At 39.0% G+C, this 57,671-nt stretch carries 49 protein-coding genes, 12 tRNA genes, 3 rRNA genes and 1 pseudogene (1 of these 65 running past the window's edge); 13 read left to right on the top strand and 52 right to left on the bottom strand.

Annotated features, from left to right (window positions below):
* Positions 1 to 47: 47 nt before the first annotated feature.
* Complete coding sequence (locus MKX49_RS27470) at positions 48 to 1,466, bottom strand: competence protein CoiA (RefSeq protein ID WP_230162286.1); 1,419 nt, start codon at positions 1,464 to 1,466, stop codon at positions 48 to 50.
* Positions 1,467 to 1,673: 207 nt separating this feature from the next.
* The gene (locus MKX49_RS27465; RefSeq protein ID WP_230159626.1) at positions 1,674 to 1,871 is read right to left on the bottom strand and encodes an IDEAL domain-containing protein; all 198 of its coding nucleotides are present in this window, start codon (positions 1,869 to 1,871) and stop codon (positions 1,674 to 1,676) included.
* A gap of 83 nt (positions 1,872 to 1,954) precedes the next feature.
* On the opposite strand from MKX49_RS27465, the gene MKX49_RS28510 reads away from it, so the two are divergent.
* Positions 1,955 to 2,053 carry a helix-turn-helix domain-containing protein gene (locus MKX49_RS28510; RefSeq protein WP_356715408.1) on the top strand — a complete coding sequence of 33 codons (99 nt, stop codon included), beginning with the start codon at positions 1,955 to 1,957 and terminating at the stop codon, positions 2,051 to 2,053.
* A gap of 342 nt (positions 2,054 to 2,395) precedes the next feature.
* Positions 2,396 to 3,067: a hypothetical protein gene (locus MKX49_RS27460; RefSeq protein ID WP_230162284.1), complete on the top strand. Its 672-nt coding sequence runs from the start codon at positions 2,396 to 2,398 to the stop codon at positions 3,065 to 3,067.
* A 150-nt stretch (positions 3,068 to 3,217) separates the two neighbouring features.
* Here the strand turns inward: MKX49_RS27460 and MKX49_RS27455 are convergent, their stop codons facing one another.
* Positions 3,218 to 4,753 carry a zinc-ribbon domain-containing protein gene (locus MKX49_RS27455; RefSeq protein WP_340878353.1) on the bottom strand — a complete coding sequence of 512 codons (1,536 nt, stop codon included), beginning with the start codon at positions 4,751 to 4,753 and terminating at the stop codon, positions 3,218 to 3,220.
* A gap of 306 nt (positions 4,754 to 5,059) precedes the next feature.
* Between MKX49_RS27455 and MKX49_RS28505 the strand changes: the two are divergent.
* Positions 5,060 to 5,628 (top strand): annotated as a pseudogene (locus MKX49_RS28505) (peroxidase family protein).
* Between the two features lie 40 nt (positions 5,629 to 5,668).
* Positions 5,669 to 6,154, top strand: a complete 486-nt coding sequence (locus tag MKX49_RS27450; protein ID WP_340878352.1) for a peroxidase family protein — start codon at positions 5,669 to 5,671, stop codon at positions 6,152 to 6,154.
* Positions 6,155 to 6,938: 784 nt separating this feature from the next.
* Here MKX49_RS27450 and MKX49_RS27445 read toward each other — a convergent pair.
* The 4 genes from MKX49_RS27445 to MKX49_RS27430 all read right to left on the bottom strand — a co-directional run bounded on the left by MKX49_RS27445 (position 6,939) and on the right by MKX49_RS27430 (position 15,759).
* Positions 6,939 to 10,526 (bottom strand): SIR2 family protein, encoded by a 3,588-nt coding sequence (locus MKX49_RS27445; protein ID WP_340878351.1) that lies wholly within the window; start codon positions 10,524 to 10,526, stop codon positions 6,939 to 6,941.
* Positions 10,527 to 11,053: 527 nt separating this feature from the next.
* Positions 11,054 to 11,770: a hypothetical protein gene (locus MKX49_RS27440; protein ID WP_340878350.1), complete on the bottom strand. Its 717-nt coding sequence runs from the start codon at positions 11,768 to 11,770 to the stop codon at positions 11,054 to 11,056.
* 1,100 nt (positions 11,771 to 12,870) lie between these two features.
* On the bottom strand, positions 12,871 to 15,309 hold the full coding sequence (locus tag MKX49_RS27435; RefSeq protein ID WP_340878349.1) for a DUF927 domain-containing protein: 2,439 nt from the start codon (positions 15,307 to 15,309) through the stop codon (positions 12,871 to 12,873).
* Positions 15,310 to 15,456: 147 nt separating this feature from the next.
* Positions 15,457 to 15,759 carry a helix-turn-helix domain-containing protein gene (locus MKX49_RS27430; RefSeq protein ID WP_340878347.1) on the bottom strand — a complete coding sequence of 101 codons (303 nt, stop codon included), beginning with the start codon at positions 15,757 to 15,759 and terminating at the stop codon, positions 15,457 to 15,459.
* A gap of 162 nt (positions 15,760 to 15,921) precedes the next feature.
* Here MKX49_RS27430 and MKX49_RS27425 point away from each other — a divergent pair, with 162 nt between their 5' ends.
* Positions 15,922 to 16,860, top strand: a complete 939-nt coding sequence (locus MKX49_RS27425; RefSeq protein ID WP_340878346.1) for a helix-turn-helix domain-containing protein — start codon at positions 15,922 to 15,924, stop codon at positions 16,858 to 16,860.
* 16 nt (positions 16,861 to 16,876) lie between these two features.
* Entirely contained in the window at positions 16,877 to 18,043 is a 1,167-nt protein-coding gene (locus MKX49_RS27420) for a site-specific integrase (RefSeq protein ID WP_230162267.1), read from the top strand.
* A gap of 90 nt (positions 18,044 to 18,133) precedes the next feature.
* On the opposite strand, the gene groL is transcribed toward MKX49_RS27420, so the two are convergent.
* The gene (gene groL / locus MKX49_RS27415; RefSeq protein ID WP_034306335.1) at positions 18,134 to 19,771 is read right to left on the bottom strand and encodes a chaperonin GroEL; all 1,638 of its coding nucleotides are present in this window, start codon (positions 19,769 to 19,771) and stop codon (positions 18,134 to 18,136) included.
* Positions 19,772 to 19,829: 58 nt separating this feature from the next.
* Positions 19,830 to 20,114, bottom strand: coding sequence for a co-chaperone GroES (gene groES, locus MKX49_RS27410; protein WP_034306337.1), 285 nt, complete (start codon positions 20,112 to 20,114; stop codon positions 19,830 to 19,832).
* A gap of 333 nt (positions 20,115 to 20,447) precedes the next feature.
* On the opposite strand from groES, the gene MKX49_RS27405 reads away from it, so the two are divergent.
* Positions 20,448 to 21,173 (top strand): CPBP family intramembrane glutamic endopeptidase, encoded by a 726-nt coding sequence (locus MKX49_RS27405; protein ID WP_034306339.1) that lies wholly within the window; start codon positions 20,448 to 20,450, stop codon positions 21,171 to 21,173.
* Positions 21,170 to 21,382, top strand: a complete 213-nt coding sequence (locus MKX49_RS27400; RefSeq protein WP_034306342.1) for a YdiK family protein — start codon at positions 21,170 to 21,172, stop codon at positions 21,380 to 21,382. The genes MKX49_RS27405 and MKX49_RS27400 overlap by 4 nt, the downstream gene beginning before the upstream one ends.
* 28 nt (positions 21,383 to 21,410) lie before the next feature.
* Here MKX49_RS27400 and MKX49_RS27395 read toward each other — a convergent pair whose 3' ends face one another.
* Positions 21,411 to 22,070, bottom strand: a complete 660-nt coding sequence (locus tag MKX49_RS27395; protein WP_034306345.1) for a redox-sensing transcriptional repressor Rex — start codon at positions 22,068 to 22,070, stop codon at positions 21,411 to 21,413.
* Between the two features lie 33 nt (positions 22,071 to 22,103).
* Entirely contained in the window at positions 22,104 to 22,610 is a 507-nt protein-coding gene (gene moaC, locus MKX49_RS27390) for a cyclic pyranopterin monophosphate synthase MoaC (protein WP_034306347.1), read from the bottom strand.
* A gap of 133 nt (positions 22,611 to 22,743) precedes the next feature.
* On the opposite strand from moaC, the gene MKX49_RS27385 reads away from it, so the two are divergent.
* On the top strand, positions 22,744 to 24,663 hold the full coding sequence (locus MKX49_RS27385; RefSeq protein ID WP_340878345.1) for an ABC transporter ATP-binding protein: 1,920 nt from the start codon (positions 22,744 to 22,746) through the stop codon (positions 24,661 to 24,663).
* A 279-nt stretch (positions 24,664 to 24,942) separates the two neighbouring features.
* Here the strand turns inward: MKX49_RS27385 and tsaD are convergent, their stop codons facing one another.
* The 20 genes from tsaD to MKX49_RS27285 form a co-directional block, all read right to left on the bottom strand.
* Positions 24,943 to 25,956 (bottom strand): tRNA (adenosine(37)-N6)-threonylcarbamoyltransferase complex transferase subunit TsaD, encoded by a 1,014-nt coding sequence (gene tsaD, locus MKX49_RS27380; RefSeq protein WP_063596068.1) that lies wholly within the window; start codon positions 25,954 to 25,956, stop codon positions 24,943 to 24,945.
* Positions 25,953 to 26,405 carry a ribosomal protein S18-alanine N-acetyltransferase gene (gene rimI, locus MKX49_RS27375; RefSeq protein ID WP_340878343.1) on the bottom strand — a complete coding sequence of 151 codons (453 nt, stop codon included), beginning with the start codon at positions 26,403 to 26,405 and terminating at the stop codon, positions 25,953 to 25,955. The genes tsaD and rimI overlap by 4 nt, the downstream gene beginning before the upstream one ends.
* Before the next feature lie 22 nt (positions 26,406 to 26,427).
* Positions 26,428 to 27,120, bottom strand: a complete 693-nt coding sequence (gene tsaB, locus MKX49_RS27370; RefSeq protein ID WP_340878342.1) for a tRNA (adenosine(37)-N6)-threonylcarbamoyltransferase complex dimerization subunit type 1 TsaB — start codon at positions 27,118 to 27,120, stop codon at positions 26,428 to 26,430.
* Complete coding sequence (gene tsaE, locus MKX49_RS27365) at positions 27,120 to 27,572, bottom strand: tRNA (adenosine(37)-N6)-threonylcarbamoyltransferase complex ATPase subunit type 1 TsaE (protein ID WP_034306358.1); 453 nt, start codon at positions 27,570 to 27,572, stop codon at positions 27,120 to 27,122. Before tsaE ends, tsaB begins: the two co-directional genes overlap by 1 nt.
* A gap of 184 nt (positions 27,573 to 27,756) precedes the next feature.
* Positions 27,757 to 27,830, bottom strand: a tRNA-Met gene (locus MKX49_RS27360).
* A 57-nt stretch (positions 27,831 to 27,887) separates the two neighbouring features.
* Positions 27,888 to 28,003 (bottom strand): 5S ribosomal RNA (rrf, locus tag MKX49_RS27355).
* 118 nt (positions 28,004 to 28,121) lie between these two features.
* A 23S ribosomal RNA gene (locus MKX49_RS27350) occupies positions 28,122 to 31,054 on the bottom strand.
* A 176-nt stretch (positions 31,055 to 31,230) separates the two neighbouring features.
* Positions 31,231 to 32,781: ribosomal RNA gene (locus MKX49_RS27345) — 16S ribosomal RNA — on the bottom strand.
* Together the 16S, 23S and 5S rRNA genes with 12 tRNA genes alongside form the textbook arrangement of a ribosomal RNA operon.
* A gap of 95 nt (positions 32,782 to 32,876) precedes the next feature.
* Positions 32,877 to 32,950: transfer RNA gene (locus MKX49_RS27340), tRNA-Gly, on the bottom strand.
* 33 nt (positions 32,951 to 32,983) lie between these two features.
* Positions 32,984 to 33,060, bottom strand: a tRNA-Pro gene (locus MKX49_RS27335).
* A gap of 7 nt (positions 33,061 to 33,067) precedes the next feature.
* Positions 33,068 to 33,144, bottom strand: a tRNA-Arg gene (locus MKX49_RS27330).
* A gap of 18 nt (positions 33,145 to 33,162) precedes the next feature.
* Positions 33,163 to 33,248 (bottom strand) — tRNA-Leu (locus MKX49_RS27325).
* A 59-nt stretch (positions 33,249 to 33,307) separates the two neighbouring features.
* Positions 33,308 to 33,389 (bottom strand) — tRNA-Leu (locus MKX49_RS27320).
* 12 nt (positions 33,390 to 33,401) lie between these two features.
* Positions 33,402 to 33,477, bottom strand: a tRNA-Lys gene (locus MKX49_RS27315).
* Between the two features lie 10 nt (positions 33,478 to 33,487).
* Positions 33,488 to 33,562 (bottom strand) — tRNA-Gln (locus MKX49_RS27310).
* An 80-nt stretch (positions 33,563 to 33,642) separates the two neighbouring features.
* Positions 33,643 to 33,718 (bottom strand) — tRNA-Asp (locus MKX49_RS27305).
* 25 nt (positions 33,719 to 33,743) lie between these two features.
* A tRNA-Glu gene (locus tag MKX49_RS27300) sits at positions 33,744 to 33,815 on the bottom strand.
* 22 nt (positions 33,816 to 33,837) lie between these two features.
* Positions 33,838 to 33,928, bottom strand: a tRNA-Ser gene (locus MKX49_RS27295).
* A gap of 9 nt (positions 33,929 to 33,937) precedes the next feature.
* Positions 33,938 to 34,012 (bottom strand) — tRNA-Asn (locus tag MKX49_RS27290).
* A 132-nt stretch (positions 34,013 to 34,144) separates the two neighbouring features.
* The gene (locus MKX49_RS27285) at positions 34,145 to 34,624 is read right to left on the bottom strand and encodes a SprT family protein (RefSeq protein ID WP_048682064.1); all 480 of its coding nucleotides are present in this window, start codon (positions 34,622 to 34,624) and stop codon (positions 34,145 to 34,147) included.
* Positions 34,625 to 34,707: 83 nt separating this feature from the next.
* Between MKX49_RS27285 and cmpA the strand changes: the two genes are divergently transcribed.
* A complete protein-coding gene (cmpA, locus tag MKX49_RS27280) occupies positions 34,708 to 34,827 on the top strand; it encodes a cortex morphogenetic protein CmpA (RefSeq protein ID WP_089364909.1) in 120 nt (39 codons plus the stop codon).
* Positions 34,828 to 34,901: 74 nt separating this feature from the next.
* On the opposite strand, the gene MKX49_RS27275 is transcribed toward cmpA, so the two are convergent.
* The 14 genes from MKX49_RS27275 to acpS all read right to left on the bottom strand — a co-directional run bounded on the left by MKX49_RS27275 (position 34,902) and on the right by acpS (position 46,237).
* Positions 34,902 to 37,085, bottom strand: coding sequence for a Tex family protein (locus MKX49_RS27275; RefSeq protein WP_340878341.1), 2,184 nt, complete (start codon positions 37,083 to 37,085; stop codon positions 34,902 to 34,904).
* Between the two features lie 92 nt (positions 37,086 to 37,177).
* Positions 37,178 to 37,789, bottom strand: a complete 612-nt coding sequence (locus tag MKX49_RS27270) for a SpoIIE family protein phosphatase (protein ID WP_251544078.1) — start codon at positions 37,787 to 37,789, stop codon at positions 37,178 to 37,180.
* Positions 37,786 to 38,574, bottom strand: coding sequence for an RNA polymerase sigma factor SigB (gene sigB, locus MKX49_RS27265; protein WP_034306363.1), 789 nt, complete (start codon positions 38,572 to 38,574; stop codon positions 37,786 to 37,788). Before sigB ends, MKX49_RS27270 begins: the two co-directional genes overlap by 4 nt.
* Positions 38,552 to 39,025, bottom strand: coding sequence for an anti-sigma B factor RsbW (rsbW, locus tag MKX49_RS27260; protein ID WP_034306366.1), 474 nt, complete (start codon positions 39,023 to 39,025; stop codon positions 38,552 to 38,554). The genes sigB and rsbW overlap by 23 nt, the downstream gene beginning before the upstream one ends.
* The gene (locus MKX49_RS27255) at positions 39,022 to 39,354 is read right to left on the bottom strand and encodes an anti-sigma factor antagonist (RefSeq protein WP_034306369.1); all 333 of its coding nucleotides are present in this window, start codon (positions 39,352 to 39,354) and stop codon (positions 39,022 to 39,024) included. The genes rsbW and MKX49_RS27255 overlap by 4 nt, the downstream gene beginning before the upstream one ends.
* A 59-nt stretch (positions 39,355 to 39,413) precedes the next feature.
* Positions 39,414 to 40,424: a PP2C family protein-serine/threonine phosphatase gene (locus MKX49_RS27250; RefSeq protein WP_048682059.1), complete on the bottom strand. Its 1,011-nt coding sequence runs from the start codon at positions 40,422 to 40,424 to the stop codon at positions 39,414 to 39,416.
* A 9-nt stretch (positions 40,425 to 40,433) separates the two neighbouring features.
* On the bottom strand, positions 40,434 to 40,835 hold the full coding sequence (locus MKX49_RS27245) for an anti-sigma regulatory factor (RefSeq protein ID WP_048682056.1): 402 nt from the start codon (positions 40,833 to 40,835) through the stop codon (positions 40,434 to 40,436).
* A 3-nt stretch (positions 40,836 to 40,838) separates the two neighbouring features.
* The gene (locus MKX49_RS27240) at positions 40,839 to 41,195 is read right to left on the bottom strand and encodes an STAS domain-containing protein (RefSeq protein ID WP_048682053.1); all 357 of its coding nucleotides are present in this window, start codon (positions 41,193 to 41,195) and stop codon (positions 40,839 to 40,841) included.
* A 2-nt stretch (positions 41,196 to 41,197) separates the two neighbouring features.
* Positions 41,198 to 42,025, bottom strand: coding sequence for an RsbT co-antagonist protein RsbRA (locus MKX49_RS27235; RefSeq protein ID WP_048682050.1), 828 nt, complete (start codon positions 42,023 to 42,025; stop codon positions 41,198 to 41,200).
* A gap of 409 nt (positions 42,026 to 42,434) precedes the next feature.
* A complete protein-coding gene (locus MKX49_RS27230) occupies positions 42,435 to 42,785 on the bottom strand; it encodes a type II toxin-antitoxin system PemK/MazF family toxin (RefSeq protein ID WP_034306610.1) in 351 nt (116 codons plus the stop codon).
* A gap of 7 nt (positions 42,786 to 42,792) precedes the next feature.
* On the bottom strand, positions 42,793 to 43,074 hold the full coding sequence (locus MKX49_RS27225) for a CopG family ribbon-helix-helix protein (RefSeq protein ID WP_034306380.1): 282 nt from the start codon (positions 43,072 to 43,074) through the stop codon (positions 42,793 to 42,795).
* 160 nt (positions 43,075 to 43,234) lie between these two features.
* Positions 43,235 to 44,422 (bottom strand): alanine racemase, encoded by a 1,188-nt coding sequence (gene alr / locus MKX49_RS27220; protein ID WP_340878340.1) that lies wholly within the window; start codon positions 44,420 to 44,422, stop codon positions 43,235 to 43,237.
* 217 nt (positions 44,423 to 44,639) lie between these two features.
* A complete protein-coding gene (locus MKX49_RS27215) occupies positions 44,640 to 45,644 on the bottom strand; it encodes a LolA family protein (RefSeq protein ID WP_048682041.1) in 1,005 nt (334 codons plus the stop codon).
* 242 nt (positions 45,645 to 45,886) lie between these two features.
* Entirely contained in the window at positions 45,887 to 46,237 is a 351-nt protein-coding gene (gene acpS, locus MKX49_RS27210) for a holo-ACP synthase (protein ID WP_053537119.1), read from the bottom strand.
* A gap of 108 nt (positions 46,238 to 46,345) precedes the next feature.
* Between acpS and MKX49_RS27205 the strand changes: the two genes are divergently transcribed.
* Positions 46,346 to 46,936, top strand: coding sequence for a rhomboid family intramembrane serine protease (locus MKX49_RS27205; RefSeq protein WP_340878339.1), 591 nt, complete (start codon positions 46,346 to 46,348; stop codon positions 46,934 to 46,936).
* Positions 46,937 to 46,962: 26 nt separating this feature from the next.
* Here the strand turns inward: MKX49_RS27205 and MKX49_RS27200 are convergent, their stop codons facing one another.
* The 3 genes from MKX49_RS27200 to MKX49_RS27190 form a co-directional block, all read right to left on the bottom strand.
* Complete coding sequence (locus MKX49_RS27200; RefSeq protein WP_340878338.1) at positions 46,963 to 48,426, bottom strand: PH domain-containing protein; 1,464 nt, start codon at positions 48,424 to 48,426, stop codon at positions 46,963 to 46,965.
* Positions 48,419 to 48,892 carry a PH domain-containing protein gene (locus tag MKX49_RS27195; RefSeq protein WP_048682031.1) on the bottom strand — a complete coding sequence of 158 codons (474 nt, stop codon included), beginning with the start codon at positions 48,890 to 48,892 and terminating at the stop codon, positions 48,419 to 48,421. Before MKX49_RS27195 ends, MKX49_RS27200 begins: the two co-directional genes overlap by 8 nt.
* A 210-nt stretch (positions 48,893 to 49,102) precedes the next feature.
* A complete protein-coding gene (locus tag MKX49_RS27190) occupies positions 49,103 to 50,602 on the bottom strand; it encodes a DEAD/DEAH box helicase (protein ID WP_048682025.1) in 1,500 nt (499 codons plus the stop codon).
* A gap of 1,232 nt (positions 50,603 to 51,834) precedes the next feature.
* Between MKX49_RS27190 and MKX49_RS27185 the strand changes: the two genes are divergently transcribed.
* Positions 51,835 to 52,986, top strand: coding sequence for a PP2C family protein-serine/threonine phosphatase (locus MKX49_RS27185; protein ID WP_340878337.1), 1,152 nt, complete (start codon positions 51,835 to 51,837; stop codon positions 52,984 to 52,986).
* Positions 52,987 to 53,035: 49 nt separating this feature from the next.
* On the opposite strand, the gene MKX49_RS27180 is transcribed toward MKX49_RS27185, so the two are convergent.
* The 3 genes from MKX49_RS27180 to MKX49_RS27170 all read right to left on the bottom strand — a co-directional run bounded on the left by MKX49_RS27180 (position 53,036) and on the right by MKX49_RS27170 (position 56,978).
* Complete coding sequence (locus MKX49_RS27180; protein ID WP_340878336.1) at positions 53,036 to 54,418, bottom strand: UDP-N-acetylmuramoyl-tripeptide--D-alanyl-D-alanine ligase; 1,383 nt, start codon at positions 54,416 to 54,418, stop codon at positions 53,036 to 53,038.
* A gap of 152 nt (positions 54,419 to 54,570) precedes the next feature.
* Entirely contained in the window at positions 54,571 to 55,653 is a 1,083-nt protein-coding gene (locus MKX49_RS27175; protein ID WP_340878335.1) for a D-alanine--D-alanine ligase, read from the bottom strand.
* Between the two features lie 542 nt (positions 55,654 to 56,195).
* The gene (locus MKX49_RS27170) at positions 56,196 to 56,978 is read right to left on the bottom strand and encodes a hypothetical protein (RefSeq protein WP_323599614.1); all 783 of its coding nucleotides are present in this window, start codon (positions 56,976 to 56,978) and stop codon (positions 56,196 to 56,198) included.
* 328 nt (positions 56,979 to 57,306) lie between these two features.
* On the opposite strand from MKX49_RS27170, the gene MKX49_RS27165 reads away from it, so the two are divergent.
* Positions 57,307 to 57,486, top strand: a complete 180-nt coding sequence (locus MKX49_RS27165; protein WP_340878334.1) for a hypothetical protein — start codon at positions 57,307 to 57,309, stop codon at positions 57,484 to 57,486.
* Positions 57,487 to 57,509: 23 nt separating this feature from the next.
* Here the strand turns inward: MKX49_RS27165 and MKX49_RS27160 are convergent, their stop codons facing one another.
* A protein-coding gene (locus MKX49_RS27160; RefSeq protein WP_048679924.1) for a cation:dicarboxylate symporter family transporter crosses the window boundary here: on the bottom strand, positions 57,510 to 57,671 show its final stretch. Its footprint extends 1,101 nt past the window's final position; only the last 162 of its 1,263 coding nucleotides appear in the window; the start codon falls outside the window, past its right edge; the stop codon is at positions 57,510 to 57,512.

Here is a 57,671-nt window from a genome sequence, read left to right as displayed (position 1 = left end):
TATAACATTAAGAAAAGAAGTAAGAGCATGTATTAAACATGCTCTTCTTAATAAAAAGGGTTATATTTTATAATCCTTTCATCAATTTGATGTAAATATTCGTCAATTTCTTTGGTTGTTTTACAGTGGCGATAAACAAGTGCATAGTCAATGGCATTAGGGTTCTTGTTATATGGTACTAAAAACCATTTTATTTTTTTTAAGGCAATGTTAGTCAATTCGGTATGACGAGAAGCAAGTTTTTCAAAAACGTCTTTATATGTGTTATATGCATACTCAACTAACGAAATTTTATCTTGGGTTTTCATTGTTAAATACTCTTCTAAAGAATTAGTTGCTTGAGCAACTAGGAAGGAGATTTTATACATATCCCATGAATGATTAAGATCAACAATTATTTTATGTTTTAATTGCTGGCTTTTTTTCAATGCGTTAAACGTATGAATATTTAGTATTAGCTTATCAATAAGACCTTTATATTTTTCAAAGAAATCTTTATCTGATAAATCCCTAATATCTTCAGCTATGTCTCTCTCATTATCTTGAATAAATCTGCGAGCAATATGCGCTTCACCATCTTGATAAATAGTGTTGGCAAAACCTTTCTTTTCAGGAATTCGTAATTGTAATTCCTCTTCTAGTAGCACTTCGTGTTCACGCTTTAGTTTCTTAATAATCCATATAAGCCTATCATTCATTTTGTCCTCAATCTCATCAAACAGCATCACACTATATTTAAATTCATCGTTCATTCTAAATCTAATCTTGTTTATAGGAGCAGCATGTTCTTTAGGACGATGATAAGTATAATTTGTTGTTACCCTTTTTCGATTAAAGACATTATTTTCTGTTACTGTTTCAAAATTAAAATCGATTGTTAGCTCTTCTTTTTCTATATCCAAGAAGTAACAAAGCCCAACCTCACCATAAAGCTTTTTCTCTAATTCGTTTCTTTTTCTTGCGTCTGTATGATCCTTGGCTCTAGAAAATTTAAGATACGTAGTTTTATCTAAAATCCAAAATGCTTGTATTCCAGCAGTGTTATAAAGGTTATGCCTACTTTCCCAATCAGTAAGACTAAGTTGACTATGCTGAAATTCAATAGCCCACCTTAATCCTTTAAAATTCCCATGAGTGTGCTTTATAAATACATCTGCAATTTGTTTGGTTTCTGGAATATATACTTCATATTCTATTTCAGCTCTTGGAAATCGACTCTTAAGTAATTTATATAGAATTTCTTTTCCTTTTACATGGGAGTCAGTTTCTGGCTCATGATAATCTGTAACACATTCTGAATTATGATGTGCGAAATGAGGTCTTTTTACCTTTCCTGGCTTATAAATAACAGTGCTTTTGCAATTCGGGCAAAGCAACGCCTTTTTAGTAGAGAGTATTTTAGTAGTATCAACGTTACAATTTGATGCTATTAAGGTATCCTCATTAGATGTAATGCATCTTAACAAATTAATCACCTTTCTTTTAGAAATATTTGTTATTTAATTTTAAACTATAAGATAAAAAATAAGTCGAGAATTTAAAATTTAAAATCAGGTGTAACTAGAATGACTATAATAATTAAATAAACGCCAATCCCTTATAGATATAAGATTGGCGTTTTGGCGTACTTCTTAAAGTTACAAATATGTTAAGTTCATTTTATAAACAACATTTTAAGAAATGTTTTTCAATTCCTCTGTTAATCGTAGGAATTCTACTTTGTTTTTATCCTGTAATGACTGGTCAATCTCTTTTCGGATTTGCTCTTTTCGGAAATTAAGAAGGGCTTTGTTTATCACCATTTCAGCAAATTCAGAATCCTTGACGTTTATTTCAGGTTGTGGTGGTGTATTAGCCAAATTCTTTTCCATAGGAAACCAACTCCTTGACCTTTTTTCTATTATAACAAAAGTTTTCAGACTATTAAAATAATTAGCCAAGTAATTCCAATGAAATAATCCGTTTGCTCAATGAAAATGAATCAGTGAAAAACATAATTAAAAAAACAGGTGTAACAAGAATGACTATCTATAATATAAGAAAGAAAATATGAATTTTGTGTAATTGTACTATTGTGTAATTGTGTTAGAGTTACAAAGTACATATAAAAGCAGCCTACATCCTTATTATTATCAAGACCTAAATTAAAAAAGATTTATAAATTAAAGGTCATAACATATTATATATGCCTAATATGTTATGACCTTTGTTATGCAACTAACGCACCCATTACTTTAGGTATCTATATTTTCAAAAAATATTTTATTAAAAAAGGATACACTCCAAATCTGATTTTATATGTAGTTACCAATTTCATTTAGTAAATTTATAACTTATGACATATTTTGTTGTATACGAAAAAAAAGTAGTATTATTTAGACATGGGGGGTTTTCAATGAAGGAAAAATTCAAAAACATATTTTTAAAATCCGGCAAAGTGATGAATGGGTTACTGAGCTCAAAAGCGGTAAATATATGGGCTATAATGTTTATTTTATTAATATGCATCTTATACTTTTTTAATAGAGTTAGTGATGTGCTAAATACCATAATTTTAGGATTATTAATGATTACAATGTTTTATCCATTTGTTGTTTATAATCTAAGGGCTTATTTGAGTGAGCGACCAAAATTTATTCTAAAATTTATTCGTCAAGAAACAGAAAACCCTGCACAACTATTTGATATATTTAGTCATAGGTCTTTTCTATATGGAATAATAATTTATTCATTTTTTTTCTCGCTTTATATTGGAATGATTATTTATGCAATTGGTATTATATTTAATTATAATTTTGATTTAAGTTGGTGGTGTTATAATTTATTCTTCTTAACGTCCGCCTTATTTTCAATAGTTTATTTCATGTATCATATTTCAGTAAAGGATATTTCGACAAAAAAAATTAAAGTAAGAATAAGATTTTATTTAGCAATTATTGCTACCATAACAGCGAGCTTATTTGGATTATCTTTAAAAGAAATATTATTTCCTCTAATTACTTATCTAGGAATTGCATTAGCATGGTTATCCTTTTTTGTAGAGAAAATAGAGAGTGAACAAGAATAATTAAGGGTCGAGTAGTAGCAATAATTGGGGCAAGTAAAGTACATCATGTTACAAACACTTTTAAAATTTGCAATTGGAATTGGTCAAAGGAATTATTAGAGGAGTAAACACTTTCGGTGTCAACTAATATAAAAAAGGATACAGGTTTGCTCAACTGTATCCTTTCCTTCTTCTACAAACCTGATCGTTAGCACAAGAAGCGATTGTTAGCTTATATTTAAGATTGTTCTCATAACAATTCGGACATCCACTACGATTACAATTTCTATTGTATATTCGTGCCTCCCATTCGTGACTGCACTTTTTACATAACCACCAAACTTTAGAATGAGAGTTTGCAAAGAAAGCTTGCGGACCTTTTTCATTTTTAGTTGGGTGCCACTCCTTAACTAGTTCTGAATTTACAGCAGCTAAATTATTATCCGAATGCAACCTTCTATTCCCACAGTCAGGACAGTTGTTGCCTCCTTGTGTTCTACTTGCAATTGTAGCAGACCATTGATGCCCATGAATACAAATCCAATTTACTTTTTCATGGCTTGCAACTTTAAAATTTTCTGGTTTTAAATCCCCATTCTTATGGTAATCCCATTCTTTTAAAAGTATGGGTCTAACATTGGCTAATGAATTTTCATATTCCCAACGATCCATTAAATCTAAAATCGACACATTATCTCTTTTAATATTTATATCAGGACTTTGTTGAACATGATCAGTAAATATCTTTTCAAGACACGTTTGAAATGATTTCATTGAATGATTTTTAAGATCATAAAAAAATGTATTTGGATTTGGTGATTTATATGTAGGGCATTCCGGTTCTCGAATTCTAATGAGCTTTGTATATGGCATTTTTTCTAACAACGCAATGTCTTTTTTTATATCACGCTTATAATCCTTATGATATAGACCTCCGTCATACTCTATAACTAAATTAATCGAAGAAATGTAAATATCCAAAACCATACGTGTGCCTAAAAGTGATGTTTCCATTTCAACATCATCAAAATGCTTTTTAAAATAATAAAAGAGTGCATATGATTGTTTGGACACTTTCTTCGTTGTATTACACCTTGGACACCCTGTTCCACCACTTGTCCGATGTTTTGGAGTTGTTTTCCACTCATGTCCCTTCTTACATCTCCATAAAACCTTGTAAGATGAGCCAGGTGAGACATCTTTTGCAGTCTTACTTTTATAATCAATACATTCAACCCATTCATATGCAATACGCGGATAGAGGTTAGCTAGACTGTTTGTTTCATTCACCCTTAAACCTCGACAGAATGGGCACCCACTACTCCCTCTTTTTCTAGTCATTTGTTTAATTGACATATCAAAGGAATGACCTTTTTCACAAATCCACCAAATTACAATTTTAGATCCAGCAAGTACCTTATCTGGAGTTAATGAACTATTTCTCTCTTTGTCCCACATGGCTACTAGATCTGGTCTTTTTCCTAATAATGAACGTTCAAAACACACTTCTGAACCTTTGCAATATGGGCATCCTGTTCCATTAGATCTAGATGCTAATTTAGCCTTATAACTATGTCCTTTTTTGCATTTCCACCATACATACTGTCTTCCTTTTGGAGGAACATCACTAGGCTTTAAATCACCGTTTAATTCATAGCCCCATTCATTGGCCAATTCTGGATATTCACTTGCTAGACTTTTCTTCATTTATACCACTCCAAAAAAATAAACCTTATTAATTTATTTATATCCCAAATTGAAAATAATTAGACAATTTTAGTGATGTTTTTACTTTTATTCTTTGTCAACAACTCTAGCCTTGAAAGGAAACTTGATCAAATTAATATTATTAACTTTGATAAATAAACAAAAAAAAGAGCCTGTTTTGAAAAAATGATTAATCAAAACAGGCTTTTAATGTATTCAATTGAATCATTCATTTATAAAAAAAAACTTGATCAATTGGTGTTCCTTTCTCAACTGATACACCCAGTTTATTGAAGACGTCTACAAATAAATAATACTTCTTCTTATCTCGATGCTTCCGCTATTTATGGTATTGATTTTACCCGAGCTGGTGCCTTACGAGAGTTCAAGAATGGGGCAATGAAAGTTAGTGAGGGGAATCTATTGCCTCACAACACATTTGGCCTACCTAATCGAGTACCCGGACCGAATTTCTTCCTTGCAGGGGATGAGCGCGCCAATACAAGTTTTGGTTTGTGCGCATTGCACACACTTTCGTCCGCGAACATAATCGCCTGGCAAATGAAATGGTAAGCACTAACCCGAACCTTAGTGATGAGGAAATCTACCAACGAGTACGTAAGATAGTAGGTGCACAGATTCAAGTTATTACCTACAATGAATTCCTTCCTCCGTTATTAGGATCAAACTCTCCAAGTGGATCAGAGGCATATGACTCTAACGTAAATGCTACGATCACTGAAATCTTCTCTGTAGTGGGTTTTAGCTTTGGCCATAGCATGTTATCACCACATTTTGTCCTTTTATACGACAACGGAGATAGAAGTTTAATTCTCCAACGAAATTCGTTCTTTAATATAGATGTTATTAAGTGACGGTCTTAATCCTATTTTCCGAGGACCTGTATCGCAGGTTATGCAAGAAATAGATGAGAAAGTAATCGACGATATCCGTAACCAAACAATTCGATTTAATGTAAAAATTGACTTATTAGCGTACGATATTCAAAGTGCACGTGACTTTGGTATACCTGAGTATAACAAAACCAGACAAGATATCGGGTTGCCATCTTTTCATAGCTTTGCTGAAATTACATCAAACGTACAATTACAAAATGACCTCCAAAATATCTATGGAGATATCAATCATATTGACCCATTAATAGGTGAGCTGGCGGAAGATCACTTACCTGATTCTAGCCTTGGCCCATTGCTAACAGCAATAATTGTTGAACAGTTTAAGCGTCTACGGAAGGGTAACAGGTTCTGGTATGAGAATGACCCAGCATTCTCAGAAGAGGACATTACTCATTTAAAGAAAACTACGCTCGCCGAAATCATTCGTCGTAATACTGGGATTCGTGATATTCAAGACGATGTATTTTTCATAGTTTCTAAGTAAGATATGATACATTAACAAGAGTAGTTATACTTTGAATAAAAATATTTAGCCACATATTTGTTAAACTCCTTGAAACTCAAGGAGTTTATTTATACTATAGACCAATACTTTGTAAAAATTTAAAGAGATACGATTATTACATATATAATCAGGTCTACATGTCATGACTTTTTATTTATTCATAATGTAGTCATTTGTAATTGGGACTAATATCATTAAGCCAAATGTAGCGATAAACTTGCTCTTTTTCTTTTTACTGTAAGTTATTACTTTTATCTCCTACAAGATATCTCTGTATTTTTTCATTCTTTCATCCCTATCTACTGCCTGTTTTCCGATAGGTTTTCCATCTTTATAAATCAATTCTAACTTTAAAATCCTGTCCATGCTTGCGATGCATAATTTTGCTGCCATAAATCTCAAGAAAATGACAAACTGGACATGGAAGAAACCATGTCCAGTGTAATAATAGGTAATAAGCAACTACATTTAGAAAAAATCGGTCCCAATCTAGGATTAATCCTAGGTTTGTCGACGGTCTGAAATTGTGCCATAGCAAATCATGATTTTAATTGAAGTAGTGTCTAGTAAGTATTCTGTTAAAAAACATTTAAGACCCTCATGTTTTCAATCACGGATAATATGAGCAGAATATATGTCAAGGTCCATCCCATTTTTATCTGATAATAATAATAAAAATCATTAGCAGCACTTATATATTACGATTAAGAGAGCGTCCCTTCTCAATAAAAGTCAGCAAAGCCGAATAAAATAGTAAAACTTATTAAACTGGAATCTCTACTGATATAGGATTTGACCTCACTATTTCATTAATGTATTTATCTAATATTTTTTTATCTATTGCAGTGGATGCTTCATAAGACTCCTCGCTTAAGTTTTCAAGACTATTAAACTTTTTTAATAAAAATCTATATCCACATTCTTTTGATTGATTTCGTCCGTTGTTAAACCATATATTATAATCCTCATGTTTATTTTCTTTGAGGAATAATGAAAAATAATACATCGCTTCTATATAATAGTAGTTTATGTGCTTTAAGTCTTCTAATGCAGATTGGTATAGGAAATAAGCTTTATCAAAATTATTCTCTAAAAACGCTAACATTAAGTTTTTTAATCCTTTAGTATAAGGATTTACTGGTACAAGCTTAATTACAGTTTTTTTATTAATTGCACCCATTTTTGCTTTAATATAATTTAATTGCGTTAACTCTGTAAAAGCTTTGGTATACTGACCATCTATATATTGCTGTAATTCATCTACTCTTAAATTGCCCTCGCTATGCTTTATTTCACAGTAAAAAAATGAACTTTTTTCCGTATTTAAGTACTCCTCATACTCATCTATTAATCCTAGTTTAAACAAGTTCATCTTGAGGGTGAATTTATTTAAAGGATAACTATTTTCAATTGCCAACTCTAAGACTTTTAATTCTTGCTTGTAAGAATAAATATCCAATGCATGGCTACATATTAAATTACTCGTTACTTTTTCGTTATAAGTGTTCCCTAGGTTATATAAATCAAAAGTGGCATTCAATGGAAGTATCTCACTCAGTTTTTTAAGAACTTTTTCAAAATCCCCGTCATAATATTTTGATTTTAAAATGATTATATCAATCAATAAAACACCATTTTCAATATCACTATATAGATCTTTAATATTTTCTAGAATAGAGGTTATTGGTGGTAATTCAAGTATTTGAATATTAGCACACACATCCTTTATATATTGAAGAGTTTCGTATTTATCGTTATCCAAATATTCCACAAATTTAATACACTCAATAAAATTGTTTATTTGTTTATCCATAACTTTAAGAAAAGTTGGAGAACTATTATTCTCATCTAAATATAAATCTTCAATAGTTTCTAATATAAAATGATTATATTCAAACGCCCTTTTATAATATAGTTTTTTTTCAGATTCGCTTCTATCATTAAATTTTCTATTTGCAAATCTTCCTACTATAGACTGTAATTTCATACTACCATTCGAAACCTGAATCAACGACTTATTTTCTAATGACCTGATTTCTTTATCTGTAATTTTATTAACATCTCTCCTATAAGCTTCACTGTCGAAAAACGTTTTAAAATTCACCATATTTATACCATCTGGAAATAGTGCTAAAAGTTCAAAAACAAGCTGCTCTCTATGTTTTAATTTACTGTAAGAGTAATTAATAGAGTGAAATAGTGATTTCGACCTTTCAATGTTAATATCGACTTTTTCGTCAAAAATTTCCTCATAATTTATTTGTGTTGTTGCATCAAAAAAATCCTTTTCTAAATCTTTTTTAAGTGTGAGTAAATTTTTACCATAGGGAATATTACTAGTAACAATCTTTATTGCTAATGGATTATTGTTTAGTAAGTTTTCTAAAATGGACTCTCTTAATATTTTCCTGTCAGATTCTTTGATATAGGATTTATAATAATTTTTAAAAAGATTCTCCGCTTCATCGGTTGTTAAAGGTCTTAAATCGTAAAATTCTTCATACTCCACATCAAGTAGTTCCCTTGTTGTTATAACAATAGTACTATAATCGCAAATAATAGAAATTAAATTCTTAATAGAAGAAGTATCCTCCTTGTTGCTTAAGTATAATAAAGACTCAAAATTATCAAGAATTAGGAGTAAATCTCTTTTTATATTATTTTGCTGTAAATATTCTACAATATTTATTGTACTATCAAGTTCAAAGCATTGTGTCATTTTATATTCAAAGGTTTTAAGGTCATGAATATGCTCACAATCTATAAATACAATACCATCCTTATAATAATTCCTCTTAGCAAATTCAGTAGCCATTTTTTTAACAATAGTTGTTTTTCCTATTCCTCCGGAAGCTTTTATTGAAAAAACACGTCCCTCGCTATCCAAGCACTTACGGGTAATAGATTCTAAGTCACTTATTCTGCCAACAAAATTTATTAAGTTCTTTGGGTCAATACCTGATGAAAGAGGTGTTTGTTTTTGCTCAGTGACACATTTACCTCTAGAAATCTGAGGTAAAATTATATTGGTTTCATTTAATATAATTGTACTTTCTTCTATTAATATAGCCTTATTTTTTCTTAATAATTTGAATATTTGCGAATTAAAGTTCTTTCCATCATAAATGTTTATAACATAGGAATTTATTAAATCTCCTGATGTTTCGGTAAAGCCCCCATTATTAGAAAACAAAAACACCCCTTTAAGGTCTTCTTGATATAGTTCTTCTTCAAACCTTGTAAGCGAAATAAATTTAGATGTCATATATTCATCTTCAATTAAGATTTTGTTATTATACACTTCAGTGAAAATGAACAGATAATCAAAATCCTCAATACTATTAAGTTTGTTTACCGATAAAATTTCAATTGATATATGAAGATCATAATTTTTGAATGCTCTTATAATCTGATTTTTATCAAATATGACATCTTTATTTATAGGTTCTGCAACTAGCAGACAAATTCTAGGGATTCGACTGACAACCTTTTCTGTAATCAAATTGGTAATTTCTTCTGCGATATTTTCACTTTCTTGAGTTGGACATACTTGTTCTTGAGGTACTTTCAACTCCAATAAGGATTCTAAAAAATTATCTATTTCACTCCAGTTATCTAGCTTGATAGATTCGATACCCGAAATATTAGTATTTTGCTCAGTTGTAATTAAAAAATGATTACCCTTAAAACCACTATACAAACTATTTATATAATCAAATTGATATTTAACATAATCATCATTTAAACTAAAACCCAGAAATACAATAGTATTATCAGATATTAATTTTTTTAATTCTTCTACTGCCGCTGAATCCGAATTATACAAATTATCATATTCATCTCTGAATAATATACTCTTTGAAGGATCCTCAATACAGCCATGTAACTTAAAAATAAAGTTTTCATAACTAGGTAAATCTGAGACTCTGAACTGATTATCATAGGTGATTTTCTGTAAATCCTTATTAGCAGTTTCAATAATTTGATCATAATTAGTTGTTATAATTTTTTTTGAAATCTCTGTCATTTTTTTATACTTAGAAGGTTCAGTTATTAACTTCTGTTTATTTTCATTACTTAATTGGAAGTATTTATCTAACTTTCTTAATACTAAAGGTTTTAACCCCTTTTTATTAAGTTTATCCAAAATTTCTAATGTATCCATCATTCCAGAATCTAAATTAGCTTTTAATAAGTTACAATAATCGTAGTCAGCACTTAATTCTTCAAGAATGGAGCTAAGTAATTTATTCCAATCTGGAAAACCAAGGTCTTTGGAAAAACCAGAACCCACAAAAAATATTAGTTTGTTCTTTCTAAGTGCCTCTTTAATTTCTGTATGAATCTTCATTTCCCTCACCTATTTTTCAATTATTATATTATATTTAACATAACATATTATACCATCCTTTCACATTTTTTCTCTAAGTAATCTAGACTTTAGGCCCAAAATTGATTTTTACTTTTTAATAAATATTTAAACAATTTGAAACACAGAGTTGTTGTTTGATAATGAAACTACACTTATATTAAGAGTAATCAATATAGATGACGAAGAACGTAGGGCTCGACATTAATTAATGTTAAGTTTGAGCTAGAAGTTGATGAAAATTTCTTTGAAGTCAAACCACCAAAACGGGTAAAATCAATTGAAACAACTGAACCTTATAATACGATTGCACCTGTTGGTTTAAGAACTTGCTTATTTATTTGAATCTCTTCCATAAGCTTGTTTTTTGTTTATAGGTTTTAAAAGTTGTAGATTTGTAATAAAGTCTTATCATTTATAAAAAAGATTGATAATTTTTATTTAACTATAGGGGCAGATGAGTGGAAAACCCCTTTTAAACCCTGGTAAAAAAAGCACAGGTTGGCCTGTTAGTTTTGGCTCAATTTATTTCCAGGAAGTATATACTGCTCATTAAGGAGTTCTCTCTCGTTAATAATTTGTTCAGATCCATTTACGATTGATAAATAAGTTTCCCTTCGCTTGACCAAATCACTTACAAATCTTATCCTTTCTTGAAGCAAGGTAGTATATTCTATTTCTAGTTCTAATAAATTTCTTGTTTCATTAGGAGAGTGAAGGGTAACAGGAATGAAAATGTTATCCCCCTTTCTCCATCCGGCGAGATACATATAATCCCATTCTTCCTCTGCATTCTCTTCTGATCGCCTCATCTTTATCTTTATATCTAATACACAATCTGTAGCCCCGTAGAATTCCAGTTTAATAAATCTGACTTTCAACTTTTCTAAATAATCATTTGGATTATGTTTTATTAAGAGATAGAAATCACGTGGAAGAAGAATCTTATTCTCATCCTCATTCTTATCGCTCAGCAATAATGGCTTGAAATCCATTGTGTAATCGATAAAAACTCTGTTTGATAGCTTTAATGAGTTAATTTCATTGTCGATTCTTTCTTTAACATGTTGAGCTTGAAGATCCATTTGTTTCAATAGATCCCTACTCGAACTATTTGCTTGGATTCTACTAACGATAACAGCAACAGCTGCTCCTATTAGGGCCCCTATATAACTACCAAAAAATCCAATCCAGTCATTGTTTGTTTCTGCATTTCCAAATGTCATCAGGAAGTTAATAATCGGGGGGAAAACAATACATAAAATCCCCCCCCGATAATTACCTTAACTTTTCTGTTCATTAAACCACCTACTAAAATTAATTTACTGTCACTTCCATTTTACCTTTATTCTATTTTTTAAATTTCTTCTCTTTATCCAAATCAATTAGGTGAAATAAAGAATTAAATTATACAATAATGCTTTATAAGAGTAGACGCTCTTATTTGATTGAGAGTTAATTTATAAAGGTCTAAATTAAAATCCTTTGGAGGAGATAAGATTGAATAAAAAACTCCCCTTCTGTATTCGGAATAAAGGTAATAATGTTACATTCTCCATTGCACAGATAGGTATTTCTTTTCCATACCAAATTATGCGGATAGGGTGAGAAGTATCCACCAGAGCCACTAACTCAAGGGTGGATTATTTTTTTAAGATTATTCCTCCCAGAACTTCATTGCCTTTTTATCATTTGTGTAAACCACAATGTCCTTCTCCTTTTCTAGGTGTTTAAACGGTTCACCTTCTCCGTTCATTTTCCGTAGTACATCATTTACTAGATATACGATATAGCAATTCATTTAATTCTTTTTGTTCTTCTGACATTTTCCTTTTTTTCATTATCAGCCAGCCTCCTTTTTATATTTTAATTTCAAGCAAAAAAATAACATCAAGAAGTAAGGTAAAGGGAGTTTACACTAATTCTATTCTTGAATTCATTTCTTTTTCAAGAATCATTATCTGAAATACTATATTCCGATTGGTCGTCGTGTTTGAAAAAACTCCTTATTATGGGATATGAAATTACTTGCAGTTACTTAAAAACAGACTGAAATTCATTATTTTGTATTCATTTAAAACATTGATACATCAACGCTATTCTTGCTATATTTTAGGTAAAATTACAAAAATACAAAAAAAAAAAGAAACAGTAATATACTATAATTTAGCAGCACTAATAATAACAAAAAATCTATATAAATATATAATAACAATTGTAATTTTTGTATTCTTGTATTTATACCTTTAAAAAGTCTACTCTATCAACATTTTAAGGGTTACAAAAGAATACAAGTTATGTATCCTCATGTAACCCTTTTTGTAATTCAAAACTTTTTTGTGCTGAAGTCAAACCCCAACTTTTTGATAATATCTTTATTGATTAATATTCCTTTATGAGCCCTACCTCTTTTATTAATAGTTGTGTAATCGACATCCAAATCCTTATTTTTAAAAGTGACAGTAACATTTCTTTTCAACCAGGCAGATCGAATTTGTTTTGCATTTACCCCTAAACTCTCTTTAATGTAAGCAGGAGTTAAATATAATTCCCCATTGTGATATAGGGCACTTATAGTTTGTGTAGGTTCATATTCTACATATAATCTGCTTCGATTTGAATCAATCTCTTCAAGTAACTGTTCCAGTTCTAATAAAGGTCTATCAACCGCCTTGTTCTCATTTGATATATTGTAGAAAAGTGCCTCAAGAGCGTTTAAATCCACATTCAATCCTTCACGATTAAAAAGGTCATTTAACACCTTTCCAGTAAACACTATAAAAGAGTAATGAAGAGAAATTCTTCTCGCAACATCATTCTTAACTGATTTTTCCAAATACATTTTTCTGTACTCTTCAAATTCCCGCGAATAAATATTTCGTTTATCCTTCCAACGATTTAAGAACTCAATTCCAATCGCACCATGATTGTCGGTAAATGAGGTGTAAAGTTTTCCTGAAAAGCTTTCGTCCTCACCTTCGAACGAGAAATCAGTAATAGGAATTACTCTTGCTGCTACACCTTGAGCTTCTGCATAGGCCAAGATTTCATTTTCACCGGATGTTAACATAATCGATCTCCATGATGCGGTGTGTTGGCTGCCTGTGATACTTCCCCTTAGCTTTCCTATGTTATTCACAAATTGATAGATCATCGTTTGAATCATTTTGGTGTCATTTACTCCATTTGAATCATCAAGTATCTGAGGATAAGAATTCAGGAATGCGGATCTTCTTTCAACCGCCACTTTGGTTACGTTAAAAGATCCAATATACTCTTTAGGGTTCCCCCACACTGATGAACAGAGTAGAAGCAAACCACTTTTGCCACTACTGGATTCTCCTGATACATCAACAACTATGGGCTTCATATCAAACTCATGTAAAATAACCGAAGCAAAAGATGCTAGTAAAGGGAAAACAGCCTTTGGATGATCCTTCACTAAGTTAAAAACATTTTTAATCCAACTTTCAACAGTTCCTTTTACTCGAAAGGACTCTAGTATTTGTTGTTCCCCCCCATCGCTCGGAACTATATGTATGTCTTTAGTTGAAATTGGATGTATGAAGTTTCCCTTTACATCCCCCAGCCGATTTACCATTTTGACTGTCGGTATTTCGTTTAGTCCTATGAACAAATCAAAGTATTCAATTAGGTGTTTAGAGTTTGAATCATTGCAACTTAACCCTTTATCTGCAAGTGCCAATAATTCACGCCTTGAGGCTAGCATACCCGCAGGAACAGTTTCCTTATAGTCCTTTCCTTTGTTACGCCAACTAATTTCATAATATATCTCGCTTTTTTCAATATGTTCCAAGTATTTAGTTATGAATGGAACATTCCTGCTCACAAAGACTTCAATGTCTTGAAATTCTCCGTAGACCTTTTTCACTTCTATTCTATAAAGTGAATCATGCTTAATTCGATATGGCTCAGGTATAACAAATCCCGATACTTTATCAAAGTCATTGTTGCTTGATTCTGATTGTACCAACTGCTTTTTTCTTGTAGTAGACTCAAGTTTTCCAATACTAGCAATAGAGGCCTTTACATCATTTATAGTGTAGCTAGCGTCTTTATCAATACAGAAATACTGGTAGATTAATAGCATGCTTTTCTCAACTTGCTCCATCGGTACTCCCGTTGATTTCAACCTTCTTCCAAAATCATAGAGTGATTGATTACGTGATCCATTTTGCATAGGAATTGAAAACTCATAACCTTTTGTCTTTTCAGCATTCCAAACTGGTCTTAAGAACCAAGGCAGTTCATTGGGGTGATCCGTTATTTGGGATATGAACCTACCTTCTGTGTTATAAGTCGGAAACACTATTAAACTATTAGTTGTGCCAACCCGAGTGTCTACTACAATCCCTATGGACGAAAAGAAATGACTAATCATTTTCACTTGAACGTTCTCATTAGAAGTTGCCTTAAAAATAAATTGAAAGCCCCTTGGTGTTTTGATTAGATGATGATGGACTTTTTCTCCTCTGAGCAACTCTACAAGATAAGAAGCATGCTCTAGAATATCTACATCGATTACAATAAAGCCTCTTGGGATTAATGCTCCAATCCATCCACCCTTTGATAGATGTTTTTGTATTTCTTCTTCAGTTAAACTTTCTTTATTTTTATATGACTCAAACGGTCTTTTAGCTGCACTATAGTTGCTATTCCCATTTAAATAACCTAGACATTTAATAATTTTCGCTCCTGGGAGAACTTTTTCTACACTTTGAGTGACTGATTTCCGATTAGCCATAGCACTTCCCCCTTTTATTTTTGCATTTGCTTATTCCTTAATTCGAATATAAAATAACAGTGTAATGTTTTTTTGGTGCCTATTAACTCACGCCTATGAGTTAGTAGGTTTTTTTGTTCTTCCATCACAAACACAACCATCCACAAATTATAGCTTCCGTTTATACTTCAAAATATCACCGCCATTGTTACGGACTTCAAGATAATATTTTTCCATAAACTCTTGTACTTCTTTTCTATTAAACAGCCATTTTGAACCTAATCGTACTTTTGGAAATTTCTCATCATATAAAAGATGCGATACGATTGTATTCCATGACATGTTCAAATAAGTTGCCAATTGCTTTGAGTCCATGAAAAACACTTCCATCTCAATCTCCTGTAAATGCTCTTCTACTTTCTGAAGGTAAAGTTCTTTCAATAGTTCCTGATCAATCTCAAAGCTAATCATTTCTTTTCCCCCTGTCCATTTTGATTACAATCGAAATTAATGTGGTTGCAATTGTTTACAACCACAGTGTAAATCATTACCATAAACTTTGCAACCACTTTAACAAAATCGTTCACAATTGTGTTATTATAATGAAAACAGACGTGAAAGTAGGTGTGAAAAATGAAAAAGGTTAGTGCCTTTGGAGAGGAAATAAAGCGTATTAGAAAATCGAGAGGCTTGTCTATAAGGGTTTTAAGTGAGAAATCTGGAGTTTCTCATTCTTATATCTCTCAAATTGAAAATGGAAACAGAGATACACCACAACCAGAATTAATCAAAAAAATAGCAACCGGATTAGGTGTAGACTACTTCGCATTAATGAGAATTGCCGGTTTCATGACACCAGATCGAAAAGAGTCAGATGACATTTCAGAGCTTTTGATTACTTTACCCATTGAATATAAAAAACAATTTATTGTTGAGAAGAAAGAAAATATTCCATGTCCTGATGATAACGAACCTTATATTAATAAGGCGACCCTTAGATCCGATATAAAGAGATTTCAATCTAAACTTGAGTACATGGTTCATGACAAATTTATATTTCTCCTTGCGTTACATGGTACAGCAGGTGACTTTTTAAAAATATTGAGATTGCATAAGAATAAAGACATCACCGAAATGGCTAAACATTTAAATACAGATAGTAAGACATATAAGTCACTTGAAGAAAACCTCAAAAGTAATTCAGCACTTCTAAAAGAATATGGAGAAAAGCTCGGAGAAATATTAGGTGTTGGAAATTTTGAAGACTGGCTAGAATTAGTAGCTTCAGCATTGATAAAAATTTTGCCTGTATCAACAATCGTCGGTGCTCACACAAAAAGTGATCTCGAAATAATAGAAATCAGTGTACCATCTGTCTATCAAAAAACAGATGAGAATGGAATCGGCTATTATATTACCTATACCGAGGAAGAATTAAAAAGAAATTTATTTAACCTTGATAATATACTCAACCAAGAAGTACACGATGTTTTATATAAAGGTAAAGTGTTATCAGAATCTGAAATAGAAAAAGTAAAGACGATGCTGAAATTGTTATTGGAAGATGACTAATTAAAGGAGGCACATAATGGCTTACTTCCGTAAACGGGGGGATAAGTGGAGTTACACCGTCAACCTAGGCATAGACACTATTACAAAAAAACGAAAACAGATTACAAAATCAGGATTTTCTTCAAAAACAGCCGCTAAAGATGCAGCTAAAGAAATGGAATTCAAAATTTCTAGAGGAGAATTTGTACAAGATTCTAATATGAACTTTCATACGTTAGCAGAAAAGTGGCTTGAAAGTTATTCAACACAAGCTAAAGTAAGTAGTGTACGTGCTAGAACGAAAGAATCTAACGTATTACTTAAACAGTGGACAAACACACCAATAAAAAGTATTAGTAAGTCTGTTTATAGAGAATATTTAAATGAGCTGAGCAAAATGTATTCACAGAACTATATGGATGGGATACATACAACAGGCAGAATGATCTTCAAATTTGCCGTTGAGTCTGAATGGTTACAACAGAACCCGACAGAAAACTATAGCCTTCCTAAACAACAAGCTACTATTGAAGAAGTTGAAAAGGAGAATCTCAGAAAGAAATTCCTAGAAAAAAACGAACTTATAGGATTCTTATCCCTTGCTCGTACTGAAGGACTTAGTAATGATTATACGCTGTTTTCGCTATTAGCCTATTCAGGCATTCGGATCGGTGAATCGTTAGCTCTCAAGTGGCCTGATATCAATTTTAGGAGTGGATCTATAAGAATTTCCAAGACTTTATATAATCCCACGAACAACAAGGTGAATTACACATTGCTTACACCAAAAACAAAAGGATCTATACGTACGATTAAAATGGACAATCAGGTCATGAAGTTGCTAAAAAAGCATCTACTACAGCAAAATAAAATGAAAATTCAAAACAGGCATCATTATATGGATGAAAACTTTGTCTTCACTTCACCAGAGGGATATCCATTGGTGCAAAAACTGCCTGCAATACGATTACAACGTCTTCTTAAGAAGTTACCGCATATCAACAAGGAAATAACGTTGCATTCATTCAGGCATACGCATACATCCTTACTGATCGAAGCAGGGGTGGGGTTGAAAGAAATTCAACAACGATTAGGACATACAGATATTCAAACAACGATGAATATCTATGCTCATATGACTGACAACATGGAAGAAAAGGCCTCCCATCAGTTCAGTAAACTGATGGAAGACCTTCAACTTTAAAAGATATTTACATGTTAGGTGAGCAAATAGGTGAGCATTTTTTTCTAAATACTCTTTAAACCCCTATATTTCAAGGGATTTAAAACCCTATTACATCATGCCGCCCATGCCGCCCATGCCGCCCATGTCAGGCATGCCCATGCCGCCAGCGCCTGCAGGTTCTGGTTTGTCAGCAACGACAGCTTCTGTAGTTAAGAACATGGCTGCTACAGAACCAGCGTTTTGTAGAGCTGAACGAGTTACTTTAGTAGGATCGACGATACCTGATTCGATCATGTTCACCCATTGTCCAGTAGCTGCGTTGAAGCCAGTGCCTACTGCTTCGCCTTTAAGGCGCTCTACGATTACAGAGCCTTCAAGTCCAGCATTGTGAGCGATTTGACGAACAGGCTCTTCGATGGCACGAAGAACGATTTTCACGCCTGTTGCTACGTCGCCTTCCGCTTGGATTTCAGCGATTTTATTGTATACGTTTAGAAGTGCTGTACCACCACCAGCTACGATACCTTCTTCAACAGCGGCACGAGTGGAGTTCAATGCATCTTCAATACGAAGTTTACGTTCTTTCAATTCTGTTTCAGTAGCTGCACCGACTTTGATTACCGCTACGCCACCAGCTAATTTAGCAAGGCGTTCTTGTAATTTTTCACGGTCGAATTCAGAAGTTGTTTCTTCTAATTGAACACGGATTTGGTTTACACGAGCTTGGATTTGAGCTGTATCTCCAGATCCTTCAACGATCGTTGTATTTTCTTTTGTAACAACCACTTTAGACGCACGGCCTAATGAATCGATTGTTGCAGATTTAAGATCAAGTCCGATTTCTTCAGTGATTACTTCGCCGCCTGTAAGAGCTGCGATGTCTTCAAGCATTGCTTTACGACGGTCACCGAATCCAGGAGCTTTAACCGCAACAGCGTTGAATGTTCCACGAAGTTTGTTCACAACAAGAGTTGCAAGTGCTTCGCCTTCTACATCTTCAGCAATCAATAATAGCGGTTTTCCTTGTTGTACAACTTGCTCAAGTACAGGAAGGATTTCTTGGATATTCGTGATTTTTTTATCAGTGATCAAGATATATGGATTCTCAAGGACAGCTTCCATTTTATCTGAATCAGTAACCATGTATGGAGATGCATATCCGCGATCGAATTGCATACCTTCTACTACGTCCAACTCAGTTGTGAAACCTTTAGACTCTTCGATTGTGATGACGCCGTCGTTACCAACGCGCTCCATTGCTTCCGCAATCAGTTGGCCCACTTCTTCATCAGCTGAAGAGATGGCAGCAACTTGTGCGATTGATTCTTTGTTTTCAACAGGTTGGGAAATGGCTTTCAATTCTGCAATTGCAGTATTGACCGCTTTCTCGATTCCTTTACGGATACCCATTGGGTTAGCACCAGCTGTTACGTTTTTAAGACCTTCACGGATCATCGCTTGCGCAAGAACCGTTGCAGTAGTTGTACCGTCACCAGCTACGTCGTTTGTTTTGCTTGCTACTTCAGCAACCAATTTCGCACCCATGTTTTCGAATGCATCTTCCAATTCGATTTCTTTAGCGATCGTCACACCGTCATTTGTGATAAGCGGCGAACCGAATTTTTTCTCAAGAACCACGTTACGACCTTTTGGTCCAAGCGTTACTTTAACTGCATCTGCAAGTGCGTCCACACCGCGAAGCATGGAGCGGCGAGCTTCTTCACTAAATTTAATTTCTTTAGCCATTTATAAGTACCTCCCTAAAATTTAAGAAAATTTTCGTTCAGTTAAGTATGATGTATAATTAGCCGATAACAGCTAGAATGTCGCTTTCACGTAAAATTAAGTATTCAGTGTCTTCGTATTTAACTTCAGTACCTGCATATTTTGAGAAGATAATTAGATCGCCTTGGGCAACCTCTAAAGCAACACGTTCGCCATTTTCAAGGACACGGCCAGTACCAACTGCTACTACCTTACCTTCTTGTGGCTTTTCTTTAGCAGTATCAGGAAGAACAATACCGCTTGCAGTTTTTTCTTCAGTTTGAACTAGTTCAATAATAACGCGATCACCTAATGGTTTTAACAAGTGAAACAACCTCCTCATATTCTCTTGATAATTTGTTTCATGATTATTAGCACTCTTCATCATCGAGTGCTAACACATTTATAATATTAAATAAACCGAGCCTTTTTTGCAAGTATCTTATTGAAAATTTTTTATTAATTTCTGATAAATTACGGGTAAACTACTTTAGCATAATGATTTCCTAAACATAGTCATTGAAATGTCATGTTAGGGGTACCTTTAAGTGGTGTTCTTCCCCAATTTTTGATACCATTTTGTAGTATGCGTTTATAGATTGTCCCCATGTCAGTAACGTTCCAAGCGGATGGGTGACTATAAAAGGAGTTTTCATTTTTGAAAAAAGAATATTGGTTCGTCATCATCACTTATATTGCCATGCAATTATCCAGTATTGTCGGGGTACCCATTTTCATGCTGATCGGGTCTTATACCGGAATGCCGGCTGATGAACTCGAAGTGAAATCTGCAGCATACTGGATAGTTTTCAGTTTTCTCGCTGCTTTATTCTTGATTCTTTTTTTAATGAGAAAAGATATGAGGGAAAAGTTGGACACGAGAAACCAAACTTCCGTATCCATGTCCATATTATGGGCAATTGCAGGAGTGTTCATGGCTCTTTTTGCGCAAAGCATTGCCGGAAGCATTGAACAAATGCTTGGGGTGGAGTCTGAATCTGAAAATACGCAGCAACTCATTTCACTCATTTACAAAGTCCCCATGGTCATTTTCGTCACTTCAGTAATTGGACCTATATTGGAAGAATTAATTTTCCGTAAAATCATTTTCGGATCACTTCATAAACGCTTTAACTTCTTTATTTCAGCTTTAATCAGCTCAGTTATTTTCGGCTTGGCGCATGGTGAATTTGAACATCTTCTTTTATATACGGCAATGGGCTTCACTTTTGCTTTCCTTTATGCGAAAACAGGCCGCATTCTCGTATCCATGAGCGCTCATATTGCGATGAACACGCTTGTTATCATCCTTCAAGTGGTATATCGGGAGGATATTGAGAAGATGCTAGATACTGCACAGGCCTTCATCGGAGGTTTATTATGAAACGGCAATCACCATTATTCATGGGCATCATTTATGCAGGCTTAGGAGCTCTTTTTACCGCTATCGCAATTCAAACCGTCAATTCTTCAGGATGGGGACTCTTTGCCTACATACTTGTCCTTATTGCGACTCTTGATTTTGGATCGGGATTGCGCATGATCATGCTGCACTTTAAGATTAAAGCCGCACAAAAAAATAAGAAAAAATAAAAAAACGCTGCATAGCTGCAGCGTTTTTTCATTCCTCCAAAGCGGCTTCTTCCACTACCGGATAATGTTTCAGGAAGTAGATGAGCGACTGAAGTTCCACGGCCAGGTCAATGTGGTGGACCCTTATGGATGGCGGCACGGTCAGCCGTGCAGGAGTGAAATTCAATATTCCTTTTATGTCAGCTTTGACTAGACGATCGGTTATCGTCTGGGCTACCTGTGCAGGCACTGTCAATATAGCCGCAGTAATATTATTTTCCTGCAATAGTGTATCGATTTGATCCATATGGTAGATGGGCACATCAGCTATTCGCTTGCCGACCTTTTCTTCAGAAACTTCGAAAGCCATTTCAATTTTTGTATTATTATTTTTCATGAAATTGTAATTTAAAAAAGCGGTTCCTAAATTCCCCACTCCAATTAAAGCGACTTTGGTCAATTCGTCTTGATCTAGTGTTTTCCTGAAGAAGGATAATAAATAATTGACATTGTAGCCGTAGCCTTTTTTCCCAAGCGCGCCAAAGTAGGAAAAATCACGGCGAATGGTAGCAGAATCCACTTTTACGGCTTCACTTAGCTCAGCCGAGGAAACTCTTTGTTTGCCTGAGGAATGTAAGTTCTTTAAAAATCGATAATACAATGGCAACCTTTTGGCTGTTGCCTGCGGTATCTTTGGGTCATGGTTCATTGTTCTTCCCCGCCTTCACACATGCTTTTCAACTTAATCTCTATCTGTTCGTTTTACTTGCCTTTTATAATCGCTACTAGACACTCCGCCTGTTTTCTCCACTAAGAATGTAGGCCCGATCACCATTCCCTTATCAATGGCCTTACACATGTCATAAACAGTCAAGGCAGTCACGGATGCAGCTGTTAACGCTTCCATTTCCACACCTGTACTCCCTTTTGTCTTAGCTTCCGTTTCAATCCTAAGCCTATATCCTTGTTCTTCTTTTTCCCAATCAAAGGCTATATTGACCCCTTGCAGAGCAATGGGATGGCACATCGGAATTATATTGGATGTATTTTTGCTGGCCATGATTCCTGCAACTTGTGCAACAGCCAGTACATCACCTTTTTTCATTTTATGGTTCGTGACCAATTCATATATTTCATCATTCAATAAAATGCTCGACTGAGCCACTGCCGTCCGGGTTGTTTCAGGCTTAGCACTCACATCGACCATTTTGGCCCTGCCCTGTTCATTAAAATGCGTTAAGTCTCCCATTTAAGTAACCCCTCCTAAATCATACACTATTATTCCACTTTATGTAACAGCTTTTCTTTCAGCTTGGAACCAAGCTGTTGCCGATAATAACTAAAATACGTTAAACTAACAGTAATCAATTGAGGTGAAATCTATGATTTTATTACAAATCAATCAACTATCGAAATATTATGGAGCTGAACTTATTTTATCAAATATGAAGCTCGAAGTTCAAAATAAAGATCGAATTGCCCTTGTCGGCCGAAATGGCGCCGGCAAATCCACTCTGCTAAAAATCATAGCCGGGCAGCTTTCCCATGATGGCGGTGAAATAATCAAACCAAAAGGCGTCACCATCGGCTATATGGCCCAGGATACTGGATTGGAATCCGAATTGACCATTTGGGATGAAATGCTTACTGTATTCACTGATCTTATAGAGCAGGAAAAGGAACTGCGTCGCCTTGAGGCTGATATGGCCAGACCTGACATCTTTGAAAACGAAACGGTTTACCAAAAAGTGCTGAATGAATACGACACTTTGATGGTGGCATTCAAAGAGAAGGGCGGTTATCAATATGAAGCGGATATCCGTTCCGTATTGCATGGTCTTCAGTTTGCCGACTTTGACTATTCTACCCCAATTTCCACTTTAAGCGGCGGGCAAAAAACAAGGCTTGCATTAGGTAAGCTGCTTTTAAGGAAACCGGATATATTGATTCTGGATGAGCCGACGAACCATTTGGATATCGAAACCCTCTCTTGGCTTGAACAATATTTACAAGGCTACCAGGGAGCTGTCCTCATTGTTTCCCATGACCGCTATTTTTTAGATAAAGTAGTAAACCTGGTTTATGAGATTTCCCGGAATAACATGAAAAAATACCATGGTAATTATAGTTCTTACCTAGAGGGAAAAGCGGAAGATTATGAGCGGGACATGAAACTGTTCGAGAAACAGCAAGGGGAAATCGAAAAGCTTCGCGATTTTGTCCAACGTAATATCACAAGGGCTTCCACAACGAAAAGAGCACAAAGCAGACGTAAACAGCTCGAAAAGATGGATGTACTGGACAAGCCGCAAGGTGATGAAAAATCGGCGAATTTTTCTTTCCAGATTGAAAGGCAAAGCGGAAATGAAGTACTCCACCTCCAGGACCTGGCTCTCGGATACGAAGGGGAAACGGTATCAAAGAATATTAATTCCCGGATGACAAAAGGAGAGAGCATAGCTCTTGTCGGACCAAATGGAGTTGGAAAATCAACTTTATTGAAAACGATCATTTCCAAGCTGCCTGCCCTTTCTGGGGATTTCCGTTTTGGAACGAACGTAGAAGTCAGCTACTACGATCAAGAGCAGGCTAACCTTGTTTCCAATAAACGCGTACTCAATGAATTATGGGACGACTATCCCCTTAAACCGGAAAAGGACATTCGCACCGTACTAGGTAATTTCCTATTTAGCGGGGACGATGTTTTGAAAACCGTTTCCACACTAAGCGGGGGCGAAAAGGCTCGGCTTGCTCTAGCCAAAATGATGATGCAAAAAGGGAATTTTTTAATTCTTGATGAACCAACGAACCATTTGGACCTCGATAGTAAATTGGTGCTTGAAAATGCATTAATTGATTATCCGGGAACTATTCTATTCGTCTCACATGACCGTTATTTCATAAACCGGATAGCAACGAAAGTGATAGAGCTCTCCAAAGACGGCAACGAAGAATTCCTCGGTGATTATGATTACTATCTAGAGAAGAAACAGGAGCAAGCGGAAATCCAAGCACTTGAACAGCAGGATCAGGCTAAAACTTTAGATGCGGCTGTAGAAAAAACAAATTACAAAATTGATAAAGAAGCAAAAAAAGCTGAACGCCAGCGAAAACGGCGCATTGAGGAAATCGAGACAGCCATGGAGCTTCTTGAAACCGAAATAAACGAATATAATGACCTCCTATGTGATCCAAATGTTTTTCAGGACCACGAAAAAGTATTGGAAGTCCAAACAAAACTTGATCATGCACAAGAAAGTTTGGATCAGCTTCTCGAAGAATGGGCTGAACTGGAAGAGTGATAAAAGACCGAGTCAATTGACTCGGTCTTTTTCTTTTCCAACCAAAGTGTCGCTTGAAAGTTATCCACAAACTTGTTAACAAACCACTTACCGCTTATTAGCCATTAATTTGAGTTATACACATTATCCACAGAAACATATCCACTTATCCACAAAAACACCCCTTTATACACATGCAGGATGATTATCAAAAAAACTTTATCCACAGAATATTCTATTATTTTATTAACACGATAAAAAGACAGGATGCCAAAGTGAGCGATCCTGTCTTCTCGTCCATTAAAATGCTTCTATATCCAATCCAGGATTTCCGTTCAAATCCAAACCGGATCTCTTTCCCTTTTCAAACATGACACTGCCAGCAGCACCAATCATGGCAGCATTGTCTGTACAAAGATAGAGGGGCGGAATGGATATATCCATAGGTAAATCCTTAAAAGCTTCCGTTAATGCTTCCCTAAGGCCTTTATTTGCCGCAACTCCTCCAGCAAGCAATACCTGTTTCACATTATATTCCTTTGCAGCCTTCACAGCTTTCATTACAAGCACTTCTATCACGCTTGCTTGGAAACTTGCCGCTAAATCTTTAGGTTCAATTTTTTCCCCGCGCTGTTCTGCATTATGCAAAGTGTTGATTACCGCTGATTTCAACCCGCTGAAAGAAAAGTCATAGCTGCCATCCAACCATGCCCTAGGCAGTTTCAAGGTTGGTGAGCCTTCTTGCGCAAGCCTATCGATATGAGGCCCGCCAGGATAAGGGAGCCCCAAGGTTCGAGCCACTTTATCATACGCCTCTCCTGCTGCATCATCCCGCGTCTCCCCGATCACCTTGAAAGAACCCGGTTCTTCTAAAAGCACCAATTCCGTATGACCTCCCGAAACGACTAAAGAAAGCGCAGGATACTCAATCTCCTGAATAAGCCGATTTGCATAGATATGACCAGCGATATGATGCGTACCGACAATCGGGATTCCATGTGCGAAAGCTACAGCCTTCGCCGCATTCACACCTATTAATAGAGCCCCTACAAGGCCGGGACCTTCAGTAACGGCAATGGCATCCAAGTCTTCATATGTCACACCCGCTTGCAGCAGCGCTTCTTCAAGAACAATCGTAATTTGTTCTACATGATGACGGGAAGCTATTTCCGGGACGACACCGCCAAAACGTTTATGGCTTTCTATTTGTGAAGCCACGACATTACTCAGTATCTCCGTTCCATTTTTTATGACGGCTGCCGCAGTTTCATCACAGCTTGTTTCAATTCCTAATATAATTTGATTTTTTTTCATGAAAAATTCACCCACATAACATAAGCATCCTCTTGATTGTCTGTATAATAATTCTTTCGGATTCCGCCCTTTTGGAAACCAAGTTTTTCATAAAGCGAAATGGCTACGGCATTACTGACACGGACCTCAAGTGTCATCCTCACCACACCCATTGAAATGGAGATTTCAATCATCTTCCTGAGCAAAGCTTTTCCAAGCTTTTGCCCTCGGTATTCTGGTAATATCGCAATATTGGTTATGTGCGATTCATCAATGACGATCCAGGCACCGCAATAACCGGCAATTTTCCCTTCATCCTCTATCACCATGTATACAGCATATTGATTATGATTCAATTCATTAAAAAAAGCTTCCCGGCTCCAAGGCAAAGTAAAAGACTGCTTTTCCACATTAAGCACTTGGTCGATATCTGCCGTATTCATCTTTCGGAACGTCAATGTTTTACTCATAATAATCGGTCGCTTTCCTTGTTTATTTCCCCTGCTGTTCAAGCCACTTAGCTTCTGCTTCAGCCATGCGGATATAATTCGGTACAAACTGGTGAACATCCACTTCAGTCTTATCAAGACCAATGAAGGCCAGTTCGCTTGGCCTTGAATTATATGACTGTACTGGAGCAAATACCGCTAATTCGCCTAATGCATCGGTAATTGCATCCCGATGGATGTCCACATCTTGACCAACAAATAAAACAGGACGATTTAATTCCTTCAATTGATTCGCCCACTCAGAGGATAGAATATTACAATCTTCAATGACTGTCTTTAAAGAATCCTTTTCCATTTCATATAATCCAGTATAAATCTGCCCTCTTCTTGCATCGAACAAGGGAGATATCAACCCGTTAAAATAACGTCCATTAGCTGCTAAAACCTCTAAGCTGGAAACACCTGATAACGGAATCTGAAGCGTCCAGGCCAAGCTTTTCGCTATCGTCACTCCAATCCTGACCCCTGTATAGGAGCCTGGACCTTGAGCGACCACTATCTTAGTCAATTCCTTCGGTTTAGTATCGCAGTCCCTCAACAGTGTTTCAATTGCTGGCATTACCCGCACCGAATGATTTTTCTTTAGGTTCGTCGTATACTCACCAATTACTTGATTCCCGTTTACAAGTGCAATCCCTAATGTGAAATTCGATGTATCTATAGCTAAAACCTTCATCAAATAATCTCCTTACATAACTTTACATATCGTTCGCCTTTGGCTTCCAAAACAATACGCCGGCTTGTATCGCCCAAACGATAGATATAAATGGTCAAGATTTCCTCTGGGAGGTGATCCTTTATTAAATGGGCCCATTCAACGACAGTCACACCATCACCATCAAAATATTCATCAAAGCCTAAATCTTCTTCCGATTCACTTACCCGATAGACATCCATATGATACAAAGGCAAGCGACCCATGTACTCCTTTATTATCGTAAAGGTAGGGCTATTCACCATTCTGGTAACACCCAATCCTTTAGCCAGCCCTTTTGTGAATGCAGTCTTCCCTGCACCCAAGTCACCTTCTAGAGCCAGCACATCTCCACTGGAAAGCTTTTGTGCCAATTTGTGCGCAAATTGCGCTGTTTCTTCCTCATTCTGAGAAATCCATTCAACATGTTGCATATATCAATCACCTTTATCATTATTAGGAAAACGTCCGTCCTATAGTTCATGTCGAGAACCGAACAAAAACCATTCTATATGTAGTTTACCTTGTTTCAAAAGAAGAAACAAATAAGTTAAGGACATATTATTCGAATTTCAGATAAAACAAAAAAACGAAACCTAAGTTTCGTTTTTTTCATGATTGCGGGGACAGGATTTGAACCTGCGACCTTCGGGTTATGAGCCCGACGAGCTACCGGACTGCTCCACCCCGCGACGGTATAAATGTTTCTTTTATAAATATAGTATTCCCGTTTATTCAAAAAGAATACAGCTTGGCGGCGTCCTACTCTCACAGGGGGAAACCCCCAACTACCATTGGCGCTGAAGAGCTTAACTGCCGTGTTCGGAATGGGAACGGGTGTGACCTCTTCGCTATCGCCACCAAACATTTAATCTTTTTAGCACATTTATTATCATAACATGTATGAAGTCAAAATGCAAGAAGAAATTTTCATTCCTTCAAAACTAGATAATAAGAAGAAGGTATTTCATTTTTTTAAAGCGTTGGTTAAGTCCTCGATCTATTAGTATCAGTCAGCTCCACATGTCACCATGCTTCCACCTCTGACCTATCAACCTGATCATCTTTCAGGGATCTTACTAGCTTGCGCCATGGGAAATCTCATCTTGAGGGGGGCTTCATGCTTAGATGCTTTCAGCACTTATCCCGTCCGCACGTAGCTACCCAGCTATGCCTTTGGCAAGACAACTGGTACACCAGCGGTGCGTCCATCCCGGTCCTCTCGTACTAAGGACAGCTCCTCTCAAATTTCCTGCGCCCGCGACGGATAGGGACCGAACTGTCTCACGACGTTCTGAACCCAGCTCGCGTACCGCTTTAATGGGCGAACAGCCCAACCCTTGGGACCGACTACAGCCCCAGGATGCGATGAGCCGACATCGAGGTGCCAAACCTCCCCGTCGATGTGGACTCTTGGGGGAGATAAGCCTGTTATCCCCGGGGTAGCTTTTATCCGTTGAGCGATGGCCCTTCCATGCGGAACCACCGGATCACTAAGCCCGACTTTCGTCCCTGCTCGACTTGTAGGTCTCGCAGTCAAGCTCCCTTGTGCCTTTACACTCTACGAATGATTTCCAACCATTCTGAGGGAACCTTTGGGCGCCTCCGTTACTCTTTAGGAGGCGACCGCCCCAGTCAAACTGCCCACCTGACACTGTCTCCCACCCCGATAAGGGGCGCGGGTTAGAATTTCAATACAGCCAGGGTAGTATCCCACCAACGCCTCCACCGAAGCTGGCGCTCCGGCTTCTCAGGCTCCTACCTATCCTGTACAAGCTGTACCAAAATTCAATATCAGGCTGCAGTAAAGCTCCACGGGGTCTTTCCGTCCTGTCGCGGGTAACCTGCATCTTCACAGGTACTATAATTTCACCGAGTCTCTCGTTGAGACAGTGCCCAGATCGTTACACCTTTCGTGCGGGTCGGAACTTACCCGACAAGGAATTTCGCTACCTTAGGACCGTTATAGTTACGGCCGCCGTTTACTGGGGCTTCGGTTCAAAGCTTCGCTTGCGCTAACCTCTCCCCTTAACCTTCCAGCACCGGGCAGGTGTCAGCCCCTATACTTCGCCTTGCGGCTTCGCAGAGACCTGTGTTTTTGCTAAACAGTCGCCTGGGCCTATTCACTGCGGCTTTTCTGGGCTATTCACCCTAAAAAGCACCCCTTCTCCCGAAGTTACGGGGTCATTTTGCCGAGTTCCTTAACGAGAGTTCTCTCGCACACCTTAGGATTCTCTCCTCGCCTACCTGTGTCGGTTTGCGGTACGGGCACCTTACATCTCACTAGAGGCTTTTCTTGGCAGCGTGGAATCAGGAACTTCGGTACTATATTTCCCTCGCCATCACAGCTCCGCCTTAATGGAAACGGGATTTGCCTCGTTTCCGGCCTAACTGCTTGGACGCGCATATCCAACAGCGCGCTTACCCTATCCTTCTGCGTCCCCCCATCGTTCAAACGATGTATAGGTGGTACAGGAATATCAACCTGTTGTCCATCGCCTACGCCTTTCGGCCTCGGCTTAGGTCCCGACTAACCCTGAGCGGACGAGCCTTCCTCAGGAAACCTTAGGCATTCGGTGGAAGGGATTCTCACCCTTCTTTCGCTACTCATACCGGCATTCTCACTTCTAAGCGCTCCACCAGTCCTTCCGGTCTGACTTCAACGCCCTTAGAACGCTCTCCTACCATCGACACCATACGGTGTCAATCCACAGCTTCGGTGATACGTTTAGCCCCGGTACATTTTCGGCGCGGAGTCACTCGACCAGTGAGCTATTACGCACTCTTTAAATGGTGGCTGCTTCTAAGCCAACATCCTGGTTGTCTAAGCAACTCCACATCCTTTTCCACTTAACGTATACTTTGGGACCTTAGCTGGTGGTCTGGGCTGTTTCCCTTTCGACTACGGATCTTATCACTCGCAGTCTGACTCCCAAGAATAAGTATTTGGCATTCGGAGTTTGACTGAATTCGGTAACCCGTTGGGGGCCCCTAGTCCAATCAGTGCTCTACCTCCAATACTCTCATCTTGAGGCTAGCCCTAAAGCTATTTCGGAGAGAACCAGCTATCTCCAGGTTCGATTGGAATTTCTCCGCTACCCACACCTCATCCCCGCACTTTTCAACGTGCGTGGGTTCGGGCCTCCATTCAGTGTTACCTGAACTTCACCCTGGACATGGGTAGATCACCTGGTTTCGGGTCTACGACCTCATACTCATTCGCCCTATTCAGACTCGCTTTCGCTGCGGCTCCGTCTCATCAACTTAACCTCGCATGAAATCGTAACTCGCCGGTTCATTCTACAAAAGGCACGCCATTACCCATTAACGGGCTTTGACTACTTGTAGGCACACGGTTTCAGGATCTATTTCACTCCCCTTCCGGGGTGCTTTTCACCTTTCCCTCACGGTACTGGTTCACTATCGGTCACTAGGGAGTATTTAGCCTTGGGAGATGGTCCTCCCTGCTTCCGACGGGATTTCTCGTGTCCCGCCGTACTCAGGATCCACTCAGGAGGGAACGAAGTTTCAACTACAGGGTTTTTACCTTCTTCGACGGACCTTTCCAGGTCACTTCATTTACCCCGTTCCTTTGTAACTCCATGTTGAGTGTCCTACAACCCCAAGAGGCAAGCCTCTTGGTTTGGGCTAATTCCGTTTCGCTCGCCGCTACTCAGGAAATCGCGTTTGCTTTCTCTTCCTCCGGGTACTTAGATGTTTCAGTTCCCCGGGTCTGCCTTCAGTACCCTATGTATTCAGGTAAAGATACTGTTCCATTACGAACAGTGGGTTTCCCCATTCGGAAATCTCCGGATCAAAGCTTACTTACAGCTCCCCGAAGCATATCGGTGTTAGTCCCGTCCTTCATCGGCTCCTAGTGCCAAGGCATCCACCGTGCGCCCTTTCTAACTTAACCGTTAAAAAAGATCTTACAGATGCTTTGAAAAAAATTAATTGCCTTCTATCTATTATCTAGTTTTCAAGGAACAAAGCAGAAAGTATCCATCACATCGTGATGACTGTCTTTCCTATTTGAATGAATTACTCATTCAAAACTGAACAAAACAAAAGCGCTCTCGTAATTATCCTTAGAAAGGAGGTGATCCAGCCGCACCTTCCGATACGGCTACCTTGTTACGACTTCACCCCAATCATCTGTCCCACCTTAGGCGGCTGGCTCCATGAAGGTTACCTCACCGACTTCGGGTGTTACAAACTCTCGTGGTGTGACGGGCGGTGTGTACAAGGCCCGGGAACGTATTCACCGCGGCATGCTGATCCGCGATTACTAGCGATTCCGGCTTCATGCAGGCGAGTTGCAGCCTGCAATCCGAACTGAGAATGGCTTTATGGGATTCGCTTACCTTCGCAGGTTTGCAGCCCTTTGTACCATCCATTGTAGCACGTGTGTAGCCCAGGTCATAAGGGGCATGATGATTTGACGTCATCCCCACCTTCCTCCGGTTTGTCACCGGCAGTCACCTTAGAGTGCCCAACTGAATGCTGGCAACTAAGATCAAGGGTTGCGCTCGTTGCGGGACTTAACCCAACATCTCACGACACGAGCTGACGACAACCATGCACCACCTGTCACTCTGTCCCCCGAAGGGGAAAGCCCTATCTCTAGGGTTGTCAGAGGATGTCAAGACCTGGTAAGGTTCTTCGCGTTGCTTCGAATTAAACCACATGCTCCACCGCTTGTGCGGGCCCCCGTCAATTCCTTTGAGTTTCAGCCTTGCGGCCGTACTCCCCAGGCGGAGTGCTTAATGCGTTAGCTGCAGCACTAAAGGGCGGAAACCCTCTAACACTTAGCACTCATCGTTTACGGCGTGGACTACCAGGGTATCTAATCCTGTTTGCTCCCCACGCTTTCGCGCCTCAGTGTCAGTTACAGACCAGAAAGTCGCCTTCGCCACTGGTGTTCCTCCAAATCTCTACGCATTTCACCGCTACACTTGGAATTCCACTTTCCTCTTCTGCACTCAAGTTCCCCAGTTTCCAATGACCCTCCACGGTTGAGCCGTGGGCTTTCACATCAGACTTAAGGAACCACCTGCGCGCGCTTTACGCCCAATAATTCCGGACAACGCTTGCCACCTACGTATTACCGCGGCTGCTGGCACGTAGTTAGCCGTGGCTTTCTGGTTAGGTACCGTCAAGGTACCAGCAGTTACTCTGGTACTTGTTCTTCCCTAACAACAGAACTTTACGACCCGAAGGCCTTCTTCGTTCACGCGGCGTTGCTCCGTCAGACTTTCGTCCATTGCGGAAGATTCCCTACTGCTGCCTCCCGTAGGAGTCTGGGCCGTGTCTCAGTCCCAGTGTGGCCGATCACCCTCTCAGGTCGGCTACGCATCGTCGCCTTGGTGAGCCATTACCTCACCAACTAGCTAATGCGCCGCGGGCCCATCTATAAGTGACAGCGTAAACCGTCTTTCCATCTTCTCTCATGCGAGAGAAGAACGTATCCGGTATTAGCTCCGGTTTCCCGAAGTTATCCCAGTCTTATAGGCAGGTTGCCCACGTGTTACTCACCCGTCCGCCGCTAATCTCAGGGAGCAAGCTCCCGTCGATTCGCTCGACTTGCATGTATTAGGCACGCCGCCAGCGTTCGTCCTGAGCCAGGATCAAACTCTCCGAAGAAATGTTTGACTTGCTCATTTGCTTTTTTGATAGTGTGTGCTCACTTAAAATTTAACGTTGGCGCTTTGTTTTGTTCAGTTTTCAAAGAGCAATAATGGAGCGGGTGAAGAGAATCGAACTCTCATCATCAGCTTGGAAGGCTGAGGTTTTACCACTAAACTACACCCGCATTTAATTTTAAAGTATTTTCAGAAAGAAAGGATGGTCGGGAAGACAGGATTCGAACCTGCGACCCCTTGGTCCCAAACCAAGTGCTCTACCAAGCTGAGCTACTTCCCGTAAAATATGGTGCGCCCGGCGGGAGTCGAACCTACAACCTTCTGATTCGTAGTCAGATGCTCTATCCAATTGAGCTACGGGCGCTAATTTCTATGATGTTATTGGTGCGGCCGAGAGGAGTCGAACCTCCACGGGGTTTCCCCCACTAGGCCCTCAACCTAGCGCGTCTGCCATTCCGCCACGACCGCGAAAGCGACTTTGTAAGCTTAACACCTTTTCAACTTGATGTCAAGAAGAAAAATTTCAGTGCGGGTGAAGGGACTTGAACCCCCACGCCTTGCGGCGCCAGATCCTAAGTCTGGTGCGTCTGCCAATTCCGCCACACCCGCGAAAAAAATAAATGGTGAGCCATGAAGGATTCGAACCTTCGACCCTCTGATTAAAAGTCAGATGCTCTACCAACTGAGCTAATGGCTCTAAATGAAAATGGCTGGGCTAGAAGGGATCGAACCTTCGCATGACGGAATCAAAATCCGTTGCCTTACCGCTTGGCTATAGCCCAATAATCAAATACTAATTAACAACCAGGATAATATTATATCACGATAATATTTATTTGGCAAGTGTTTTTTGAAGAAAAAATGGCGGTCCCGACGGGAATCGAACCCGCGATCTCCTGCGTGACAGGCAGGCATGTTAACCGCTACACCACGGGACCAGTATTTTGATTGTGTATAAGAAAGTGACCCATACGGGATTCGAACCCGTGTTACCGCCGTGAAAGGGCGGTGTCTTAACCGCTTGACCAATGGGCCTTGATATAAAAATGTGTGTAACTGGCGGAGAAGGAGGGATTTGAACCCTCGCGCCGCTTACGCGACCTACACCCTTAGCAGGGGCGCCTCTTCAGCCTCTTGAGTACTTCCCCAAAAAAAAATGGCTCCGCAGGTAGGACTCGAACCTACGACCGTTCGGTTAACAGCCGAATGCTCTACCACTGAGCTACTGCGGAATAATGAAAATTGGGTTCCTTTTTCACGCTCAAGGACCTTAGTGTTTGTCGTTAAGGACAAGTTGTTATCTTGTCGACTCTTATGATTATAAAGAGGTTGCAACCTAAAGTCAAGAGTTCTTTTGTGTTTTTTTATTTTTTTGTTTTTTGCTCCTTAAACCCTTGGTAAATCAATGTTCCACGACATTTACCACAAACGAAACGGGTAGTGTCGATTCGTTTTTTTCTTATATATACCTGCTGACAGTCTTCACATTTATATTGAATTGTATTCATCTTTTTCTTTAATTGGTTAGATGGCAGCGGCTCGCAAAATCTCGGTGCCCCCACTTTTTTGAGTAAATGCTTAAAGTCCGCATCACGATGCTGGTACCCCTTCTTCTCGATGTGCAGATGGTAATGGCACAATTCATGTTTAATGATTCCAATCATTTCTTCCACACCGCGTTCATCAAGATACTTCTTATTTATTTCTATATTGTGTGAACGGAGCAAGTATCGTCCTCCTGTTGTCCGGAGACGCGGATTAAAACTCGCTTGGTGTCTAAAGGCCTTTTTAAAGTCTTTCAACGAAATTTCTTCTACTAGTTTTTGCAATTGACGATTATCCATTTCCCCCTCCCTTTCCTTGGTAACATGACAACCCATTATAACATAGACTAATAATACAATAGGAAACTAAGGGAGGAAAAGCTATGCCTAATTGGTTCCAGAATCAAATCCGCAAAGCCTTTTATGAAAAGGATTATTATCAAGTGAAGATGTTGAATCAATGTTGGTTTTTTTATCAAAAGAAAGAAAGTCTCAGGTTATAGATTCGACATTGTTCCAAGTATAAATACATCATTTCAAAAAAACCCCTTCTAATATAGAAGGAGCTTACCTTAGGCTAGTTTTGATCCTTTGGCTCGAGCATCGTTAAAGATACCCTTTGCTTTTGGGAGTCAACAAGTTCGACCCAGACTGTGACAACATCCCCAACGGCAACTACATCCAATGGGTGCTTTACAAACCGGTTGCTCAGTTTAGAAATATGCACCAGTCCATCCTGTTTAACACCGATGTCCACAAACGCACCAAAATCCACAACATTCCTCACTGTACCTTGTAATTCCATCCCAGTTTGCAGATCCTCCATTTTTAGTACATCCTGCTTAAGCAGCGGTTTTGATAACTCATCCCGAGGATCTCTTCCCGGTTTCATCAAATCATCGATGATATCTTTAATCGTAATTTCCCCAATTTCCAATTCATTGACCAAATCAGCCGGATTTAATTTACCTAACTCTTCATTCAGTGCATCACTGCCTAAATCATCAGATGTGAATCCCATTTTCTTCAATAATTTATTCACGGCACTGTAGTTCTCAGGATGTATCGCGGTTTGATCTAAAGGTTCATCTCCATTAATGATACGTAAGAACCCTATACATTGTTCATATGTTTTGGCACCAAGCCGGGGAATCTTCTTTAATTCCTTCCTGCTTGAAAACTTCCCTTCCACTTCCCTTTTCTTCACAATATTTTGAGCAACCGATTTTGATAAACCAGCTACATATTGTAATAGAGACGATGAAGCGGTATTGACATTAACACCCACCTGGTTAACAGCTGTTTCCACTACAAAGGTGAGGGATTCCGTTAACTTTTTCTGAGACACATCATGTTGATACTGGCCTACTCCCACCGATTGCGGATCAATTTTTACAAGTTCAGCAAGGGGATCTTGAAGCCTTCTGCCTATCGAAACGGCGCTTCTCTGTTCTACTTGAAGATCCGGAAACTCTTCACGGGCAATATCCGAAGCTGAATACACACTAGCTCCCGCTTCATTAACAATTATATATGAAACGTTCCCTTTCACTTCTTTTAGAATATCTGCAATGAATTGCTCTGATTCACGTGATGCCGTACCATTGCCGATTGCCACGATCTCAACCGAGAACCGCTGAAGTATTTCGATTGTTTTTTCACGGGCAGCATGAAGTTTCGCAGCAGGAGGATGCGGATAGATTACACTGATATCGAGTACCTTTCCAGTTTCATCAATGACAGCAAGTTTACAGCCAGTCCGATATGCCGGATCTAAGGCGAGGACCACTTTTCCTTTAAGAGGAGGCTGCAAGAGCAGGTTCCGGAGGTTTTCAGAAAAAATGTGGATAGCTTGATCCTCCGCTTTTTCCGTCAGCTCTTTTCTGATCTCCCGCTCTACAGAAGGCATGATCAAACGCTTAAGTCCATCCTCAATCGCAGATTTAAGAACAACTTGGGCTTCAGATTTGTTATTTTTAATGATTTTACGTTCCAGATGACCAATGATGACTTCAGTCCTGGGCTGAATGGAAATTCGCAAAACCTCTTCCTTTTCACCTCTATTCAGCGCCAATACCCGATGTGGTACGATTCTTTGAACCGGCTCCTCATATTCATAGTACATTTCAAAGATTTTTTTCTCGTCTTTCTCTTCATTTTTCACAGTTGAAACCACTTTTCCAGCTTTGAAAATTTCAGCCCTTATCCACTTCCTTAATTCCGCATCATCGGAAATATGTTCAGCTATGATATCCTGCGCACCTGCAATAGCCTCTTCAATAGAAGGAACTTCTTTTTCTGCCGATATGAATTCAGCTGCTTTTTCACTGACTCGAGGATGCATTTGACATTCCAAAAGCCAATTAGCCAGTGGTTCAAGACCCTTTTCTTTAGCAACTGTCGCTTTCGTTCTCCTTTTTTGTTTGAATGGCCTGTATAAATCCTCGACTTCCTGCAGTTTTGTTGCCTTCTCGATTTGTTTTGTTAATTCTTCCGTCAATTTTCCCTGTTCACCAATTGAACGCGTAACTTCCGCTTTCCTCTGGCCAAGGTTTTCTAGATAGTTCCATCTTTCCATAATGGAACGAATCTGCACTTCATCAAGTGAACCAGTCATTTCTTTTCTATACCGTGCGATAAAAGGGACAGTATTCCCCTCTTGCAGCATCTGTATGACGTTTTGGACCTGATGATTTTTCAAAGTCAGCTCATTGGATATTTGTTTTATCAATTCTTTTAATGTATCTTCTATAACGATCATTTTGTATACCTCCAACCTTTTGATCTAATATATATAGTCTAGCAAATGAGCGATGAAGTTGCGAATTCCATACAAAAAAGCTCACTTCCGAATCATGGCGAAAGTAAGCTTCCTAAAATGAAAGTTGTATCATCTGCAGTTAATGGACTGCTTTTTAATATGCATTGGGCGTTCTTATCGATAGGGACCAGCCTTTTTAAAAAAGACTTAGCTCCCTTAAGTTCCAAACCATCGGAATGAAGAATGAATTTTGCATTTGGTTCATATTTGTATCTCTGCGTCCTGTATTTTTGTTTCCTGCCGGATAAATACCCTGTAACAGGTAAAGGGTAAACGAGTTTATCGTCGCTTGGATTATACAGGAAAAAGCGGATGTTACCCACTGAACTGTATACAAATTCATTCTTGTCATAAAAGATTTTCAAAATGGAAACGGCTGCCCCCCGTTTATCGACTAAAACTTGATTGCACACTGCCATTAATGCTTCCACATCCAAATCATGATTACGTTTAACTTCCTCGATGACGGCATGGGATGAATCGTATGCATTTTTCCCGCTGCCTAGCCCATCTGCCAGGACACATACAAAGTATTCTTCCGTATGAAGAAAAAAGTAATCATCGCCACAGTAAACCATCCCGTTTTTAGACGATTGAGAGACAAGGACTTCTATTTTTTCTCCCCTCAGAATATCTTTGATCACTGAATTAACTCCGAGTTTTCAGCATTAATGGCTTCTTGAAGTTTCTTGATCGCGCGGCGTTGGAGCCTTGACACATGCATTTGGGAAATCCCAAGCTTATCGCCAGCTTCTTTCTGGCTTAAATTCTCTAAATAAGTATGTTGAATGATCATCTTTTCACGGTCACTCAGCACATGAAGCACTTTTTCAAGCACAAGACGCTGATTGACCTTTTCAAAACCTTCATCGACATTTCCGAATATATCAAGCAATGTGACAGTGCCGCCATCAGAATCCGCCTCAATTGAATGATCCACGGATAAAGCTTGATAGCTTTTTCCCATTTCCATCGCCTCTAAAACTTCTTCCTCGGTCACGCCTATACTATCGGCTATTTCATCTATTCTTGGTGAACGGTGCAGAGTTGTCGTTAACTCCTCGACAGTCACCCTGATTTTTGGACCTAGTTCCTTAATTCTCCTTGGCACATGGACACTCCATGTTTTGTCACGAAGGAACCTTTTGATTTCCCCGATAATAGTGGGGACGGCAAATGCCTCAAAGCTCTTGCCGAAAGATTCATCATATCGTCGAATGGCACCTAATAGACCAATCATGCCGACTTGGGAGATATCCTCCTGAAATGATTTCCCTTTCGCATACTTACGGGAGATTGTTTCAACCAAACTTTTATAATGGATGACGAGATTACTCTGCGCTTCTTCATCTTGATTCTGCTGGTAAGCTCTGATCCATTCATTTACCTGTTCTCTTTGTGCCTGATTAGGTTGAGACTGTTTTTGCATCCATCTCCACCTGCTCTCCTTCTAAAAACTTAGTCATAAATACAGTAACCCCATCATGCTGATGAATTTTTACATCATCCATCAGAGTTTCAATAAGGTAAAGACCCAAGCCTCCTTCTCTCAAAAGTTCGACTTTTTGTCCATTTTCGTATGGACCTAGCCCTTGACGAACCTCCTCGAAATTACAGCTCTTGCCACTATCGGAAACCATGACCTCCAAACGGTCAGGATAAAGGCCGAAACTTACTTTCACTTCACCTTTTTCAGAATCCTTATATGCATGCTGTACCGCATTTGTACAAGCCTCACTGGTAGCGATTTTCAAATCCTCTATTTCATCATACGCAAATCCCATCCGGCTTCCAATTCCAGAAAGCGTTAAACGAATGACACCGATGAATTCTGGTTTTGCAGGTATTTTCATTTCGATGTAATCATATACTTGACTCATTCTAACCCACCCTCTGTACCACTTTTTATATCAATGATATCTGCAAGACCTGTTATATCAAATAAACGTCGTAACCTTTCCGATAATCCAACTAACGTGAACTCGCCATTATGTGCCCTTACGCTTTTAAAAGCACCGACGAATACCCCAAGTCCCGTACTATCCATATACGAAACTTCAGTTAGATCAATAGTAATCGAAACATTTTCCTGCTCTGAAATTGGAAATAATGATTCTCTTAGTTTCGGCGCAGTATAAGCATCGATTTCACCTTTTAGTTTTACATTAAATTCAGTATTCAATTCATTAACATCTACTGTTATATTCATCCTTGACCCACCTCTTCAAATCCTCTTCATTCCTATATCTATACCCAGCAGAAACAATACTAAACATTTGATTTTAAAATTATTAATGTAAAATCATCCCTCAGTTGGAAGTTCTGCATTTTCTCCAATTGTTTATATATATTATTCACCATTTCCTGGGCTTGCAAATGCATATTCTTTCTAATCAAACCAATAAGCGTTTCCCTTTCTATGAACCCATCATTCGTGCGGCACTCCGTTACTCCGTCAGATAATAAAATGATCATGTCTCCACGATTCACCGTTTTTTCATATTGGCGATACCTTGTTTTTTTATCAACGCCAAGCAACAAGCCCTTTGCATCTAAATCGCTAAAAGTACCTGTAGCTGCGTCATAGTAAAATCCAGGTTCATGTCCGGCTGAAGCATAGGAAAATTGCCTGTCATGCGGATCATATAAACCATAAAACATGGTTATGAACATGCTTGGATCAACATTATGCTCCACAACCCGGTTCAAGCTCTCAAGTACACTATTCGGTTCATGACGATGCTCCGGAAGACTGTCCATCGCATATTTGATCATCGACATGCACAGCGCAGCAGGGATCCCTTTTCCTATGACATCGGCTATCCCTACCCCTATACGCTCATTTTCATCCTGGACGAAGTGATAGTAATCCCCGTTCATCTGCCTCGCAGGAACACTGATCGCCCCGATTTCAAGAGCTTTGATATCAGGAATTTCCGTTTCCAAAAGAGTATGTTGAACGTTTGCCGCTATCTCGATTTCCGTTTTCAGTTCCTGCTGTTGATGTCTGAGGCTTTGATGTTCACGGTATGCAATGCCGTAGCCCATCATGACTTCTAGCAGAAAATCGAAAGAATCCAATACTTTTCCCGGTAATTCCGGGTAAAGTTCCATTAAGTTATTTTTATGCATACTTATGATTTCTTCTGGAGATATATTGTATTTGATATGTAGGCGGCTAATCTTCTGCCCTTGATAGAGTGCCTGCTCATTTTGGTCTTTAAGATAAGTAGAAAGCGCCTCATGATACTTTTTCTCCATGTTCTCCCTAATATCCATAGTCCCCCCCTAACGGAGCCATTTCGTCGCGATAATCTTAGTCCCTTCACCTGGTATCGATTCAATATCAAAGTCATCCATTAAACGTTTGGCTCCAGGAAGGCCTGCCCCCAGCCCCCCTGAGGTGGTATATCCATCTTCCATGACTCTGCGGATATCCTCAATTCCCGGCCCTTGGTCTTCTGCAATGATTTTCAATCCTGACTTCCCATTTATATTTAGCTTTTCTATGCTAACACTGCCTTGTCCAGCATATAGGTATATGTTTCGGGCCAATTCGCTAATGGCCGTTGTGATTCTGGCCTGGTCTACAGTACCGAACCCCAACTCTTTAGCGACATTTCTTCCGAGCTGCCTTGCAGCTACGATGTCCCATTCATTTATGATTTTTACGCAGGATTGGAACTCCATTCTTTAATCCCCCAATTCCTGTTGTAATTTCTCCAGGCCTTTCTCTAAGTCTAATGCTGTCAGAACATCATCGAGACTAATTCCTAGTTCAATCAATGTTATTGCAACAGCAGGCTGGATTCCCGTAATTACAACTTTGGCCCCCATAAGCTTAGACATGCTAAAGACATCGCCTAATACCTTTGCGATAAAAGAATCAATAAAATCGATTGAGGTAATATCTATAACAACGCCATTCGCGCTTGTTTCATGAATCTTATGCAGTAAATCCTCTTGAAATTGAAGGGCTGTCACATCATCCAATTCCCACTGTATAGAGACTAACAAGCAGTCATAAAGCTTTAATATCGGAATCCTCATACTTATCCCTCCACCTTTACGATCTTACGGCTCGTTAATTCCAACGCAACTTCTATCCCTTTTTTCAACGTATTTTTTGTAATCACTTCATTTAAATTAATGCCAAGATTAACGATGGTTTGAGCTATTTCAGGGCGGATGCCGCATAGTATACATTTGGCGCCCACTAATCTGACTGCCTCAGCAGCTTGAATGATATGGTGGGCAACCATGGTATCCACGACCGGCACGCCCGTAATATCAATAAGAACGACTTCAGATCTATGCTTAACCACGCCAGTCAACAGGTTTTCCATTATCTGTTTGGCACGTTCCGTATCAATCGTACCAATCAGCGGCATTACCGTAATTCCTTCCAATACAGGAATGAGCGGTGCCGAAAGTTCTTGCAACGCTATTTTTTGCATGGAAACGGTTCTTTCCCAAGTTTGAGTATATATATTGACTATTTCATTATTTATCGGTGTCGCCCATTTATCCAAATGGTTAACGAGATTGACTTGATTATCAGGAGTAACGAGACCCTTTTCCACCATTCCATTAATGACAATTAACGTGAACTTATGAAGTCCTTCATTGACGAAAGTAAGAGGCCATCCCAATTGGACGACTTTCTCGGCAAAATCTGAAAGCTTCAATGTGAATTCCTTGTTTTTACTATCAACGTTCGTTATGATCATATCTATAAATTCACTGCTCGTTTGCGTGAACATTCGATCTGAGACAACTTTAATTAATCTTTCGTCCGTACTTTCCTTCATGATGCCCATCCACTCAGTAAGGATGTAATCTTGATTTTGCTTAATAAAATCGTAAACCAATTGATTCATAATATCCTCCCATTCTAACACAATTGCTATGTTTCCCTGTCCACGTCACAAGGATGTTAACTAACTGTAATGTTATTTCCATTTGGATTTCCTTCGAGTTTCTCCACTGCACTTTTGCTTTTTTTAGGTATTTACAACATAACTACATACCCGAAATTCAGGTAAGAAAAACATAAATTAATGAAAAGTTAGGGAGATACCATAAAAAACAATGACATTCCATCCAATATCTAACTGTATAATGTTTTTATTCGTCAAATTTTTCATATTTCCTCCCTGTTTACTTTTTGGACACATGTTTATGTCATAAAAAAAACACGATTCCCACAGTACAGGAATCGTGCCATCTAAATAATATCAAGAATGATTTGTATTATAATAACGCCCGGTTTAACGGGAAAAATTTTCTTTAAAACTCAATGAGGCCTAAACTTATTTGCAAAGCTTCATTGACTTTTTGCATCATCGGTTCGTCAAGATGCGTAATTTTATCAGTTAAACGCTGCTTATCGATAGTCCGGATCTGTTCTAATAAAATGACGGAATCCCGTTCGAATCCGTACTTTTTTGCATTAATCTCAACATGTGTAGGCAATTTCGCTTTTTGAATTTGAGCTGTAATGGCTGCCACGATCACAGTCGGACTAAAGCGATTACCAATATCGTTTTGTAAAATTAGTACCGGACGGGTTCCACCCTGCTCTGAACCGACTACCGGGGAAAGGTCTGCGAAGTATACGTCACCACGCTTAACAACAATCAATGGCTCAGCCTCCGCTAACTAATCGTTCAACGCAATGACCAGCCTCGAATTCAGCCTGGAAGGCTTCAGAAGCAATCGTTAAATTAATGGCCGCCATTTCAATATAACCGCGTTTCATCGATTCACGAAACTCTTTCTTTTTACGTTCGCGAAGATACATTTTTGTGGCACGATAAATAAATTCACTGCGATTCACATTTTCCTCACTCGCATACCCGTCTAACTCTGTTAAAAAATTTTGAGGTAATCGAATTAATATCTCTCTTGTTGCGCTGGATTCAGACACAAACATACACCTCCACCATCACTACACACCTTTATTATATATCCTTTTCAATATTACCATTAAATTGCCTATCTGCAAAGAGTATATTCTATTCTCAATCCTATTATCAGCATAATAAAGGAAATCTTATTCACAATCTTAGGATTTTTTTACAATCCGCTCATTCCAAAATGAAGTTGCGTGCATGATTCATCTGATTGTCTTTCATATATATGCGGGGCACTCTTGCTCCTATCATGCATGTCACCTCATAGTTGATCGTTTCCAATTTTGCCGCTATCTCATCGACAGTGATCGATTCATCCCCATCATTCCCGATTAATGTGACCACTGTTCCTACAGGGTATGGTCCAGGCAGCTTGATCATGCATTGATCCATGCAAATCCTTCCGACTATGGGCACTCTTTTTCCATCCACAAGAACTTCCTGACCTTGCAGCTTACGGATCCAACCGTCAGCATACCCGATTGGCAAAGTTCCAATCCATTCATCACCTTCAGACGTATAAGTCGCTCCATAACTAACGCTTTCACCCTTAGCAAGCAGTTTAACCGCGACCATCTCCGTTCTCAATGATATAGCCTGTTTTAATGGAAATGGCAATATCGGCTTCATTTCCATGGAAGGACTCAAACCATACATGGAAATCCCCATTCTTATTGCATTCCATTCTGAATCGGTGAACCTTAAAGAAGCTGCACTATTGGCTGCATGAACATATTCCGGCTTTCCCGTCAATTCGGAAAGCATCCCTTTAAAGAAAGCAAGCTGCTTTTCATATAAGTCCGTCTTCATTTCATCCGCAGTCGCGAAATGAGTGAATATCCCTTGGAAATTGAAACAAGCTTCCCTCTTAAGCAAACTTTCCACTTTCATGAGTTTACCTTTATCTCGAATGCCGATTCTCCCCATGCCGCTATCCACTTTTACATGGATTTGCAAAACTTGTCCCGGTTTCAACAAATCCTTTGCCTTCTCCAACCATGCTTCATCGAAAACCGTCACGGAAATCCCATGCTCGGCAGCAAGCGCTGCACTTTCAGGCCTAGAAGCCCCAAGGACAAGAATCGGAGCCAATATACCTTTTTTCCGTAAGGCAAGAGCCTCATCCAAAAAAGCTACACTTAAAAAATCCGCCCCCGCATCAAGCGCCGTTTTAGCCACTTCATAGTCCCCGTGGCCATAAGCATTGGCTTTAACGACAGCGAAAAGACTAACGCCCTTTCTCAGACTTTTTTTCATTGAAGAGATATTTTCAAAAATATTATCCAAATTTACTTCTGCCCACGTATCTCGATGAAATATTTTCGTTTCCAAGACCTTTTCCTTCTTTCCTGCACTCACCATAAGATTCTTCCCAGTAGCGAAGTTTTCGTTTCATTATAGGACCATTCTATAACCAACCGCTAGAAAGATAAAGTGCTTTTTCACCTTGATCCTCATTTCCCAGCTGCCAGCCTAAATCAAATAATGGGTTAAAAATGTCAACAAGCCGCTTCCCCGCCTATCCTACCCAGAAGAAACCTTCGTAAGGAGACGGGAAACATCAGCTTGTTATGTAATCCTATTTGACTGGATCTTCCCCAACCGAACGGGCGACTTCTATCATCTCTTCCTGTGTCAAATCCTTTGATGCTAGCATGTAATCGACACCTTCAAAAGTCCATGCAATCGTATTTCCCGTCATGGCACCGACAGTATAACCCAAATCAACAGGTTCTCCATTCACATTCGTCGAAACGGAAGTTTGGACTACCTCAGCTTTTTCCTGAACTAATGTAAAACTTTTTGTACCCTCATAGGTCAAAACGACACGTTCTCCCTTTTCCGTCGTAATTTCTTTTTCTTCCGTTAAATTCATATCACCAATATTTTCAGGGTATTTCACTGCAAACCCCTCATTTTGGACTTCTGCCATAACGGGAGCTTCAAGTTGTGCACTTGTCATGTTTTTCTTCATGTCGAATGAATCTTTATCAAAACTCGTATCGAATTTTACTTTTGAGAATTCAACAAGAACCAAAGCGGTCCTATCAGGGTCCATGACTTTTACACTGACTGGGGATAAATCCTTTTTGTTTATAGTAATCTCTTGAAATGGTAACATTTTATTGTTTTGGTAGCGCGTTTTCGTTTCAAAGACATAATGTTTATCCGTTTCTTTATATGTCGCACTTTTATCTTCCGTAATGTCTTTCACCAACGACTCGAACAAATAGGCCTGACTGCTGTTCTCCGGCCACTCGCTTTGAAATTTAAAACTTTTATTCAAAGCAGGCGTCAAAACATATACACCATCATCATTTTTCAAAATCATCTGGCTTTGATCTTTCTCTTCATTTTTCAGATTCACGCGGTAAAAAGAAGGGTCCTTATGCCAAATCTCCACATTATACACTTGAGGTTCCGTCCCCATCTTTAATGTCATCTTCGCGTTAGCTTTATATCCTTTCATTTCACCAAGCTTCTCATTCAATTCACTCACTACATCACTCTGCGATTTTTGGCCGCAAGCAGAAAGAGCAAGCAAGAGCATGATCCCTGCAAAAAGCATTACCATCTTCTTCATCTTTTCAACCCCTTTTTGTCATTTGAACGTAAAAGGGAGAGGAAAAGGCAGGATCCGGACATTGGCTCGACTGATGTCTTAAATTCCTCAGTATTTTAGACAGGACCATTTCTCGATCCGGCTAAAAACTTTTCGAGAGCACCTACTCTGCCATGTACCTTTTACCGGGCCTTGTCTCCCTATAGCACTAAATGTATATGAGACAACCTTAAGGTTTATGACCCGATTGGACAAAACTCCACTCACCCTTCAATTACGACTTGAGCAACCGCATAATCCCTGCTATGGCTAATCGAAAGATGGACCCCTTCAGAAAACGGCTTAGAAATCACCGGCTTTCCTTTATCATCCGAGATGATTTCAATATCCAAAAAGGATAAGTGTTTACCGATCCCTGTACCGTTCGCTTTTGAAAAAGCCTCCTTTGCCGCAAAACGCCCAGCAAAATACTCGACCTTCCTTCTTCCATTTAACTTTTCGAAAATCAAGATTTCACTTTCCGTCAATATACGCTCCTTTAAACGGGGTTGCCGATTAATCAATGTTTCCATTCTATCCAACTCAGTAATGTCCACGCCTATACCTTTAATCACTTTGACACCTCTTCTATTAATTTAATAAGTTGCATATCATTAGGAGGACTCTTTTACCTGAAAATGATAATATTGTATCTAATTAAAAACGATATATAGGAGGAATTTATGTTTACAAGAACAGAAAGCTTCCGCGAATATGCAAATTCTTATCGAGCTGTAACTGTGCTCATACTCATTATGATGCTTGTATTCGTTCTCGTCCTTTTCCCCGTACTTCCCGGCAATGTACTCTTTTATTATGGCACAGGTGTGAATTTATACATCGCTGATGGACAATGGTGGCGTTTGATCACCCCCATCTTTCTACATAGCACGTTTACACATTTACTGTTTAATGGATTCTCACTTGCCATCTTTGGTCCATTCCTGGAGAAATTACTTGGAGCCTTCAAGTTTTCAATCTTCTTTTTAACGACAGGGATCCTTGCCAATATCGCAACCTTCCTGATTAACCCACTGACATATAACCACGTAGGTGCTAGCGGAGCAATTTTTGGTTTACTCGGATTCTTTCTATATCTTGTACTGTTCAATAAAACCAATTTTACGAACAACGAAAGAAATACAGTATATACATTGACCGGAATTGCCATTATCATGACTTTCATCCAACCGCAGATCAACGTTGTCGGTCATTTGGCTGGAATGGCAACCGGCTTTTTAACAGCTCCATTATTCTTAAGAAAAAAATGGTAGGCCAAACAGCCGACTCTTCCTTTCAATCATTGGGAGTCGACTGCTTTTTTAGGTGAATACCATGATTTAATTATTAGGCAATCCTTTTCTTCCACATCAGCAACCATACCGACCCGGGAGGTAATTCCTGATTTAATCGATGCTGTAATGGTGGCTAATTCTTTTCGATTCTGAAACCAGCTTTTTTTATATGTGATTGATTGAATTCTGCTTCTCTGCATGATCAATGTTTGCTTCGAGAAAAAACGGCTGCTCAATAGCAATAAATTCCCTTCTATGCTCCAACCTGCATCTCTATATTGCATGTATGCCCAAAAAATCGCCAACGGTACAAGCAAGAAGGAAAGATAACCCCAAGGTCTGAAAAACCATACCAAGGCACCGATGATCGGGATGAGGTATAGAAACTTTCGAAACACATACCTGGAAAGTGCACGCTTGGGTATTGGTGTCATCTCCGTATCCGTTTCATAAACCGGTAAAATTTCCATGATTTTCTTCTGTAAATGCTTCTTCCTGATTAAAGGGAACAGCATGATGGAAAGACTTTCTTTATCTTCCATGCTCCCTCCCGCATATTCAATATAAACCGTCGCCAATCCCAATGGCTTTCGAATTAAATTCTCCATGATCCGGATACCTTGAATTTTATGGATAGGGATTGTCAGCCGTCTTTTCTCGAGAAGCCCCCTGGAAATAACGATCTCCTCATCCGTTTTTATCACGGTAAAGGAAGCGTATTTAATTACCATACTTAATGTGGCCAGCACATAAACCGCCAATAAAGCCACAAGGGCAAACAAGGTCAGAATGAAGGTCCCCATTTCAATAAAATCTTCATAATCCTTAAATATTCTCTCAAAAGGTATCATTTCATCGAACTGTGAAATAAAAGCGACTGCCCCGGATAGGAAGACACCTACCGCTCCCGAAGTGGCAGCCATAGCGAATAACTGCGGCAGCGTCTGCTTAAAAACGGAAGATGATTTTGCTGCGATTTCATTATCCGCGACTTCATCTTTATCCCTATCAAATGGGTTATACGCATTTTTTTCCTCACTTATATAAGCATTGATTCGATCCGCATCACTTTTGCTTATGGCTGATAATACGGCATCCGCCTGAGACCCGCCTGCCGTTTCAATATTCAGCTTCACCAGGCTGAATACCCTCTGGATGATGCCCTCTGATATATCTATGCTATGAATCCGATCAAACTTTATATACCGTTTCTTCCTTACCAATACCCCGGACTCAATTCTGAATTCGCCCTCTTCTATCCGATATGTAAAGCGTAACCATTGCAAGAATGCATTCCCTATAATCAAAAGTATAATAATGGCAATGACCAGCGGTTGTATCCATCCGGGAATTCCTTCATTCTTCCCAGGAATGACGACCACTAATAAAAAAGGGATGACTAACTCCTTAATCGATTTAATGATGTTAAGCAATACAGCTATGGGGTGAAGCCTTTTAGGATCAGACATCTTCTTCCTCCACACTTGCCATTCTCGAAATATAATGCCGCAATTCATCTGCCTCTGCAAGGTCCAAGGCAGGGATAACATGAAGAGTAGCTGCAGTGGAAATTTCAACGGAGGCTAAATCGTATTTTCTTAATAATGGCCCTTGCTTCGTTTCAACATGCTGAACCCTTATCATGGGTATGAGTGTTCTTTTAATGACGAAAATACCACTTTGGATATCAATTTCAGTATTTCTTACTTCGTAACGCCATCTCTTCCATTTAACCGACGGAATCAGAAAGATGGCCAGATAGGATTGGATTATCGAAATTAGGACCAACGCGCCAATCACCCAATATGTCCAATCAAAAATGATTGTAAGCACGAGTACGGCGATGCTTATAATCCAGGTTATTGAACAGCTTATAAGACCACTGATTTTCCATACGGTTAAGGCCTTATTCGATATACGATTTTCAGGTTCCATGTGCTTCTCCTCTTCCGGACAGGTAATGCTAATTGAATCATCATCATCCATCCTTGCTTTCATCCATTATACTATATTTAAATACTGGAAATTAACCCCTTTTCAAACAAAGGCTGTGAGCATTCCATCCAAAAACCGCGGATACCTTCATGAAGAGTTGGAGATGCACATAAAAAAATGCCGCTCAAATGAGCGGCATTCCCAATTCAATTAAATCTTATTAGTTTTTTCTCTTTTTTGGCTCGTGCTGCGGTTTCCGTAACCATTCGATTTACGGTTCGTGCTTGGGCGTTTCCCTGATCCGCTGCCGTAATCTTTTCTGCCTGAAGAACTGCGGCCATTGCGCTGTCTGTTGCCAGAAGATCCGCTTCCTCCGCGATTGCGACGCATTGGAGATGGAGATTCTTCCGTTAACTTGATAGGCGTTTGATCCGGTTCTTTTGTCATTGATTTAAGCATGGCTGCAACTAAATCCGCTGCGCTATGTTTTTGTAATAACTCTTCCGCTTGACCAAGATATAAAGTTAAATCCTCATTCTCGATTGTATTAAGGATTTTTTCCGTTACTGCTTTTTGTTGACCTTCCAACGCTTCAGTTAACGTAGGAGTCTTAAGTTTCTCCATACGTTTTTTCGTTGTATGTTCAACTGCATGCAGTTGGCCTCTTTCTCTTGGTGTTACAAACGTAATGGCTATACCATGTTTACCCGCACGTCCTGTACGTCCAATACGGTGAACGTAGCTTTCCGGATCTTGAGGGATATCAAAGTTGTATACGTGAGTAACGCCGGAAATATCAAGTCCACGTGCAGCAACGTCAGTAGCAACGAGCACATCGATGCTGCGGTCTTTGAACTTTTTCAATACAGAAAGGCGTTTTGCCTGGCTAAGGTCACCATGAATGCCTTCAGCCATATAACCGCGGATATTCAATGCAGATGCCAATTCATCTACACGGCGTTTCGTACGTCCGAAGACGATCGCAAGATCCGGTGTTTGAATATCGAAAAGGCGTGCAAGTGTATCGAATTTTTCACTTTCTTTTAACTCCAAGTAATATTGTTCGATACGATCCACTGTCATTTCTTTTGCTTTTACACGTACAAGAACTGGTTCTTGCATGAATCTTTCAGCAATTTTACGGATCGGATCAGGCATTGTAGCTGAGAAAAGCAATGTTTGCCTTTCATCAGGAACCGTTGAAAGGATTAATTCAATATCCTCAATGAATCCCATGTTAAGCATTTCATCCGCTTCATCAAGAACTACAGTGTGAACTCCGCCTAATTTAATATTTTTACGTTTGATATGGTCTAAAAGACGACCAGGCGTACCAACGATAATATGTGGTTTTTTCTTTAAAGCACGGATTTGACGGTCGATGTCTTGTCCACCATAAACTGCAAGTACACGAGCACGTTTTCCGTAACCAAGCTTGAAAAGTTCCTCGGAAACTTGAATGGCAAGCTCACGTGTAGGTGCAATGACGATCCCTTGCACGTTTTCGTTATTGATATCGATGTTTTCCATCAATGGAATACCGAATGCTGCTGTTTTACCTGTTCCTGTTTGCGCTTGACCGATTATATCTTTACCTTCAAGTGCTAGAGGTATCGTTTGGGATTGAATCGGGCTTGCTTCCTCAAATCCCATTTTTTCTATTGATTTCATGGACGTTCTATCTAATCCTAATTCGCTAAACAATGTCAATGTTTTCGTACTCCTTTTTATATCGTAAATTTACACGTGCATTCATGGATCATGCACAGATGTTTTAGTTCAAATCCTCATCATCATGACGGATGTTCTTCTTTATCTCTTAATAAAAAGTTTATCATTATCACCTAAAAGTATGTCTGCCTTTTAGTTCAAATGAACTCAATATGATTTTTTAAAAAGGAAATATACCAGTACGGACATTCACTGGCATTTTTAATTTCGCGCACGTGTAAACTTATCATTAACCTACGCTCATCTTTTTAAAAGTACATGTAACCAAAATTAAATTCAATATGGAAAATTAAAAGTAGCATAAACGGTGTTTGACCGTTTTATTCAGGTGAGGGCTGCTGCACCTATTATTCATCAAACTTAAAAAGGCTGGATGAACAAAACTTGACGAGAGCCAAGATTCTTATACAAAACAGGCCCGGTGCGTTGAGGATTTGCAGAAGTGGAAAAGCGCTAAAAATGCGGCTTGATTCCCTAATAGCTACTAAAGCCGCCAAGAGATGCAGCTTTTATATATGACCAGACGCGCGGCCTATTTAATCTAAAATAATCTCAAGAATGAACTCATGAAACATGTAAGAACATACAATTTTGTTGCCTCAACCTGATTAATTTAAATAATCATCAATGATAAGACATTTAAACTCATACTCATATTACCATTTTCAAACTGTTAATGCAATAAAGGATATCGCCCCATTCAGAGTTACTAAAACTTTGGATCGTTTCAAAAACGGTGAAATTGGATATCACCACCAGATAAATGTACAGCTGATTTATTCAACAGAATTACCTTAGTTACTATAACCTATCATGCGTAAGTGGATTCAGACTGGAAACGACAGTTGGCTTCAGGAATCCAGTTGGGAGGATTTCAGTAACCTATTCCTGTTTTAAAATAACGGTTTGGGATAAACCATTCCAGACCACTTACTATATCCATGTGAATTTTTCACAAAACGAACATCCATTTATATATGATATGAGTTTAAATCAAATAGTTTCAACAAACCTTTTTGAGGAAGGATTAAATCTAATGATAACACCCTTCCACGGTTGCCCCCGTTGGAAGAAAGGGCTTATCATGATTGAATTTCCAGGTATATGGGATCATTCATTTTTCCGAAAATTACATCTTTTTGTCTAAAAATTATAGTAAATACGTCTAAATGCAGTATGATTGACCTATCAACAAATCAACGGGGGGTTATATGAACATATTCACAATAGATGTTCCTTTATGTAAGGATTTTGGTCGAATCTTAAAGAAAATGAACAAGAAAGTCACTTTTTTGGAGGATCCACTCAACCAAAGTCATCTATTCGAAGATTCATCGGACTTAATGAAATCATTATTTATTTTGCCTTTACACATATCAAAAGATTCTTGGCAGCAAACTTCTTTATTCGCCTTAGCTGAATCTCACGAAATCCCTATCTTATTCATTTACAAACGCGCTTTAGGAATGGATCCCCCTCAGGCCTTACCGGAAAAGACCTTTTATGAAACCATGGCAGTCCCTGCCGATTCAGTAGAAGTCCGGATTAAATTAAAGTCACTCAAAAACATCAGCATGCAATTGTTTTCGGCAAAACTGAAGGGGCAAGAGCTTGAAAAGATACACCAAAAATCGGCAAGGAGCCTGCGAATTGCAAAGGGCATTCAACTTTCAAGTTTACCTTTGTCGATCAATAATGAAGATATAGAGATCAAAGGCCTTTTTCAGCCTTCGAGTGACCTTTCTGGGGATTTATTTTACTGGGCGGAGGTTGATGACAGGATATACGGCTTCATCATGATCGATGTATTTGGAAAAGGCATCCACACAGCCCTTATAAACATGTCCATAAGGGCTGTGATGCCCGACCTTATCAAACGGGTAAAAGACCCCATTTACATAACAGAGGAACTGGGCAAACATATTCGGGACCTATTTCAAGGAGTTAATCGGCAAAACAAAAAACATGCTCGTATTACAGCCTTCATCGCATACGTGAATACAAAGGATCGACTCATAGAATATGTGAACTACGGACTTCCTTCAGCCTTTTTGTATTCCCCATGCACCAACCAAATTCTCAATTTAAACAAAGGGGCCACCCCAAGCGGACCGATCCCCGAATTGCCCATGAAAAAAATAGTCTTTCATTATGAACCAGGAAGCCGATTCATCATCTATACAGATGGACTGTCTAAAACGCCCACACCTTCCGCCATTGACCGATCTGACAATATCGAGAGGGAATTCATTGAAAATGTCCATCTCGATACAAATGACCTTCTTCAGAAGCTATTGGTCTCAAGGATGAGGCATTCAGTGATTAACGATGACATCTGCATTATAGCCGGGACACTGTTTTAAACACAATAAAAAAGGCCGTTTCAAAAAGAAACGGCCTTTTCTTTATTTTTTATTTTTGTAGAGCTTGAACGACTTCCTCCAGCTTCATGCCCCTGGAAGCTTTAACAAGTATGATGTCATTTTCCTCTGTGGACGACTTAAGTTCCTCTATAAGCTCCTGCTTATCTTGAAAAGGGCGAACCTGCTCCGATGAAAAAGACTTGCTCGCTCCCTTGGCAATAAACTCGGCTAAAGGACCATATGTGAAAATCTTATCAATCCGCTCATTGGAAATCAATTCACCAATTTTCGTATGAAAGTCTTTTTCCTGCGGCCCTAACTCCAACATATCTCCCAATACAAGAATCTTATTCTCGAATCCAGATAAGCCCTCAACCAACTCCACTGCCGCCTTGACTGAAGTTGGACTGGCATTATATGCATCATTGATGATTTTCTGCCCTTTTGCGCCTTCAACCAATTCCATCCTCATATTAGTTAACTGAATGGCCGATAGGCCTTTACGGATCGCCGAATCATCTACATTGAATTCTTTAGCAACCAAGATGGCAGCCAACGCATTAAGAACATTATGATGACCTAAAACAGGTATCTCATAACCGATTTCCTTATCACCGCTTGCGATTGTAAACGTGGTACTGTCTGCCCCTTGGCTAATGGCCTGTGGATATAAATCATTTTGTTCCGTACGTCCAAAAGATATTACGTTTAAATCAGGAAAATCCTTTTTGATCCGATTGCGAAGCAATGGTTCATCACCATGATATATCAGCGTTCCATCTTTCGACAAACCTTCGACAATTTCCAACTTCGCATTCGCGATTTCCTCGCGTGATCCTAAATCCAATAAGTGTGATTCACCGATATTGGTAATGATCGCTACATCAGGCTTTGCCATTTTGGATAAGAACTCGATTTCACCGCGACTGCTCATTCCCATTTCCAAAACAGCCGCTTCCGTATCCTCTGCCATAGAAAGCACCGTTAACGGCAAACCTAAATGATTATTGAAGTTTCCATTTGTTTTATGAACCTTATAGGCAGTGGCCAGCAGCGCAGCGGTCATATCTTTCGTAGTGGTCTTACCGTTGCTCCCTGTTATCCCAATGACTTTTATATTCAACTCCTGGCGGTAAGAACGCGCCAATTGCTGAAGTGCTTTCTCAGTGTTTTCGACAATAATTATCGGTAAATCATCAGGAGGATTCGGAACATCCCTTTGCCAAAAGGAAGCTGCAGCCCCTTGCGCTAAAGCCTGCTTGACATACTGATGGCCGTCAACCTGCTCACCCTTAAGCGGAATGAACAAACATCCTTCCTTAACCGTTCTTGAATCGATGGTAACCCCATTAATTCCTTTGGACTGGAATGGACTGATATCATTCAATCCCTCTGCCATTTCATGTACTTGTTTTAACGTTCTCTTTATCATTTTGTTCCTCCTACATTCATCGAACCGTTGATCGCTCTCCGTTAACCAAACGAAGCAGAAACCAGTTTAAATCGCACCGGTTCCTGCTGATTGGAATCCATCAAATCAAGGCTTGATGGATTGTGGAGTTTACTGATACTTTACCTGCATGATCAAACTGTATATTTGATTTGTTGTTTTTCCTGATGACGTTCCAAGGCAAGTTTCACGAGTGTTTCAATTAGCGCTGGATAGTCGACACCTGTGTGCTTCCACAATAACGGAAACATGCTGAATGGAGTAAACCCAGGCATTGTATTCACTTCATTAATATAGATTTGCCCCAAATGCGTCAAGAAGAAATCTGCGCGAACCAATCCAGAGCAATCCAATGACTTAAAGGCAGTAATGGCCATTTCGGATAAAGCTGCATACTCGCTTTCCGTTATCTCCGCCGGAATGACCATCGCTGAATTACCGTCTACATATTTTGCTGAATAATCATAGAAGGCAAAATCTTTCTTAGGGATGATTTCGCCTGCCACTGAACAAGACGGTTCATCATTACCAAGAATACCAAACTCGAGTTCACGAGCAATGACCCCTTCTTCAATGATGACCTTCCGATCGAATTGAAAAGCTTCCGCTACCGCTTTTTCCAGTTCATCAGCATCATTACATTTGCTGATACCGACACTTGAGCCTAAATTGGCAGGTTTGACAAAACAAGGGTACCCCAAATCATCCGCTACCTTTTTGATGGCACTTTCAGTATTCTTCTCCCATTCAGAACGGATGAACCAAGTGTATTTCACTTGAGGAAGTCCCGCCTGGGCAAAAATGTTTTTCATGATGACCTTATCCATTCCTGCTGAAGAAGCTAAAACGCCATTCCCTACATAAGGAAGGTTCAACAGTTCCAGCATCCCTTGTACGGTTCCATCTTCTCCATTCGGTCCGTGAAGCAATGGGAAAATTACGTCATACCCTGTTGATTCACTATTTTCATCAGTTGAATGTGCTTGCAAGGCAAGAGGCGAGCTCGATTTTTCCGGTGAAAATGTCAATGCCTCCACGTTCTCGGCAGGACCTGTTAACTTTGGTCCATTAATCCATGAACCATCTTTTGTTATGTAAATCGGATATATATCAAACTTTGCTAAATCGAGAGCTTTAATGACCGCTAAAGCCGTCTGCATAGAAACCTCATGCTCCGCAGATTTTCCACCATAAAGCAAACCAAGTTTAGTTTTCATGAGTTATTACCCTCCAATATTCTTTTAACCATGTTCATTGTATCACTTTACACTAAAACGGATAAAGCGAAACTTCCATCATTGAGGCTTTTCCAATGATGGTTAGTTGAGCCAATCGGGCATTTACAGGCTGTTGGCTCACCACATTTCTTTTTCATTACATTTGTCACCGAGCATCCTTACAGCCTGTTAATGCGGGGTAAAGCGAAACTTCCATCATTGAGGCTTTTCCAATGATTACTATTTTGCAGAACACAGGATAAAACCGCCACATCCTGTGGCAACTCCTGTGCTAGCACATCCTGTGCGTCGCAATCGGGCATTTACACGCTGTTGGTTCAACACATTTCTTTTTCATTACATTTGTCATCAGGCTTCCTTACAGCCTGTTAATGAGGGGTAAAGCGAAACTTCCATCATTGAGGCTTTTCCAATGATTACTAACTTACTGAACACAGGATAAAACCGCCACACCCTCTCTTATCTCTTATGCATGAGACGGTAAGTCTTACACCTAAAAAGTTCAAGGAATTCAAATAAAATTAGGAGGATGGTGTATTTTTAATAACACTTTCCCAAATCTTCTCTTTTCGATTGAAGATAATAAATGCATCGGGCTCCTTACTATCTCTATCCGAAAAGGAATCATGCATCTCATCCATGTTTAAATAATCCCCTACGACCCATGCCGGTATCTCAATTTTCGTTCTAGTATACTTAACATCCCGAAAGGAAAAAACGAGCCCCTCTGCCAGAATATGAGCCAAAGAAGCAATGATTTCTGCAGGAATCGCCGTCAGCTCTTTTTTCTTTCTGATTCCAAGCCACGTCCTCTCTACTTTTAATGGCTCCAGCTTTAGCGGAATCAGACTTCCTAACATCATATAATATGTCGAAAGAGAACGAAAATAAATTTTATTGAACCAGCCATCATCCTGGGCAAGGTACACAAATTGGTTATTCAATTTACGGAAAAACGGGGGATCCAGATGGGTTTTAGCATGTCCTAAATATAAAAGTTCCGCTATTTCCCTTCCATCCAATTCATCCAGCCCTTCCGTTTCTTCAAAATCGATCCAACAGAAATCTCCATATGCCCGGACATTTTCTTTAACGAGCTTCGCAATAGCTTCAGATGAAGCGCTCTCAAGCAGGACATTCAAATTGTATTCCCCACCATCGAATTGATGTTTCAATAATAAGATCGAATCCAAGGTATACGGAAGCGAATTGACGAATTCACGAAAATTGAGTCCATTAAAAAGGACAAACCGTTCGGAAGCCTGCATATACATGTATAAGATATCATTGCTATCATTCTTCATAACCTGACCCCCTCCGAGCTCTCAATCAATAATGTTATTTTATCAAACTTTTGGAGTTTCACGTAAGTTATATAACCCCAATATTAATCATCATCTGCATCGTTTAAATAACATGAATCAAAATCCATTTTAACCAATAGGAAAAAATATAGAATTCGAAGAATGGATCATGAATGGTTTTATCATTCATTCACTCATTTCATGTGGCCGCTCCCCTTTATGCTGATGATCCCCAGCGCAAAATACCCGACATTAGTCAAATCAACGTATTTTTAAGCCTGAAGGTAGTTTCATTTCACAACACATGACCTTCTGGGAGGAAGAGGAAATGATTTGGTTTTGGGGTAAACAAGATGAAAGGCTTTATGAATTTGGGGGTATTTTGACATCCGGGAAGACGCGTCAAGAAGTAGTTCCCTCCATAACACCTGAAGGAAGCAGAGTTTTACAGTCATCGAGAAAAATTAAGGAAGCGCTTTTTCATTCAATAAAAAAAAATCCAGAGTGACATTTCACTCTGGATTTTTTGTATCAAGAAACTTGTTGTTCTAGTTCTTTTTTGGAAGGAGGGTTGAATTGACCTTCCCATTTAGAGATAACGATTGCCGCAAGTGAATTACCAATAACGTTTACCACTGTACGTCCCATATCAAGAATACGGTCGATACCGGCAATAAATGCAAGACCTTCAAT

It is taken from the genome of Peribacillus sp. FSL M8-0224, from assembly GCF_038003055.1.
Classification (GTDB): Bacteria; Bacillota; Bacilli; order Bacillales; family DSM-1321; genus Peribacillus; species Peribacillus frigoritolerans.
The sequence above is the reverse complement of the archived record's forward strand: the minus strand, read 5'-3'. Positions and strand labels throughout refer to the sequence as shown.

What these genes read in the sequence shown, in the direction of transcription:
- MKX49_RS27465 (WP_230159626.1), bottom strand. Translation starts at nt 1,871, where the DNA reads ATGGAAAAGAATTTGGCTAATACACCACCACAACCTGAAATAAACGTC.
- MKX49_RS27285 (WP_048682064.1), bottom strand. Translation starts at nt 34,624, where the DNA reads ATGGATAATCGTCAATTGCAAAAACTAGTAGAAGAAATTTCGTTGAAA.
- rimI (WP_340878343.1), bottom strand. Translation starts at nt 26,405, where the DNA reads ATGAGTAAAACATTGACGTTCCGAAAGATGAATACGGCAGATATCGAC.
- MKX49_RS27460 (WP_230162284.1), top strand. Translation starts at nt 2,396, where the DNA reads ATGAAGGAAAAATTCAAAAACATATTTTTAAAATCCGGCAAAGTGATG.
- MKX49_RS27200 (WP_340878338.1), bottom strand. Translation starts at nt 48,426, where the DNA reads ATGTCTGATCCTAAAAGGCTTCACCCCATAGCTGTATTGCTTAACATC.
- MKX49_RS27205 (WP_340878339.1), top strand. Translation starts at nt 46,346, where the DNA reads ATGTTTACAAGAACAGAAAGCTTCCGCGAATATGCAAATTCTTATCGA.
- MKX49_RS27420 (WP_230162267.1), top strand. Translation starts at nt 16,877, where the DNA reads ATGGCTTACTTCCGTAAACGGGGGGATAAGTGGAGTTACACCGTCAAC.
- MKX49_RS27395 (WP_034306345.1), bottom strand. Translation starts at nt 22,070, where the DNA reads ATGAACCATGACCCAAAGATACCGCAGGCAACAGCCAAAAGGTTGCCA.
- MKX49_RS27255 (WP_034306369.1), bottom strand. Translation starts at nt 39,354, where the DNA reads ATGAATATAACAGTAGATGTTAATGAATTGAATACTGAATTTAATGTA.
- MKX49_RS27180 (WP_340878336.1), bottom strand. Translation starts at nt 54,418, where the DNA reads ATGATAAAGAGAACGTTAAAACAAGTACATGAAATGGCAGAGGGATTG.
- tsaE (WP_034306358.1), bottom strand. Translation starts at nt 27,572, where the DNA reads ATGCAACATGTTGAATGGATTTCTCAGAATGAGGAAGAAACAGCGCAA.
- MKX49_RS27170 (WP_323599614.1), bottom strand. Translation starts at nt 56,978, where the DNA reads ATGAAGAATGATAGCAATGATATCTTATACATGTATATGCAGGCTTCC.
- MKX49_RS27455 (WP_340878353.1), bottom strand. Translation starts at nt 4,753, where the DNA reads ATGAAGAAAAGTCTAGCAAGTGAATATCCAGAATTGGCCAATGAATGG.
- MKX49_RS27435 (WP_340878349.1), bottom strand. Translation starts at nt 15,309, where the DNA reads ATGGCTAATCGGAAATCAGTCACTCAAAGTGTAGAAAAAGTTCTCCCA.
- MKX49_RS27385 (WP_340878345.1), top strand. Translation starts at nt 22,744, where the DNA reads ATGATTTTATTACAAATCAATCAACTATCGAAATATTATGGAGCTGAA.
- tsaD (WP_063596068.1), bottom strand. Translation starts at nt 25,956, where the DNA reads ATGAAAAAAAATCAAATTATATTAGGAATTGAAACAAGCTGTGATGAA.
- MKX49_RS27400 (WP_034306342.1), top strand. Translation starts at nt 21,170, where the DNA reads ATGAAACGGCAATCACCATTATTCATGGGCATCATTTATGCAGGCTTA.
- MKX49_RS27450 (WP_340878352.1), top strand. Translation starts at nt 5,669, where the DNA reads ATGCAAGAAATAGATGAGAAAGTAATCGACGATATCCGTAACCAAACA.
- MKX49_RS27250 (WP_048682059.1), bottom strand. Translation starts at nt 40,424, where the DNA reads ATGGATATTAGGGAGAACATGGAGAAAAAGTATCATGAGGCGCTTTCT.
- MKX49_RS27185 (WP_340878337.1), top strand. Translation starts at nt 51,835, where the DNA reads ATGAACATATTCACAATAGATGTTCCTTTATGTAAGGATTTTGGTCGA.
- MKX49_RS27240 (WP_048682053.1), bottom strand. Translation starts at nt 41,195, where the DNA reads ATGAGGATTCCGATATTAAAGCTTTATGACTGCTTGTTAGTCTCTATA.
- MKX49_RS27215 (WP_048682041.1), bottom strand. Translation starts at nt 45,644, where the DNA reads ATGAAGAAGATGGTAATGCTTTTTGCAGGGATCATGCTCTTGCTTGCT.
- MKX49_RS27245 (WP_048682056.1), bottom strand. Translation starts at nt 40,835, where the DNA reads ATGGAGTTCCAATCCTGCGTAAAAATCATAAATGAATGGGACATCGTA.
- rsbW (WP_034306366.1), bottom strand. Translation starts at nt 39,025, where the DNA reads ATGAGTCAAGTATATGATTACATCGAAATGAAAATACCTGCAAAACCA.
- alr (WP_340878340.1), bottom strand. Translation starts at nt 44,422, where the DNA reads ATGGTGAGTGCAGGAAAGAAGGAAAAGGTCTTGGAAACGAAAATATTT.
- MKX49_RS27445 (WP_340878351.1), bottom strand. Translation starts at nt 10,526, where the DNA reads ATGAAGATTCATACAGAAATTAAAGAGGCACTTAGAAAGAACAAACTA.
- MKX49_RS27425 (WP_340878346.1), top strand. Translation starts at nt 15,922, where the DNA reads ATGAAAAAGGTTAGTGCCTTTGGAGAGGAAATAAAGCGTATTAGAAAA.
- sigB (WP_034306363.1), bottom strand. Translation starts at nt 38,574, where the DNA reads ATGCAAAAACAGTCTCAACCTAATCAGGCACAAAGAGAACAGGTAAAT.
- moaC (WP_034306347.1), bottom strand. Translation starts at nt 22,610, where the DNA reads ATGGGAGACTTAACGCATTTTAATGAACAGGGCAGGGCCAAAATGGTC.
- MKX49_RS27430 (WP_340878347.1), bottom strand. Translation starts at nt 15,759, where the DNA reads ATGATTAGCTTTGAGATTGATCAGGAACTATTGAAAGAACTTTACCTT.
- MKX49_RS27195 (WP_048682031.1), bottom strand. Translation starts at nt 48,892, where the DNA reads ATGGAACCTGAAAATCGTATATCGAATAAGGCCTTAACCGTATGGAAA.
- MKX49_RS27175 (WP_340878335.1), bottom strand. Translation starts at nt 55,653, where the DNA reads ATGAAAACTAAACTTGGTTTGCTTTATGGTGGAAAATCTGCGGAGCAT.
- MKX49_RS27275 (WP_340878341.1), bottom strand. Translation starts at nt 37,085, where the DNA reads ATGATCGTTATAGAAGATACATTAAAAGAATTGATAAAACAAATATCC.
- MKX49_RS27165 (WP_340878334.1), top strand. Translation starts at nt 57,307, where the DNA reads ATGATTTGGTTTTGGGGTAAACAAGATGAAAGGCTTTATGAATTTGGG.
- cmpA (WP_089364909.1), top strand. Translation starts at nt 34,708, where the DNA reads ATGCCTAATTGGTTCCAGAATCAAATCCGCAAAGCCTTTTATGAAAAG.
- MKX49_RS27235 (WP_048682050.1), bottom strand. Translation starts at nt 42,025, where the DNA reads ATGAATCAATTGGTTTACGATTTTATTAAGCAAAATCAAGATTACATC.
- tsaB (WP_340878342.1), bottom strand. Translation starts at nt 27,120, where the DNA reads ATGAAGGTTTTAGCTATAGATACATCGAATTTCACATTAGGGATTGCA.
- MKX49_RS27440 (WP_340878350.1), bottom strand. Translation starts at nt 11,770, where the DNA reads ATGACATTTGGAAATGCAGAAACAAACAATGACTGGATTGGATTTTTT.
- groL (WP_034306335.1), bottom strand. Translation starts at nt 19,771, where the DNA reads ATGGCTAAAGAAATTAAATTTAGTGAAGAAGCTCGCCGCTCCATGCTT.